The following is a 57,671-nucleotide window of genomic DNA, read 5'->3' as shown; positions in this document are numbered from 1 at the left end:
GTCAATTGCTGAAAAAACCGATGCAGGAACATAAACACGCCACCAAATTATTCCTGGCCGCCCGTTCTGATGGCATGGGCAAAGTTTGCCGTTGGTGTATGGATTATTTGTTGCAGCCCGCGGTGAGTGGGAAGTTGGGGGGTGGGAGTTGAATAAACGCTTTGCCCCTCACCCCAGCCCTCTCCCAAAGGAAGAGGGAGAAAAGAGCGTCTTCTCGCTATTGGGTGAGGGAGAAAAGAGTGTCTTCTCGCTATTGGGTGAGGGAGAAAAGAGTGTCTTCTCGCTATTGGGTGAGGGAGAAAAGATCGTCTTCTCGCTATTGGGCGAGGGAGAAAAGAACGTCCCCTCTCCCGTTTTGGGAGAGGGTTAGGGTGAGGGTAAATAATTAAGCGCTACGCAAGTTCTGCGCCGCTTTCACCATGTTCGCCAGCGCCTGGCGGGTTTCTGGCCAGCCGCGAGTTTTCAGGCCGCAGTCCGGGTTAACCCACAAACGCTCAGCCGGAACACTTTCTGCCGCTTTCTTCAGCAAGGCTTCAATCCATTCCACGCTTGGCACGTTCGGCGAGTGAATGTCATACACGCCCGGTCCAATTTCGTTAGGGTATTCGAACTCTTTGAACGACTCCAGCAGGTCCATATCGGAACGTGAAGTTTCAATGGTGATCACGTCTGCATCCAGCGCCGCAATAGAATCCATGATGTCGTTGAATTCGCAGTAACACATGTGTGTGTGGATCTGCGTATCGTCGCGTACCACAGCGGCGTTCAGGCGGAAAGCTTCCACGCCCCATTCCAGATATGCCTGCCAGTCGGACTGACGCAGCGGCAAACCTTCGCGCAGCGCGGGTTCGTCGATCTGAATGATGCCAATGCCCGCCGCTTCCAGATCCGCCACTTCGTCACGCAACGCTAAGGCGATTTGCTTCGCAATGGTTTCGCGCGACACGTCTTCGCGTGGGAATGACCAGCACAGAATCGTCACCGGGCCCGTCAACATGCCTTTTACCGGTTTGTCAGTCAGGGATTGCGCGAACTTTGCCCACTCCACGGTGATTGCTTCCGGGCGGCTGATATCGCCAATCACGACCGGTGGTTTTACACAGCGGGAGCCGTAGCTCTGCACCCAGCCGTTTTGCGTGAAGACGAAACCGTCGAGGTGTTCGCCAAAGTATTCCACCATGTCGTTGCGCTCTGCTTCGCCGTGCACCAGCACATCCAGGCCCAGGCGTTCCTGTTCAGCTACCGCTTGTTTGATGTGTTCAGCGATACCTGTGCGATAGTTGTTGGCATCCAGATTTCCTTTTTTGAAGTCCAGGCGCAGGCCGCGGATTTCAGTGGTTTGCGGGAAAGAACCGATAGTCGTTGTCGGCCACGCTGGCAGGTTAAAACGCTGACGCTGCGCCACGGCACGAGCGGCATAGTCGCTGTGACGTTGGCTGTCTTGCGCGGTAATGGTCGCCAGACGCTGTTCTACTGCGGCGTTGTGTACGCGGCTTGAATGGCGGCGAGCCTGAATTGGCGCGCTCCATTCCACCAGCTTTTCGGTGTTACCGCTGTTTAACGCTTCAGTCAGCAGTGAAAGCTCAGCACATTTTTGCAGGGCGAAGGCAAACCAGCTTTTCACTTCCGCATCAAGACGCGTTTCCACGCTGAGATCGATTGGGCTGTGCAACAGGGAGCAAGAAGAGGCCACCCATAGATCACGTTTCCCGACGATTGCCTGCAATTGTTGATATTTTTCCGTCAGATCGGCACGCCAGACGTTACGGCCGTTAATCACCCCCGCAGACAGCAACCAGTCAGCCGGAAGCTGTTGATGCAACGCGTTGATATCATCTTTACCGTGTACGAAATCAACGTGCAAACCCTGGACCGGCAGCGCGGTGATGGTGTTCAGGTTTGGCGTGACGCCTTCAAAATAGGTGGTCAGCAACAGCTTAACGTTACCATTCAGCGCGTCATAAGCAGGCTTGAACGCATCCAGCCACGCCTGCGGCAACTCCAGCACCAGTGCGGGTTCGTCTATTTGCACCCATTCGATGCCGCGTTTTGCCAGTTCAGCCAGAACTTGTTGGTAAACCGGCAGAATGTCGTTGAGCAAGCTCAGGCGGTCGAACTGCTCACCCTTCACTTTACCCAGCCACAGATAGGTGACCGGGCCAAGCAGCACAGGTTTCACGTTGTGGCCCAGTGCCAGCGCTTCGTCCACTTCATCCAGAAGCTGTGTCCAGGTCAGTTTGAACTGCTGGCCTTGAGTAAATTCCGGCACCATGTAGTGATAGTTGGTGTTAAACCATTTCGTCATTTCTGCGGCGGCAGCAGGCTTGCCAGTCGGTGCGCGGCCACGACCCAGACGGAATAAAGTATCAATGTCCACACTGCCGTCCGCGTTCTGATGACGAGCCGGTACATTGCCAAGTAACAAGCTGGTGGTCAGAACGTGATCGTACCAGGCGAAATCGCCCACAGGCAGTAACTCAACGCCGGCCTGTTTTTGTTGATCCCAGTGACGAGCACGCAGTTCGCGGCCCACCGCCAGTAATTCTTCCTGGGTGGAATTGCCTGCCCAGTAACTTTCTTGTGCCTTTTTCAGTTCGCGACGCAGACCAACACGGGGGAAGCCGAGGGTGTGATTTTTGATTGTCATTTTTATGTCCTCATGGTGAATTTTTTGGATTTGGACGTCCAGATGTTTACACCGCCATCTTGCAAAGGTACTGTATATTCCTCAAGCGCAATTTGCTCATGCCGAAGTGAAGGACTTTCATGATCGAGATCAAACACCTGCGGACGCTCCAGGCGTTACGAAATTGCGGCTCTTTAGCCGCCGCCGCCGCCGCGTTGCATCAAACCCAATCGGCTCTCTCTCATCAGTTCAGCGATCTGGAGCAACGGCTTGGGTTCCGCCTGTTTGTCCGTAAAAGTCAGCCTCTGCGCTTTACTCCGCAGGGCGAAGTGCTATTGCAACTGGCAGAACAAGTGCTGCCGCAGATTAGCCGTGCGCTTCAGGCCTGCAACGAACCGCATCAGACAACGTTGCGTATCGCCATCGAATGCCATAGCTGTATTCAGTGGCTAACCCCGGCACTGGAGAACTTCCACAAAACCTGGCCGCAGGTGGATCTGGATTTCAAATCAGGCGTGACGTTCGACCCGCAGCCCGCGCTACAGCAAAGCGAGCTGGATATCGTTTTGACTTCGGACATTCTGCCGCGCAGCGGTCTGCACTATTCGCCGATGTTTGATTATGAAGTGCGCCTGGTGCTGGCAACGGACCACCCATTAGCGAACAAAACACGAATTGATCCGGAAGATTTGAGCAGTGAGACATTGTTGATTTACCCGGTGCAGCGCCAGCGGCTGGATATCTGGCGACATTTCCTGCAACCCGCAGGCGTGAGCCCGTCGCTGAAAAGTGTGGATAACACGTTGCTGTTAATTCAGATGGTGTCGGCGCGCATGGGCATTGCCGCGCTGCCGCATTGGGTGGTCGAGAATGTAGAGCGCCAGGGTCTGGTGGTGACTAAAACCCTGGGCGAAGGATTGTGGAGCCGGTTGTACGCCGCCGTGCGCGATGGCGAGCAGCGTCAACCGGTGACAGAAGCGTTTATTCGCTCGACGCGCTCACACGCTTGCGAGCATCTGCCGTTTGTGAAGAATGCGGAGCGACCCAACGGCGATGCACCCATAGCGAGGCCATTATCACCGTCCCACCAATGATAAAGCTCGCCCAGTGGGGCTGTTCTTGCCAGATGGCGAGGTTAACCAGCAGCCCTGCCGGAACATGCACGTTGTTCATGATGCCGAGCGTTCCTGCATCCACCTGCGTTGCGCCATAGTTCCACATGAAATAACCCAGCCCTGACGCTACGACGCCGAGCCACACCAGGATGCCCCATTGCAGGTTGGTGCTCGGCAGTTTTTGCGGATTCCCTAGCGCAAACCAGGCGCTTACGGCCACAATGAATGCGCCAAGATAAAACCATGAGAATGCGCAATGCTGCGGCATCGGACGAGTTTCCATCAAACGCTTGTAGCCCACCATGCCGATAGCAAAGCAGATGTTGGCCGCCTGCACCAACAGCAGGCCAGTCCAGAAGTGATCGCTCACTTTGTCATAGCGAATAATCGCCGCGCCAATCACCGCCAGCCCTGCACTTAACGCATAACCCCAGCGCAGTTTGTTGCCACTGATCAGATCGTAAATTAGCGTGACGTACAACGGCGTCATCACGGTGAACAAAAGGAATTCTGAAACGGTCAGGTAGAGATAGGCCTGGAAGCTGAACAGGTACATCACGCCGAGTTGCAGCGCGCCTACCAGCATATACAACAGCAACGTTTTCGCGCTGTAACCTTTAAAACGCAGAAACGGCAGGAATACCAGTGCCGCAAGCCCGACGCGCATCAGCACCGAAAAATAGCTGTCGACATGCCCGGCAAGATATTCGCCAATCAGACTAAATGAGAAGGCCCACAGGATTGTGGTGATGATCAGTAACGGCACGATGAAGTCTCTACAACAGGTTATGCCTTATTGTAGCGAAGGGTGTTGGCAGAGGCTTAGGTATTTGGTTGACGAGTGGCGATTAAATCGCCACTCAATGTCGGCGAATTAATCTTTACCGAGGAACATCTTACGCAGGTAATGCGGAACGGCGTTATCGGCGTTGGTGCCAATCACTTCCAGCTCTGGCAACAAGTCTTTCAGGCGCTGGTGGGCATTGCCCATGATGCAGCCTTTACCCGCCATGCTGAGCATTTCTGCGTCGTTCATGCCATCACCAAAAGCGATGCACTCTTTCAGGCTGTAACCCATTGCTTTGGATACCGCTTCCAGCGCGTGACCTTTGGATACCCCGCCCGCCATCACTTCCAGACAAGTGAGTGTCGAGAAGCTTACATTGACTCGGTCACCCCAACGGGCAATCAACGCTTGCTCAAGCGGCAGCAATTTTTCGTGCGAATCACAGGTGAAGAACACTTTGCTGATACCATCGGCGTCCAGCAAACCTGGCTCAAACAGACTGTAATTAAACACGGCCTCTTTAAAATATTTCATCTCTTCAGGGCGATGACGGTTCATGAACCATTCGTCACCACGGTAGACGTTGGTCACGATATCTTGATGGGTATGCACGACACCAAACAGATCACGGGCGATGTCCTGATCAAGATCGTGGCTGAATACCAGGTTGCCGTCAGTATCATGCACGCGCGCACCGTTGGAGGTGATCATGTAGGCTTTGATTTCGAGGTTATCGCGGATTTGCCCCACATCGATATGGTGACGACCCGTAGCAAAGACGAAATGTACCCCTTCAGCGGTGAGCAATTTCAGCGTTTCTTTGGCGTACGGGGTGAGCAGGTGATCGGGGGACAACAACGTGCCATCTAAGTCAGACGCAACGACATGGTACATAGGATTTGAAACCTCAGGTGTTGAATTCAGATTAATTATGCCTATCAAAAAACGTGATAATGGCATTCAGCGCTTCGGTCCGTATATCGTCCTTTTCGAACAGGATCTCATGATATGCACCGTTTATGACGTAAGGTTTTTCCCCCTCACAAGGGTTGCCCGCCGTGGCTCGAAGTTCACAGAATCGGTCATGCGCGCGATTATCAACGACGCGCTCCTCTTCTGCCTGCAGGATAAAAATCGGCGTGGTAATCGCAGTGGCTCCTGCTAAAACCTGTTCTCCTGCGAGTATCCCTTCTCGTACCCAGTGATTCGTTGGCCCACCGACCCGCAATGCTGGCTCGTCAGCATAAAAACGTAGGTTTCGGCGGTAACGTTCACGGCTATGGGTCAGGACATTAACGCTAAATGGTAATGCGCGCCAGCGGCCTGTTCCGATTGCATATCCCTCACGAAAACGTTGATGACCTTCCGCCCAATCAAGAATATGACGAACCATCCAGTCCGGCCAGCGTAAGGCGATGCCAAACATGGGTGCGCACAGCGCAACGGCATCAAAGCATTGTGAGTTCTTTTCCAGCCACAGCGTGATAATCGCCCCGCCCATGGAATGCGCTAACGCGTAGCGTTTTCTCCACGGACCATTCGCGACTTCATGCTGATAAAAGCGATCAAAATCGTCGACATAGTCGCTAAACTTCGCCACATGCCCGCGATGCGAATCCGATAGCATGCGTCCAGAACGCCCTTGTCCACGATGGTCGATGATTAAAATGTCGAATCCACACAGAAATAAGTCGTACGCCAATTCAGCATATTTGACATAGCTTTCGATACGCCCAGGACAAACAACAATCACCCGGTCATGATCCTGCGAGCGAAACCGTACGTAGCGTACCGGCACTTCGTCGACGCCTGAAAATTCACACTCTTCGCGCTTACGCCAGAAGTCCATCAGTGAACCCGTGGTGAAAGCCGCAAAGGCATTTTCCCTGGATAACCATCCATTTTTATGCTGAGTCATTTCGCTTTTTTGTGATTCGTAGCACGCTCATCAACAATAGCGTATTGTGGCATAAAAGTGTTCGATCAGGGAATTTCACATGAGCGTTGAGTGGTGGTTTACCTATCTCGTAACCACAATAATTCTGAGTCTTTCACCCGGTTCCGGGGCGATTAATACCATGACGACCGCCATCAGCCACGGATATCGCGGTGCGGCTGCGTCTATTGCAGGGCTACAAACCGGTCTTGCGATTCATATCGTGCTGGTTGGCATTGGCCTGGGGGCAATTTTTTCGCATTCGCTGCTGGCTTTTGAAATATTGAAATGGGCGGGAGCCGCTTACCTTGTCTGGTTGGGGATTCAGCAATGGCGTGCCGCTGGGGCGATAGATTTAAATACGATAGCGGCCAGCCAACCACGTAGCCGCCTGTTTAAGCGTGCGGTTTTTGTGAATCTCACCAATCCCAAGAGCATTGTCTTTCTCGCGGCACTTTTCCCACAATTTATCGCCCCCCATCAGCCGCAAGCGGCACAGTATTTAATACTCGGCGTGACTACCGTCGTGGTCGATATTATTGTGATGATAGGCTACGCGACGCTGGCAACACGGATTGCGGGCTGGATTAAAGGGCCACGTCAGATGAAAGCGCTGAACCGCGTGTTTGGTTCACTGTTTATGCTGGTTGGCGCGCTTTTAGCCGGAGCACGCCAGGCATAACATCAGAGGAAAGGATTAGCGGGAGATGATCAGGTGAATACCGAATCCGGCAAACAATGCACCTGCGAACCCATCAATCCATTTAGCAAGGCGCTGGTAACCCCGGCGCATTTTCGGCAGTGCAAATAAGCTGGCAACCACGGTGAACCAGGCCAGTGTTTCCAGTGAAATCAAAACAAACAGGCCCCAACGTTCTGCACTACCTACATCATCGCCGACAAACAGTGAGAACACGCTGCCGAAGTAGATAATCGCTTTTGGGTTTGCCAGGTTAGTGAGTAAACCTTTTACAAAACTGCGCCCGCTACGAGCCAGTTCAACATTCGGTGCTTGCTCGGAAGGCTTCTCTTTCTTCAATGCGCCACGCAGCATCTGGTAGCCCATCCAGCAAAGATACAAACCACCTCCAACCATAATGATGTTGTGCAACCACGCCATTTTTTCCAGAATCAGATGCAAACCCAGCAGCGCTACGCCTGCCCAGATCATGACACCCATGGTAATTCCCAATACACCCATCATCGCTTCTTTACGAGAGCGGCTGACTGCGGTCTGGGAAACAAAGAAAAAATCGGGACCGGGGCTCATCAGCGCAACGATATGCACTAATGCCACCGTGAGGAAGAGCATCAACATAGGAGTTAACTCGCAGGATAATTATTCAGTGAGCAACCATCCTGCCACGTTCGGGCAAGGCTGGCTACTACTCATCTTCACCATCAACATGGCTGCGAATCAGTGCCATGAACTCACGACCAAAACGTTCCAGCTTACGCGTTCCAACACCATTCACGCCCAGCATTTCGCCTGGGGTAATCGGCATCTGTTCGGACATTTCGATTAATGTCGCGTCGTTAAACACCACATACGGTGGAATGTTTTCTTCATCGGCAATGGCTTTGCGCAGTTTGCGTAACTTGGCGAACAGCTTGCGGTCATAGTTACCGCCGAATGCTTTCTGGCTGCTGCTGCGGGATTTGACCGCGACGATACGCGGCACGGCAAGCATTAAAGGTTCTTCGCCACGTAAGAACGGGCGAGCCGCTTCGGTGAGCTGCAATGCGGAGTGCTGGGCGATGTTTTGTGTCACCACGCCCAGGTGAATGAGTTGGCGGATAACGCTGACCCAATGTTCGTGTGTCTGGTCACGGCCAATTCCGTAGACCGGCAGCTTGTCGTGCTGCAAGTCGCGGATACGTTGATTGTTAGCGCCACGCAGCACTTCCACCACATAGCCCATACCAAAGCGCTGATTGACGCGATAAATACAAGACAGCGCTTTTTGCGCATCCACCAGCCCGTCGTAACGACGCGGCGGATCGAGACAAATATCGCAGTTGCCACAAGATTGCTGGCGACCTTCGCCAAAGTAATTCAGCAATACCAGGCGGCGACAGGTTTGCGCTTCAGCAAACGCCCCCATCGCATTGAGTTTATGGCGTTCAATGTCCTGCAATTGCCCGACCGGTTTTTCTTCCAGGCATTTACGCAACCAGGCCATATCGGCCGGATCGTAAAATAGCATCGCTTCCGCAGGCAGGCCGTCACGCCCCGCGCGCCCGGTTTCCTGATAGTAGGATTCGATATTACGTGGGATGTCGAAGTGGGCGACAAAACGGACGTTGGGCTTATTGATACCCATACCGAACGCCACCGTAGCGACCACGATTTGCAGATCGTCTCGCTGGAATTTTTCCTGCACTTCAGCACGAACCTGGTGTTCAAGCCCAGCGTGATAAGCACCGGCGCTGATCCCTTTGCTTTGCAAACGTGCGGCGGTGTCTTCAACCTTGGCGCGGCTGCCACAATAGATAATGCCGGATTTTCCTTTCTGTTCTTGCACGTAGCGCATCAGCTGATCGAGAGGTTTAAACTTCTCCATCAGCATGTAGCGAATATTCGGTCTGTCAAAACTGCTGATTTCAATAAACGGATCGTGCAGGCCTAAAAGGCGAACAATATCAGCACGAGTGGTGTCGTCAGCAGTGGCGGTGAGGGCAATAAATGGCACCGTGGGCAGGCGCTCACGCAACTGGCCCAGCGCGGCATATTCTGGTCGGAAATCGTGACCCCATTGCGAAATACAATGCGCTTCGTCGACCGCCACCATCGAGAGATGCCATTGGCTGAGTTGATCAATGAAGTTATCCATCATCAATCGTTCGGGGGCGATATACAGCAGGCGAATTTGCCCGGTGCGACACCCCGTAAGCACTTCTTGCTGCTGCTCGCGAGTTTGCGTTGAGTTAAGACAGGCCGCCGCAACGCCGTTTGCCAGCAGTTGATCAACCTGGTCTTTCATCAAAGAAATCAGCGGCGAAACCACGACGGTTAGCCCGCCGAACACCAGTGCCGGGATTTGATAACACAGTGATTTGCCACCACCAGTCGGCATAACAACCAGGCAATCACGCCCTTCCAGCACCGTTTCGATGATGGTTTCCTGGCCCGGGCGGAACTGTTGGTAGCCAAAGGTATCTTGCAAAACCTGCCTGGCCAGCACTGCCTGATTAATGACTTCCGCCTGTGTCACGCTTTCCCCACCACAAATACCGCCAGTTTTTAAAACAAATCGTTTAGAAAAGATCGTTAAGCATAACGCCGACACCAAAGCGTGTCTGGTTAAAGTTGTAATCAATTAATGATTCGCCATAGCCACTGTACAGTTGGCTATATAGGCGGACGTGTTTAGTGACCGGATAACTAAAGCCTAATTCTGCGCCGCCGTAACCGGTATTCCAATTGTACTGGCCTTTCATGCTCAGAATTGCATCACCAAACTGGTAGCCGACTCGCAGCTGGTAGTAGCCCATATATTTGGTGATATCAGGGTTATCGTCGGTGCTGCCAATGACATACCACGGCTTCACTTCCACCATCCAGTTGCCATTTTCAGCCATCAAACGCGTGTATAAACGGTTCCAGCTGCGGGACGTCGGGTCTGAACGGCCATTGGAATCGTGATTATAACCAAATTCGACATCACGTAATGTCCAACCCGCGAAGGATTCATCGGTCGCAAAACCGAGGAAAACTTGCGGTTCGTAGTTGGTTTCACGGAAAGGTGCAGACTCTTCACTGTTTGATAGCTGCCACCAGGATTTCTGTGTGTAGGACGCGCCCAGCACCGAGTTTGATCCAAAAATGCCACGCCAGATTGGAAACGCGAGGCTAAGCTGGAATTTCACTTCATCTTTCTTGGCATTTTCAGACCAGTTGTAGGTTTTGATCGCTTCTTTATTGAGGTCGTCTGTCACCGTATAAATTAAATAGTTGGTTTCATACGGATAAAGTGTAAATGGATTATCGTGTTCCAGAAGCATATTGGCGATGATGCTGCCGCGTACAGCAGGCGTATCGTGCACTCTTTTAATCGTTGCTTCCTGTGCGTAAGCAGTCAGCGGTAGCAGGCTCGCCGCCACTAACCATCCCAGAAACTTGCGCATTGGCAATATTCTCCTGAACAAAAAGGTTTCAAATTATTTTCTCCGACACATTTTACATAGATATGCATGTTCAAGCTCTGTCTACCTTTCTTAAAGTGGAAATCAACGATTTGGAAGCATAAAATAAACAATTAATTAACATAACGAGATCGAGGAAGATCCATGTCTACCCCATTTCTGAGCCCTGAGGCCGCCCTGCAACTGGTCGGTGAGATTTTTGTTTATCACATGCCATTCAACCGCGCGCTGGGTCTGGAACTTATCCGGTATGAAAAAAACTACGCTGAACTGAGCTTTAATAACCAGCCGATGATGGTGGGGAACTGGGCGCAAAGTATTTTGCATGGTGGCGTCATTGCTTCTTCTTTGGATGTCGCAGCAGGCCTGGTTTGTGTCGGCAGTACGCTGACCCGCCACGACAGTATTAGCGAAGAAGAACTGCGTCAGCGTCTGTCAAAAATGGGCACTATCGATTTACGTGTCGACTACCTGCGTCCGGGCCGTGGGCAACGATTTACCGCCAGTAGCAGCCTGTTGCGTGCCGGGAATAAAGTGGCGGTTGCGCGCGTGGAATTACACAACGAAGAACTGGTGCATATCGCCAGCGCAACCGCCACCTACATGGTGGGGTGAAAAGGTAATTCCTGTTACTATTTGCTTACTATTCATCAACGAGTTCCTTTCATGGATGCGAAACAAACCCGCCAGGGCGTGTTACTTGCGCTGGCGGCGTATTTTATTTGGGGCATTGCGCCTGCTTATTTCAAATTAATTCACTACGTCCCAGCAGATGAAATCCTGACGCATCGCGTGATTTGGTCGTTCTTTTTTATGGTGGTGTTGATTAGCTTGAGCCGCCAGTGGCCACAGGTGAAAAAATCCTGTCAAAACCGTAAGAAGGTTTTTGCGATGGCGCTGTCTGCGGTGCTGATCGGTGGGAACTGGTTGCTGTTCATTTGGGCGGTGAATAACAATCACATGCTGGAAGCGAGTCTCGGCTACTTCATTAACCCGTTGGTTAACGTCGTGCTGGGGATGATCTTCCTTGGTGAACGGTTCCGCAGAATGCAGTGGATCGCCGTGGCACTCGCAGCCTGTGGCGTTCTGGTTCAGCTTTGGACATTCGGCTCGCTACCGATTATCGCTCTTGGCCTCGCGTTCAGCTTTGCGTTTTACGGGCTGGTGCGTAAGAAAATCGCCGTCGATGCGCAAACGGGAATGTTGGTGGAGACGCTGTGGCTATTGCCGATTGCCGCTATCTATTTGTTTGGTATCGCAGACAGCTCAACCAGCCATATGGGGCAAAATCCCATGTCTCTGAATTTGCTGCTGATCGCGGCAGGTGTGGTCACAACGATTCCGCTACTGTGTTTCACCGCAGCGGCAACGCGCTTGCGTCTTTCGACACTGGGTTTCTTCCAGTACCTTGGCCCTACCCTTATGTTCCTGCTGGCCGTGACGTTCTACGGTGAAGTGGTCGGCAAAGATAAGATGCTGACCTTCGGATTTATCTGGGCAGCACTGGCGTTGTTTATTCTTGATGCGGTTTATACACAACGGAATTCGCGAATTGCAGCACGCAGCGCGGCTGATAAATAGTAAAAAGGGAGCCATTCGGCTCCCTTTCCATTTTCATCTCACAACCAGTTCTTCCGCTTGAAGTAGAGATACGGTGCAAGCCCCGCAAGGATCATCACGATAATCGCCGCAGGATAACCGAAGCTCAGTTTCAACTCTGGCATAAACTCGAAGTTCATCCCGTAGCTGGACGCCACAAGCGTTGGCGGCAGGAACACGACCGATACCACCGAGAAGATCTTGATGATGCGGTTCTGCTCGATGTTGATAAAGCCCATCGCCGCCTGCATCAGGAAGTTAACTTTCTGGAACAGGGATTCGTTGTGTGGCAGCAGGGATTCGATATCTCGCAGGATTTCACGCGCCTGCTCCAGTTGCCCACTCGGCAAACGCGCTTTACGCACCAGGAAGTTGAGTGCGCGTTGGGTATCCATCAGACACAAACGCACTTTCCAGCCGATATCTTCCAGTTCAGCAAGTGTTGAAAGTGCAGCGTCGTACTCATCGCCTTGATGCCCTTCCATGATCACGCGGCTGAGTTTCTCGAGGTCGCTATAAATATTTTCGATTTCATCTGCCAGCTGTTCGATTTTGGTTTCAAACAGGTCGAGCAGTAATTCATAAGCGTTGCCGTCCACCATCGCGTTACTACGAGCGCGCATACGGTAAAGGCGAAATGCAGGTAATTCACGTTCACGAAGCGTAAACAGGCGGCCTTCACGAATGGTGAATGCCACGGTGCTGTTGCCTGCATGATCGTCTGCATCTTCAAAAAAGAAAAATGAGTGGATGTGCAAGCCGTCTTCGTCTTCAAAGAAACGCGCGGATGCTTCGATGTCTTCCAGTTCCGGGCGTGTTGCCAGGCTTTGACCAAGTTCCGTTTGCACGCGCTGCCGCTCGTTCTCTTCAGGCTCGACCAAATCAACCCAGACGGAATTGCTCAGGTTGTCGGCCTCGTCTAATTCGAGACGGCACAGACGATTGTTTTCCAGTTGAAATGCGCTCAGCATGACCGGTACTCCCAATGCAAAAAATAACAGGGACAGTTCGGTTGGCACACAGACAGAAACGATATAGGTTTCAGACCATTAAAAAGTCTGACTCATTGCGACGGGATATACGAGATATGAGGTCGCCGACAACCACTAAGGCTATCAGCATAAGAGGATAGCCTTAGAAGTTGTACCTGGATGACAGGTTATTGAGCCAGTATTTACTGGGTGTGTCCAAGGCGAGTGTCCTCTTAGCGTAATCGTGCGCGCATGTTACGCCACCACAAATATGGCGTCAACACGCAACGGGATACCATGGACTAATTAATTCCCGTGATATTTATAGGGTAGCAACTGTGTAAAAAACGATGTGTTTTTCTATGACTTACACGGTTTCCAGGCGCGCATAAGCTGCCACCAACCACTTAATTCCCTGACCAGGGAATGCCACCTGAACCCGACTGTGTTCACCACTGCCTTCCAGATTGACGATGGTGCCTTCACCAAACTTCGCATGGCGCACACGCTGCCCAAGGCTAAAGCCAGAATCATTTTCGGAGATTGGCGTTCCCATGCGTTTATGGCTGACCGGGCGGCTGATGCTTGCACGCAGGCGCACTTCTTCCACGCAGTTTTCCGGCAACTCGCCGATAAAGCGTGACGGCCGGTGATACACTTCTTTGCCATACAAACGGCGCGTTTCGGCATAGGTTAACGTGAGTTTTTGCATCGCACGCGTCACGCCGACGTAAGCCAGGCGGCGCTCTTCTTCCAGGCGTCCACCTTCATCCAGTGACATCTGGCTCGGGAACATGCCCTCTTCCATGCCAACGATAAAGACTTGCGGGAACTCCAGACCTTTCGCCGAGTGCAATGTCATCAATTGCACCGCGTCTTGCCAGGTATCCGCTTGCCCTTCACCGGCTTCTAGAGCCGCGTGTGACAGAAAAGCCTGCAGAGGCATCAGGTCTTCGTCTTCATCCTGGTAGCTGAACTGGCGTGTTGCTGTGACCAGTTCTTCTAAGTTTTCGATACGTGTCTGGCCTTTCTCACCCTTTTCTTGCTCATACATCATCATCAGACCGGAATCTTTGATTACACGGTCAGTTTGTACGTGCAGCGGCATATCAATGGTTTCATGGGCCAGCGCGTCGATAAGCTCCATAAAGCGTTGCAGCGCAGAAGCCGCACGCCCCGCCAGCACTTTTTCCTGAAGCAGCATACGGCAGGCTTGCCACATTGTCAGTTGCTTGTCGCGGGAAGTCTGGCGAACAACGTCCAGCGTGCGATCGCCAATGCCACGCGTTGGCGTGTTTACCACACGTTCAAATGCGGCATCGTCGTTACGGTTGGCGATCAGGCGCAGATAAGAGAGCGCATCTTTGATTTCCTGGCGTTCGAAGAAGCGCATCCCACCGTAAATACGGTACGGCATGCTGACCTGCAATAACGCTTCTTCCAGTACACGAGACTGGGCGTTGCTGCGATAAAGAATCGCGCATTGCTCGAGTGCACCGCCATTTTCCTGCCATGTCTTGATGCGATTAACCACGAAACGGGCTTCGTCCAGTTCGTTAAAAGCACAGTAAAGTGAAATAGGTTCCCCGTCGCTGCCATCAGTCCACAGCTCTTTACCCAGACGGCCTGAGTTATTCGCAATCAAGGCGTTGGCGGCATTCAGGATGTTATTGGTGGAACGGTAGTTTTGCTCAAGGCGAATGGTTTGTGCGCCCGGGAAATCCGTCAGGAAGCGCTGGATGTTCTCGACCTGCGCACCGCGCCAGCCATAGATGGACTGGTCATCATCGCCAACGATCATCACTTTGCCGGTGTCACCTGCCAGCATACGAATCCACGCGTACTGGATGCTGTTGGTATCCTGGAATTCGTCCACCAGAATGTTGGTGAAGCGTTCGCGATAGTGATTGAGGATGTGCGGTTTGTTCAGCCAAAGCTCATGAGCACGCAGCAGCAACTCGGCGAAATCCAGCAAGCCCGCGCGGTCACACGCTTCCTGATAGGCCTGATAAATTTTTTGCCAGGTTTGCTCTACCGGATTGCCATAGCTTTCTATGTGGTGCGGACGTAAACCTTCGTCTTTCTTACCGTTGATAAACCACATCGCCTGGCGGGCGGGCCACTGTTTATCATCAAGATTCATGGCTTTGATCAGACGCTTTAACAAACGGAGTTGATCTTCGCTGTCGAGGATTTGGAAATCCTGCGGTAAATTCGCGTCCATGTGATGCGCGCGCAGTAAACGATGTGCAAGGCCGTGGAAAGTACCGACCCACATCCCGCCCTGACTGGTTCCCATCAACTGACCAATACGGTGGCGCATTTCTGCTGCTGCTTTGTTGGTGAACGTCACGGCCATAATGGAATATGGCGAGCAATTTTCGACGCTAATCAACCAGGCAATGCGGTGAACCAATACGCGTGTCTTACCACTGCCCGCTCCAGCCAGCACCAGCATATTGCTACGCGTGGCTGCGACGGCTTCGCGCTGTTTGTCATTGAGGCTGTCGAGCAGGTAAGAAACGTCCATTGGCACCGCCACGTAAGAGAAGTGGCGGTCAGCCACCCCTGGAATTTTATACAGAGTTGTTGATGATTATATCAGCGCGGTGAGGGATGCCAACTGCGAAATTTCCAGATGTGGCAATAAACGGCTGTCATCAATCTGCATCAAGTCGCCATCGCGCAGGTTTATCCAGCACGCCTGTAACCCGCTGCGAATCGCCCCTGCGACATCCGTCGTCAGGTCATCGCCAACATGCAGGATATGGCCGAGCGGCACATTCAGCTTTTCTGCTGCCAAATGATACATGTCGTTGAAGGGCTTGGAACGCCCATGAGGACCCGCTCGCAAGACAAACTTAAAGTACTGATCGAGGCCAAAAAGATGGGGCTCGGCGTTACCGTTGGTAATCGCCACCAGCGGCCACTTTTTAGCAAGCGCAGCCAGCGTGTCGTGAGTTTCTTGCGGCACGTCGATTTGACTACGCCAGTGGGCAAAGTTCTCCATCGATGCCTGTGCGCCTGCGGAGGCTTCCTCTGCCGAGAGACCCGCGTTTAACATCGCGTGTTCTACCGCACGGCGACGCCATTCGGTGACATCGTGATAAATATCTGGCTCTGCGAGGCGCAGCGCATGTCGAATACGCAAAAAATCGGGACGTTGAAGATGGTTTAGCTTCGGATGGTAATTCTGCACGAAGCTCATTGATTCCCGCTCGGTACGCTCAATCACCGCACGGTTGTCGTACAGCGTATCGTCGAGATCAAAAGTGAGCGCGGCAATAGTCCCTAATGGGCGGTAAAAATGCATTACGATTTCCCTCGTTTAGCGCGTGGATGGGCAGCATCATACACTGAGGCTAAGTGTTGGAAGTCGAGATGGGTATAGATTTGCGTCGTGGAAAGATTGGCGTGGCCTAATAACTCCTGCACGCCGCGCAAATCACCGCTGGATTCCAGCATATGCGTGGCAAACGAGTGACGCAGTTTGTGTGGATGTACATGGCTGTTCAGCCCCTGTTTTATCCCCCACTCGCTAAAACGTTTCTGGACGTTGCGCGTTGAAATACGCTTCCCTTGTTTTGAGAGAAACAGCGCATCGTCATCCGGACCAAAAAGCTCACGCAAATCCAGCCAGTGCTCAACCCAGATAACGGCAGATTTCCCCACCGGAACCCGACGCTCTTTGCTGCCTTTCCCCATCACCCAAACTTCGCCCGTCGTCAGGTCAATATGACGACAATCCATATTAACCAGTTCAGAAAGACGCAGCCCTGCTCCGTACATGACTTCCAGCATTGCACGGTCGCGTACCGCAAGCGGATCGTTAATGTCGATATCCAGTAGACGGTTAACGTCATCGACATCGATATTTTTGGGCAGGTGACGGCCAGCTTTCGGCGTCGTTATACCTTTTGCGGGATTGGCTTTAAGTTCACCCTGGCTGACACACCAGTCGAAGAAACTGCGAAGCGCGGAGAGACGTAATGCCAGGCTTGACGGCCCAAGACCTGCCTTGCGGCTGCGAACGGCCAGGGAACGAACCACCGCTGCATCGCACTGCTGCCAGGAGTTCAACTTCATCTCAGCGGCAAGGCCGATAATCGCAGCCAACTGACGACCATAATTAAGCAAGGTCAGCGGGCTTAGCTGGCGCTCTACTTTCAGGTAGCGCAGAAAGCCATCGACAGAGGATTGCAGCGGGGAGACGGTCATACTCGCTCGATCCAACGCTCCAGAAGATCGGGCAGCATCAGCGCCAGTTCGTGCAGTAATTGCGTGCCTTGCCCTTCCTGATAATGCTGAGGATCGCGGCTACTGAACACCAGCACGCCTAAATCCGCATCACTTCCTAACAGCGACAGTGCCACAGAACCAATAGCTTTTGCCTGAGGCAAAACAACCAGTAACTCAGGGCCGTTCAGCGACCCGAGATAATGCTGTCGGTCGCCCAGACGTTGAATGCGAAGCGACTCGAAAGCCTGTCGACTCAGTGCCAAATGAGTAAAATCAGAAGGAGCACCAATCCGCCAACGGTCTGCAAAAAGACGCACATTCGCGCCAGCCAGACCCATTTCACGCGCCCAACGGTGCAGACGGTTGAGCATTTCCTGCAAGCTGGTTGCAGAAGCCAGGCGACCCTGCAATTTCAGTAAGCGATAGAAAAGCCCTTCGTTGGCACTCGCTTGTTCCATCAACAAGGTCATGTTTTCTTCAAGAAAATTGATATGGTTACGGCTGCGCGCCATGTGCCACTCAACCAACGATACAGTACCGCGCACCGGATGCGGTACTTGCATCTGTTCTACATGCTGGGCGTTACGAATAAAGAAATCGGGATGACGTAGTAGATACTCCGCTACAACACGGTCATCCAGTTCCAGTACGGCTTCTTGCTGTTCCTCGGCGTTCTTCATAGATGTATAAATCCATCATAGACATGGGCCGCCGGACCGGTCATAAATAGCGGATTTCCCGGCCCTTTCCAGGCGATATCAAGGCGGCCACCAGGCAGCTCTACGCGAACCTGTTCCGCAAGTATTCCTTGCAAGATGCCCACGGCAACTGCGCCGCAAGCTCCACTACCACAAGCTTGAGTTTCCCCCGCGCCGCGCTCATAAACACGCAGGCGGATATGCTCTTTCGTCACGACCTGCATAAAGCCGATATTCGCGCGCTCCGGGAAACGCTCATGGTTTTCCATCACCGGCCCCAATGTTTCCACTGCAGCCGTCGTCACATCATCGACTTGAATAACGCAATGCGGGTTACCCATCGAGACAACGCCACACATAATGGTTTGTTCGGCGGCACGCATAATATAGGTCTTTTCCGCTTTGTTTGCGCGAAACGGCACGGCGGATGGCTCGAAATTCGGCTCACCCATATTCACGCACACCAGCTCATCTTCGGTCACGCTGAGGACCATGCGACCATTGGCAGTGCTGACGCGAATATCGCGTTTGTTAGTCAGCCCTTTCAGGCGCACAAAACGCGCGAAACAACGCGCACCATTGCCGCATTGAGAAACTTCGCTGCCATCGGCGTTGAAAATACGGTAATGGAAATCCAGGTCAGGATCGTAAGGTGGCTCAACCACCAGCAACTGATCGAAACCCACTCCCAGATGTCTGTCGGCCAGGCGGCGAATCAGCTCAGGGGAGAAATAGACGTTTTGAGTCACCGCGTCGACGACCATAAAGTCATTACCAAGGCCATGCATCTTCGAAAACTGCATCTTCTGCTCCATATACGCGGCTACTTATCGATAATTAGCTAGTAGATAACCTGAGTCGGTGCGTTATCCGTACCACGATTATTGCGGTCTGGCGTCGCCGATTGGGTCTTTTTCTCAGGGCTTACCTGAGTCGCGGGTTTGGTTTTACCATCGGCAGGCGGAAAGTACAGAGGCCCTTTAAGACCGCAGCCAGAAAGACTGAAAAGTGCCAGCATAAATGCCAGTGGGCAGAAAATTTTCTTCATTATTGAGATGCCTGTAATCCAATATTCTGTCTTCTATCATCGCAGGTGATCCCTGAAAAGCAATACTCTTTTCTATTCACGGGTGTTGCTTTTATACTGCCCTGAAGACGAACAACTGAGAAAAAGATATGAACGACAGTGAATTTCATCGCCTGGCTGATGGCCTGTGGTCAACAATCGAAGAACGCCTGGATGACTGGGATGGGGACAGCGATATTGACTGCGAAATCAATGGTGGCGTGCTGAGCCTGAGTTTTGAGAACCGCAGCAAAATTATTATCAATCGCCAGGAGCCTCTGCATCAGGTCTGGCTTGCGACCAAAAGTGGCGGCTACCATTTTGACCTGAAAGGGGATCTCTGGATTTGCGATCGCAGCGGCGCTGAGTTTTGGGCGTTGCTGGAAGAGGCTTGCACGCAGCAAGCCGGAGAGCCGGTTAGTTTTAGCTAGCTTTAGCTATTGCTGTACTGTTGAAGCAGCGGTGTTGAGCTATCGTCATGATTAGCTGGCGTCGCTGCTGTGATAGCCTGGTTGCGGAACGGAATGATCTGAGAGCGCCCATCCACTTTCACAATCTGATAAAACTGCGGCAGGTTGAAGTTGATAAAGCTTGAGCCGTAGGTAAAGCGATCGTGCGACGATGAGTAGAAACGGCTAACGTCACGCACTAAATCTTCTTTGCTACCTTCGCAGTGGTGATATACCTCTGCCCGGTTGCTCTCATCAAGAATGTAGATATTGAATCCTTGATCCTCATTCGCTTCTTCAAAGAAGAATTGAATGATCCCTTCGCTGGCAAACCCATCGACCACCGACGGCAGTTGAACCTGGTTGGTTTCAACTTGCACTGACAAACCATGCAGTTTGTTATGCGAAATCGCGCCGTAGAACTCGACCGCATTTTCTAGTTTTTGCACCGATACGCTTAGACGTTCGAAGAACAGTCCCCACGTTTGGCCAGAGATCCGCAACGCTTTAAAGCGGCCAGGCTCCTGGCGAGTGCTCGACAAACGGAAGTCGATACATTCAGAAACCAGTTGCTGTACTCGAGTGCGGATTAGCCCACGCAGATGCTGGCTATAGCAGAAAACTTCAACGCTATCAGGTGGCGCCGCATCCTGGTGCATTTTGCCCAGAATCGTTTTCAGGGCTTCAATCATGGACTGTTCACCATTGAAGTGCAGCGTACGCACTTCATTCCATGAGTTGCGGTAAAGCAAATCAACGCTTCCCACCAGGCACTGCTGTTGCTGCCCGAAACTGAATACATCCAGCTTACGGAAATCGAAATGAACAACCTGATTGCGGAATGCCGCTGTCGGGTCATATTCGAGGTTAACGATAATAGCTAAATGGCGAATTTCACATGGGCTATACAACGCTTTCGCTGTTGGTGCAGGCAAACGCAGCGGGAAATGGTGCGACACATCGGCAACCATTTCCTGCAGTTTTGGTAAATCACAAATACCGTTGCCCTTAATAAACAGACGGGTGCGGGAAGTCAGCAAGCCATTGAAGTAGGCCCATGCCACCAGCTTATTAAGATAACGGTTATATTCCAGCGGTTGATGGCTGATGATGGAGTCCATGTTCGGCGCACGGTTGTACAGATACCAGCCTGAACGGTTGGCACGGCCCGGCGGCACATGGATAAAGGTCAGATTGGGTTCAGACAGATCAGGGGAGATCTGTGGGTTAACCAATGTCACTTTGCCCGGCAGCGCTTCAAACGCCGCATACAATTTACGGGTTAAAACACCAATATCTTGTGGGCTTGCACTGACGCTCAGATTATTGCGGCGCGCGAAACGAATCAGGTTGCGATAGCTTTGCATCATCGCATCCAGAAGCTCGTTATGTGCATCACGAACCTGGTCTATTTTCCAGTTGGCGCGGTTATCCAGCATCGCCAGGCGTGCTTCGTCCCAGCCCCAATCTTTGACCAGTTGGCTTAATACTTCACGACGCCAGCCAACGCACGCACGTTCACGGGAAAGTTTTTCGCACACTTTGAGATAGAAGCAACGGCGCACTAAATCCAGACGTGCGTTGTCTTCGATTTGCGAAAGATAGTGGGTTACTCGTTCCAACATCATGCAATACGGATCAAGCCCGAAAGAGACTATCTCACCATCATGCAAACGTTGTTTGATGTCTTTTGCCAGCAAACGCGTGTTTGGATATTCCCAGGAATAAGCTTCCAGCAGCAGCGTTTTCAGCACCGCTTTATAAGGGGAGTCGATACTTTTATAGAGCTGCCAAAGGCTGGCACCAAAGTACTCTTCAGCCGAAAGGGAACTTAAACCACCGAGATCAAGCCACTCGTTTGGTGTGAGCACGCCCTGAGAATAGAGACTCATCACGTAATCGTCGTAATGATCTTCTTCATCACCCGGAACCATACTCCAGAGAATACGTTTCCCGGCCAGGCGCACCGCAGTACGATAAAATTCATCCAGCAACAAGATGTGTTGTGTAGAACCACAATCTTCGCCGCCCAGGCTGCCACTTTCATTGTGGCGGAAGCGGTTTTCGTCAATCAGGAAGAAGCTGACTTCAACACCTAAGGATGCTGCCCAGCTTTCCAGCACACTACATTTGCGTTGCAGTAACTGGCGCTCGTCGTTATCGAGCCAGGACTGGTGACACACCCAAATATCCAAATCGGATGAACAGCTCTGCCCAACGGACGAGGTGCTGCCCATTGAATAAAGACCTGTAATAGGTAATTCACCCAGATCGGTTTTCTGCGGCGGCATGCCACGCATCAATTCGAGTTCGTTTAGGTAGTGGCGTTGGGTTTCATCAGGCGTGTAGATGCAAATGCCATGTGGAACGTTACCCTCAAGGTAACCTGGCATCAGCGGGTGATGATAATGTAGCAATGTTGGCAGAAGACTGTAGACCTGTTGGAAAGCAGGCCCCATGGCAGCAAGTGCGCGATCTACACGCAGTTGGTTAATGGCATCCAGTCTCTGTTTAAGAGTCTCAATATAGAGGTACAAGACATATCGCCTGATGGTTTCAGTATTTCGAAAAAACCCGTTTCCCGGTTGTTGCCTCTATTATAAACGACAAGGCAAAGAATTGCTGGAAACGTGATCAATTTAACACCTTGCTGGTTGACCGTAAAGAAAGATGCGCTACACGCCAAGTTCCTCTCCGGCTCCCTGCTTTATATTCCATAATACGAAAGACATCCCTCTTTTCCGAAAAACCGTTGAAACTGACAGCCTTCCGTGAAGAGTGGTAGGATGGTCAGGGACGATAATTACGGTAACTAGCAATGTTAGACAATGTATTAAGAATTGCCACTCGCCAAAGCCCATTAGCACTTTGGCAAGCACATTATGTCAAACAACGCCTGATGGCGAACCATCCCCAGCTCACGGTTGAACTGGTGCCTATGGTTACGCGTGGCGACATCATTCTTGATACACCGCTGGCAAAAGTTGGCGGCAAGGGATTGTTTGTCAAAGAGTTAGAGCTCGCCCTTCTTGAAGGGCGTGCAGATATCGCAGTGCATTCAATGAAAGATGTACCTGTCGAGTTTCCTGAAGGGCTTGGCCTGGTGACAATTTGCGAGCGCGATGATCCACGTGATGCCTTTGTTTCCAACAATTTCGCCAACCTTGATGATTTGCCGGCTGGCAGCGTAGTCGGTACATCAAGCCTCCGCCGCCAATGCCAGATTGCCGAGCGTCGCCCGGACCTGGTCATTCGTTCATTACGCGGCAACGTCGGCACCCGTTTGGGTAAACTCGATAACGGTGACTACGATGCGATTATTCTTGCCGTCGCCGGTCTTAACCGCCTTGAATTGCAATCCCGCATTCGTTACGCCTTGCCAGCTGAAGTTTCTCTTCCCGCTGTGGGCCAGGGAGCTGTCGGAATCGAGTGTCGCCTTGACGATATACGTACTCAGGAGTTGCTTGAGTCGCTAAATCACGAAGAAACAGCGATTCGCGTCCGCGCAGAGCGCGCCATGAACATGCGTCTTGAAGGCGGATGCCAGGTGCCAATCGGCAGCTATGCCGAATTAAGCAATGGCGAGTTATGGCTGCGGGCATTAGTAGGCGCACCCGATGGTTCAATCCTGGTTCGCGGTGAACGTCGTGGTAAACCAGAAGATGCCGAAGCCATGGGTGTTTCCCTTGCTGAAGAACTCCTTGATAAAGGCGCCCGTGAAATTCTGGCCGCAGTTTATGACGGAGATGCTCCGGCATGACGATCCTTGTCACCCGCCCTTCGCCCGCAGGGGACGAGTTAGTGAGCAGACTGCGCGCACTGGGGCAGGTGGCGTACAGCTTCCCTCTCATCGAGTTTTCCCCAGGCCGACAGTTGGACAAACTGCCGGCAATGCTCGCGAGCCTTTCCGCAGGCGATCTGGTTTTCGTTCTATCGCAGCACGTCATACATTATGCCCAGCCACAATTAAGCCAAAATGCGATGTCATGGCCTGCAAATCTTGCCTGGTTTGCGATTGGACGTACGACTGCATTAGCGTTTCATACAGTCAGCCATTTGCCGGTTCGTTATCCACAAGATCGGGAAACGTCGGAAGTCTTGCTACAATTACCTGAATTACAGAATGTTGCCGGGAAACGAGCGCTCATTTTACGCGGCAATGGTGGCCGTGAACTGTTAGGTGAAACGCTGACAGAACGCGGTGCAGAAGTGACGTTCTGCGAATGTTACCAAAGAAGTGCCAGAATTTATGATGGAACAGAAGAAGCCTTTCGCTGGCGCGAGCGTGGGGTTTCAACGCTGGTCGTGACCAGCGGTGAAATGCTACAGCAACTTTATGCGCTCATTCCCGAATGGTATCGAAAAAACTGGTTACTCCACTGCCAACTCTTAGTTGTTAGTGAGCGTCTGGCAGACCTTGCCCGGGATCTGGGCTGGCAAGATATTCGGGTCGCCGATAACGCAGACAATGACGCGCTGCTTCGCGCGTTACAATAAACTTTAACCTAAGATAATTCGAGTTACAGGAAGGCGGCGACGCACATGCAACTTGGATTTTGACGGGTATACAATAATGGGACGCTACAATGACGGAACAACAGAATACCTCCGCCATGGTTGAAGAGACCACACCTGCGGTGGAAAGCGCACCGCTTCCAGAACAACCACCAAAAAAAAATCGTAATGGTATTGCCGGAATTGCCCTGGGTGCGATTGCCATTGCTATTGCCCTGGCGCTAGGTGGCGGTCTTTACAGTTATGGCAAGCATCAGGCGGCGGCGCAAACGGCCAACACCGATGCCCTGGCAACACAGTTAATCGCCTTACAAAAGCAGCAAGAACAGCAGCAATCAGCGCTGGAAACGACCATCAAGCAGCAAGCGTCGGCTCTCGAAGAGTCGAATCGTCAGCAGGCGAATCTGGCGCGTGAGCTTGATGAAGTACAGCAAAAAGTGGCGACGATTTCTGGAAGTGATGCGAAAACCTGGCTGTTAGCACAGTCCGATTTCCTGGTGAAACTGGCCGGTCGAAAACTGTGGAGCGATCAGGATGTCACTACCGCCGCTGCACTTTTGAAAAGTGCAGATGCCAGCCTTGCTGACATGAATGATCCGAGTCTGCTTGTTGCTCGCCGTGCGCTGACAGATGACATTGCTGCACTGTCTTCTATTACTCAGGTCGATTACGACGGGATTATCCTCAAGCTAAATCAGCTTTCTAATCAAGTCGATAACTTGCGCCTTGCAGACAATAATACCGATGACACGCCGATGGACTCTGATGGTAGCGAGCTTTCAAGCACCGTCACGGAATGGCGTCAGAACCTGGCAAAAAGCTGGCACAACTTTATGGATAGTTTCATTACTATTCGTCGTCGTGATGAAACAGCGGTTCCGCTTCTGGCACCAAACCAGGATGTTTATCTGCGTGAGAATATCCGCTCGCGTCTGCTGGTTGCAGCGCAAGCCGTTCCACGTCATCAGGATGAAACCTATAAGCAGTCGCTGGAGAATGTCTCTACCTGGGTTCGTGCCTATTACGATACCAACGACAGTGTGACCAAATCGTTCCTCGATGAACTGGACTCTCTCAGCCAGCAAAGCATCAATATGGATGTGCCGCAAACGCTGGAAAGCCAACCTTTGCTGGAAAAACTGATGCAGACTCGGGTGCGCAATTTACTCGCTCAGCCCGCTGCGAGTACCGCAGCGCCAGCTCCAGTCCCAACTGAACCTGTACCAGCACCGGTGCCTGCACCGACTCAAGGAGAATAAGCATGATTAAAGTCTTATTACTCTTTCTGTTGTTGATCGCCGGGATCGTCCTCGGGCCGATGCTTGCCGGGCATCAGGGCTATGTGCTGATCCAGACTGACAATTACAACGTGGAAACCAGCGTCACGGGCCTGGTGATCATTCTTATCCTGAGCATGGTTGTGCTGTTCGCCATCGAGTGGCTACTGCGTCGTGTTTTCCGTACCGGTGCTCGTACACGTGGTTGGTTTGTTGGACGTAAAAGCAGCCGTGCGCGTAAGCAAACTAAAGCTGCATTGCTGAAACTGGCAGAAGGTGATTATCAGCAAGTTGAAAAGCTCATGCTGAAAAATGCCGATCATGCGGAACAGCCAGTGGTGAACTATTTGCTGGCCGCCGAAGCTGCACAACAGCGCGGCGATGAAATCCGGGCAAACCAACATCTCGAACGTGCGGCAGAGCTGGCAGACCACGATCAGTTACCAGTAGAAATTACCCGTGTACGCCTGCAACTGGCTCGCAATGAGAATCACGCAGCGCGTCATGGTGTGGATAAATTACTGGAAACGGCTCCGCGTCATCCAGAAGTTCTGCGTCTGGCTGAAATGGCTTATGTTCGTACCGGTGCGTGGGGATCGCTGCTTGATATTTTGCCAGCAATGGACAAAGTACAGGTTAGTGATGAAGCCCATCGTGCAGAGCTTCAGCGCCAGGCCTGGATTGGTTTGATGGATCAGGCGATGGCTGATCAAGGTAACGATGGCCTGAAAACCTGGTGGAAAAACCAAAGCCGTAAAACACGCCACGAGACGGCGTTGCAGGTCGCTATGGCGGAGCATCTCATTGAATGTGACGATCATGACGCTGCGCAGGAAATTATCCTTGATGGTCTAAAACGCCAGTTTGATGAACGTCTGGTGTTGCTGATGCCGCGTTTGAAATCAGGAAACCCAGAGCAACTCGAAAAAGCCCTTCGTCAGCAGATCAAAACTCAGGGCGATCGTCCGTTGCTTTACAGCACACTGGGACAGTTGCTGATGAAGCACGGTGAATGGCAACCCGCATGCGAGGCATTCCGCGAAGCCATCAAACAGCGCCCTGATGCGTTTGATTACGCCTGGCTGGCAGATTGTCTGGATCGTCTGCACCAACCTGAAGAAGCGGCGACCATGCGTCGTGACGGCCTGTTGTTAACTCTGCAAAATAATCCTAATACGTAGTCCACTAAGGGCGAAATCTTTCGCCCTTTTCCCTTTCTCGCTTCCCTTTCTGAAAGCAAAAAAAAACACCCGCCAAAAGGCAGGTGTTAAAACAGGTCTGTATGACAACTAAATGGTGCTTCACTCAACGTTATGTCCATGGTGTTGGATGAGGTCTGAAAGACGACATCTGTCGGTGGACGATAAGCACCGTAAATCGGCTCTGCGTCATTCCTGGGTTTATGAAGCCTAAGCAAACATAAGAAGTGGAATGAGCATCTACAGATATATTATTGCACGATACGTGCCATGTTTGTATTCAAAATTAATATGAGCATGTAATCGTTTTGCATTCAGCATGTTACCGGAGGACTTTCAGGTGCCTGGTCCGTTGCTTTCACTCATTAATCTCATCGCAATAGTGTCTCTTTTTAGAGACATCAATACGCTTTAATAAAATTTTTGTTATTTATTAAATAGTTATAAGTCACCAAACAACGACAATTAAAACCACAATGTCGTGAAATTGAGACTGAGCTAAAGCAATGTTGTCTCACGGCACCAGGCTCAAACCCCCTTCGGAGGTTCTCATCCTCTATAAACTTCAGATGCAAAAAAGCCAACCCGAAGGTTGGCTTTTTCTAAAATTGGTCGGCGAGAGAGGATTACTCGCCACTGCGTGACTCGCCCTGCGGGCCGTTGCTAAGGCAATGTTGTCTCGCTGCGCTCGGCTCAAACCTCCTTCGGAGGTTCTCTTCCTCTATAAACTACAGACGTAAAAAAACCCAACCTTGCGGTTGGGTTTTCTTGAATTTGGTCGGCGAGAGAGGATTCGAACCTCCGACCCACTGGTCCCAAACCAGTTGCGCTACCAAGCTGCGCTACTCGCCGAAATACTGCTTTTACTACTTACTACTTAACTTAGAGATGGTGCGAAGAGAGGGACTTGAACCCTCACGTCCGTAAGAACACTAACACCTGAAGCTAGCGCGTCTACCAATTCCGCCACCTTCGCAATATCACTAAATTAATGGGGTGGCTAATGGGACTCGAACCCACGACAACTGGAATCACAATCCAGGGCTCTACCAACTGAGCTATAGCCACCACTGAAAACTTTTTTGCACGGCCAACTTTCTTAGAAAGAAGTGCCGCCGCAGCTCCAACGCCCTTCTTAATAAAGATGGTGCGCCCGACAGGATTCGAACCTGAGACCTCTGCCTCCGGAGGGCAGCGCTCTATCCAGCTGAGCTACGGGCGCATAGCGCCGTTGCGGGGTCGGATATTACGGCCTTCATGCTCGGCTGTCTAGTGCTTATTTAAATAAAATGCGCATTTGGTCATGCTTTGCACATTCTGATGATTATCCAGCCAATTTCACCCATCAAACTCACTTTATCTGCACACAAAGGGATATTTTAAAGGCGACCGGTATAATGCCAGGCCAGGTAACGCAGCAGTTTTATTTGGCGCGTGATACGGCTCGGTTGCGACAACAAGCGGTAAAGCCATTCCAGACCAAGGTTCTGCCATATTTTTGGTGCACGCTTCACATGGCCCGTAAACACGTCATAGGTACCGCCAACGCCCATATACAACGCATCAGGATGCACCTTACGGCAATCACGCATAAAGATTTCCTGCCGTGGCGATCCCATCGCAACCGTCACAATCGCAGCACCACTGTCGCGAATACGCTCAAACAAAGCTGGCTGCTGTTCCGCGTTGAAGTACCCATCCTGACTGCCGACAATATTCACCTGCCACTGCTTGCGCAGTTTGGCCTCTGTTTGCGCCAGTATTTCCGGTTTGCCACCGATGAGGAAAACCGGTGTGCCTTCTTGCCCTGCGCGCTGCATCAGCGCTTCCCATAGATCAGCACCTGGCACTCGCGACACGACCGCACCGGGGAATTTTTTACGGATAGAACGAACCACGCTTATACCGTCAGCGTATTTGTATTCCGCCTCCAGGATTAGCGTTCGCACTTCTTGCTCACGCTCTGCGGCGAGTATTTTCTCAGCGTTAATCGCCACCAAAGTACCGCAGCGCAGCGAACCATCTGCATAGAGGTAATCCAGAGCGTGCTGCATATCGCGCCAGCCAAGAAGATCCAGGCCACGAATAGCGTATGAAGGTGCTGTAGTCAGTGGACTCATGATATTCCTTGTGATGCATTTTGGGTGCCGGAGGTAATTTTCGGTGAACGCCGTAACCGTTGATGCACCAGCCCCGCACTATCAAATAACCAGTAAAGCAATTTCGCGAGCATCAAACAGACGCCAAATACCATCAGGAAAAACACCACACGTGAAACGAAGGAGTCCAACCCTTCTCGCGCCAGAACAATCATGTTGAAGATCGCCCCGAAGCAGAAACTATGCAAAATGGCCGCTTTGTATTTATTGGTTTCCCGATTGCCCAATTCATATAACCAGTCGAACCATTTGATGATGAGTCCCACCACCACCGCGCCCAGCGGGATAAACCACACTCCGCCCATCACCACCAGCGAGCCAATTAAGGTAGGTGAAATCGCCAGCCCAGAATGGTTGTTGAGAATTTCCCAGGTAAAGTAGTTCGCACTGTTCAGAACGATGCTCGGCCTACCTGGCCATAACCAGGTTGGGATAAAGACATAAAAATCACGCAAGATCGGGGCCAGTCCCTGGAACTCAATTTTGTCGTAATTTTGCAGTAGTAATCCCAGGTTTTCCCATGGAGAGAAGGTATCGCGCGTCAGGTACAAGAAGGTATAAAACGCTTCATCGCCGCTGACGTTCAGACCGTAGCGTTTCAACGCCAGCCAGAACATCCCAACAATGCCAAAGACGCCCGCAGCCACCAGCATCCATAGCGAAATCCAACCGCGGATAATGCCGATGAACAAGAAAATGGCGAATGCGATGATGATATTGGCGCGTGTACCGCCGACAATCATGTAGGTCAGCAGACCAAAGGCTACCGTGCTGACCAGAAAGAACAGCCAGGCTCGCCCATCTTGTTTCAGGAAATAGACCACCAGCATCGCGGGAATAAAGAAGTAGAAGAAACGCTTTAACGCAACGCCCGACACTTCGCTGGAGAATATTTGGCTATAAGAATGCAGCTTAAATAACAAAAATCCATTATGCATAAAGAAGATGCCGACGCTTACCAGCGCCACCACCATCAACATCACCCACGTGAGATGAGTCTCGACCCGGTTCATGGTAAAGACAGGACGCCGAACCGTTGTGGTTCGCTTTTCACGCAGTCGCGTTTTGTAAGCGACATAATAGATACCGTAGAAACACACGGCAGCGAGTTGAGCCTGGAGCAACACATCTGCCGGCACGACTGCCACACCGAAGCGAAACACCAGGGTGCAGGTAAACGGGAAGCCAAAGAAAAACGTCAGCAAATACAGCAGTGAGAAGAACACATTAAAATTGAAACGCACCCGTCGGAATTCCTGGTACGTTAAAATGCCAATGAACATCACTGAGGCAAACCAGACCACAAACAAACCGCCAAATTGCAGCAAACTCATGCGGTTTCTCCTGATGCAATTTCCAGTGCCCGTTTCCAGCCATCGATGTAATTTGGATTAAAGAAGGCGATTTGTTGTTTATCCAGTAAGCGTAGTTGACGCTGCGCTTCGCGCACTATCGACTCATTCAACGGATCGCCCGTAAACAACACCGGGATATGCTGCTCGGTCATGTCCTGCCAGAAAGGATTTTTGCGGCTGAGTACACAAGGGATCCCCGCCTGGATAAGCAAGCAGAGCGTACCGATGCCTTGCTGGCGATCAAAAATGAAATACCCCAGATCGCATTGGCGTAACAGAGCCACATACTCGTTGAAGTCCATTTTTTCCGTTAGGATTTGCAGGTTTTCTTCGCTAAAGAGCGCCCGCCCCGCTTGCTGCACTTCATGAATATAGGCGTCATTATTGCCAGGATACCCCATCGGGACCACGACGCGTACCGTGTCGCCAAACTGGGTATGAATCGCTTTCAACGCTGCAATATGCTGGTTGCTAAGATCGCCGGAATTCCCGACTAACAATGTCATTTTCCCCGTTTTGACGTCTTCGCAAGCGTTACTCTCAGGCAATAAGTCCATTCTTGTTGGGAAATAAATCAGCTCACCCGGCACGCGTGGGTGACGTTCATGGAAATAGTTCAGGTCCCCCCGGGTGGCAAACACGCGCCCGACACGGCCCTGCGCGATGCGACGCAGCAGGTAAAAAGCCCGAAATTTTAAGCTCTTCGAGGCCTCGTAAAGATCAGCGCCCCAAATATGCCAGTACATCTGGGCGGGTTTCAAACCACCGGTCAACAGTGCTATCCACAGCGCACTGTTAAAGTTGCCGTGGAAGAAAAAGCGTTGTTGGCGGTTAGCTCGAGCTTTTACCACAACAGCCTGCGCCAGCGCTTTTTTGGTGGGATAAAGCGTTATGGCAAGCGCAGGAAAAGCGGAAAGCAAAGCGTCGTCCTTTGACACCACCATAAACTGGCGTGCATGCGGATTTGAGACAGCCAGTGCGTCATTGAAGAAACGCAGTACCGTTTGATTATGATGCGGGATATCCGATCCCAAAACGTGAATCAGTGTCGTCATGCTCGTCTACGATAAATGAGAAAAACGCTGCAACAGAGCGTGAAGTAAATGATGTACGTTGCCATATAGGCCTGCGCGGCCCCCAGAGCACCATGCGCAGGTATAAGCCAATGTGAAAAACCGGTCAATAATGTGAACTGGCTGATTTCCGTCAAGATATAGAAGCGAAGCGAGGCTTTCGCTATCACTAAATAACCAAATACGTACGAACCCACTTTCAGCACATCCCCCACCAACTGCCAGGCAAAGAGATCGCGCATCGCGATGAATTTATGTGAAAAAAGTAACCAGATAGCAAAGTCGCGCAATAGCCAGACGGTGAAACTTGCCAGAGCCACCGCGGGCAGCACGAATTTCAGCGAACGAACAATCTCGCGACTAATATCAGATTTGTTGGTTAAGCGTGAAAGCGTTGGCAACAGATAGACGCTAAACGAAGCGGTGATAAATTGCAGATAGGCATCTGAAATACTGCTCACCCCCTGCCAGATTCCAACATCATCCCAGCTGTAGTGCGCGGCAAGCAGGTTACGCATCATCACGTAAGCCACGGGTAACGTCACGGACGTAATCAACGCCATGATCGTGAACTTACCCAGGCTGCTGGCGTAAACCTTATCCCACTGCGGTTTCAGATAACCAAACGGGACGTGTTCACGGCGAACCAGCATGATTCCCGCTGGAATAAGCACCAGTGCAGGAACTAACGCAAGCCCCAATAACGCTCCCTGATAACCGCCCAGACGATAACAAAGGTAGTACGCCATCACACCGATAATACTGCCGCCAATCAGCGCCAGCGCGTTACCCGCAGCGTCTCGAAACCCTTTCATGATTGCCAGCGACAAGTTCGCCCAGGCGATCCCCATCTGCACTAACGCCACCAGGCGCACGAGCCCCTGGTAATTTTCATGCCCAAATAACCCAAGGCTAATGGGTTTTGCCGCCACAACAAAAATGATGGCTAAAAGCGTCGAGAAGCCAAGCACCATCGCTGATGACGTGCCAATCACCTTGCGTAATTGTTCGGGTTGATCGTGATATTGCGCGACGTATTTTGTCACGCCGTTGAAGATCCCCGCCCCGGCAAGCACGCCTAATACGGTAACCATCTGGCGGAAGTTACCAGCCTGCCCAACCCCACTCGGGCCAAATGCCACAGCAAGCAGCTTCACCACCAGCAAACCGGCAGCAATTTTTACCAGTGTGGACCCTGCGGTCCACACCGAAGCTTTCGCGAGTGACATATCAGGAGAAGAAGCTTAACAACGTATTGATAACAGTACGTTGATTCGCAGGAGACAGGTTATAGAACAACGGCAGGCGCAACAGGCGCTCACTTTCTTGCGTAGTGAAACGGTCTTCGCCGTGGAAGTAACCAAACTTCTCGCCAGCCGGGCAGTCATGTAATGGGATGTAATGGAACACCGCCAGAATTTCCGCCTCTTTCAGCCAGGAAATCAGAGCACTGCGATCGTCAATATCACGCAATTTGATATAAAACATATGCGCATTTTGCACGCAGTCTTTTGGAATAGATGGCAGTTCAATGCGCCCTGCTTTAGCTAGCGGTTTCAGGGCATCGTAGTAGGCATGCCACAGCTTCAGTCGCTGTTGGTTAATCTTTTCAGCCGCTTCGAGTTGCGCCCACAGATAAGCAGCCTGCAAGTCGGCCATCAAGTAGCTTGAGCCAATATCCCGCCAGGTATATTTATCTACCTGTCCACGGAAGAACTGGCTGCGGTTAGTGCCTTTCTCGCGAATAATTTCCGCACGCTCGATAAGCGAAGGGTCATTAATCAGCGTCGCACCACCTTCACCACCCGCTGTATAGTTTTTGGTTTCATGGAAGCTGAAGCAACCTATGTGGCCAATTGTCCCTAACGCGCGGCCTTTGTAGGTCGACATCACTCCCTGCGCTGCATCTTCCACAACAAACAGATTATGCTTGTTGGCAATCGCCATGATGGTGTCCATTTCACAGGCTACACCGGCGTAATGAACAGGAACAATCGCACGAGTCTTCTCGGTGATTGCCGCTTCAATCAGCTTTTCGTCAATGTTCATGGTGTCCGGACGAATATCGACAAACACCACTTTTGCCCCACGCAGAACGAAAGCGTTAGCAGTAGAAACAAAGGTATAGCTCGGCATAATCACTTCATCGCCGGGCTGAATATTTAACAACAGCGCCGCCATTTCCAGTGATGCCGTACAGGAAGGTGTTAGCAGCACTTTTTTGCAACCAAAGCGGTGCTCCATCCATTGCTGGCAACGACGCGTGAAACCGCCATCGCCACAAAGCTTGCCGCTACCCATCGCAGCCTGCATGTATTCGATTTCCGTACCTACTACTGGAGGAGCATTAAATGGGATCATTTTTTCACCTGTATAACCAGAAGGCGGTGCTTTCTATAGTGGCACCGCTTTGAACATAGCGCCGCAGAGCTGCGGTATTGCTGATTTGTGTAGCCACGCGTAGTGTTTGAAGGCCACGTTGCTGACACCAAAAACAGGCTGCGTCCATCAGCTGAGCGCCAACACCACGACCTGCCAGCAAGCCAATACGAGCCTCATCATCATTTAGCTGACGCATGCTCACAAAACCTTGTATCGCATTGCCGTTTTTCAATAACAGGCACTCATGGTCAAAGGTGCCCAGCACGGCATTCTCAACCCATTGCGCGTAGAAACGACCACTATCCGTTGCCTGATACCAGGGCGTACGAAAACGGCTTTGTGTGAAGATATTGGCGGCTAAATCCCGCAACACAGGAATATCAGCACTTGTGGCAAGCTCTACAGAAGATGGAGCATGTTGCGTGCCAACTTTCAGTACAAAATCGACTTCCCCTTCAACCAGTTTAAAACCGAGTTGCTGCAAACCATCAAGCAGGACAGTTTGCTGGGTAGAGATTTTCGCCTGTACGCGAGCATAGGCATCGAGGTGTTGCAGGGTCAGCAAAGGCGCGTCTTCTTCAAAGCGAAGAATTCCGCTGTTTACCGCAAAGAATTGATTCTCCCAGTCGAGAGATTCAATTCTTGCTTGAACGGGCACAGAGCAAAACGTCATCGGCTTCATTTTCGCCTGGCGAAAACTAGCGCCAGACCCCTTTGGTATCAACAACCCAGCGCTGCTGGACTTGCGTACCTGGGATGGCTTTGAATACCTGATGATCAACCAACATCACCAGGACATCGGCCTGCGCAAGGGCTTCATCAGTCGTTGCTAATTCACAGTGTCCAACGAGCGCTTTTGGCAGTTGGTGGACATTGGGCTCAACAACCCATGTTTTGCCGCTATGCCACGAACTGATAATTTCAGCGATTTCCATCGCCGGGCTTTCACGCAGGTCATCAATATTCGGTTTAAAGGCCAACCCAAAGCAGGCAATAGTGATTTCACTGGCGCGCTTACCCGTCTCTGATAAGCAGTCTGCAATGGCAGCTTTCACCTGGTTTACAACCCATTGTGGCTTGCCGTCGTTGACTTCACGCGCGGTGCGGATCAACTGTGCATGTTCAGGGTTCTGCGCGACGATAAACCAAGGGTCAACCGCGATACAGTGCCCACCCACGCCAGGACCTGGCTGCAAAATATTGACGCGCGGATGGCGGTTAGCAAGGCGGATTAATTCCCAGACATTGATCCCCTGATCAGCACAAATCAGCGAAAGCTCGTTAGCGAATGCGATGTTCACATCACGGAAACTGTTTTCTGTCAGCTTGCACATTTCAGCAGTGCGGGAGTTCGTCACGATGCACTCACCTTCGAGGAAAATCTTGTACAGTTCGCTGGCTCGCGCGGAACAAAGCGGTGTCATACCGCCAATCACCCGATCATTTTTGATGAGTTCTACCATCACCTGGCCTGGCAATACGCGTTCCGGGCAGTAAGCAACATTAACATCTGCTGCTTCACCTGCCTGTTGTGGGAAAGTCAGGTCAGGGCGAAGTTCGGCGAGCCATTCCGCCATTTGCTCGGTTGAACCGACAGGCGAAGTTGACTCCAGGATAACCAAAGCCCCTTTCTTGAGAACGGGCGCAATGGAGTCAGCGGCGCTTTTGACAAAAACCATATCCGGCTCGTGATCGCCTTTGAACGGCGTAGGCACCGCAATTAAAAAAGCATCCGCTTCAACTGGTTGTGTGCTGGCGCGTAAGAAACCGCCTTCCACAGCAGTTTTAACCACCTTATCGAGGTCAGGCTCAACAATATGAATAGCACCACGATTTATGGTATCTACCGCATGTTGGTTGATATCAACACCTACGACGTTTTGCTGTTTAGAAGCAAATGCCGCCGCAGTGGGTAATCCGATATAGCCAAGACCAATCACAGAGATGGTTGCAAAACTCATTGTTGTGTCACCTGATTTTTCTTTAATGCAGCCAAAATTTGTTCACAGGCCTTACCGTTGCCGTAAGGATTATGTGCCCGACTCATCACTTCATATTCGTTTTCATCTTTCAACAAACGCGTTACCTGGCGGACGATCTCTTGAGTATCCGTCCCCACCAAACGAACAGTACCTGCATCTACAGCTTCAGGGCGTTCAGTGGTATCACGCATAACCAATACGGGTTTACCCAGCGATGGCGCTTCTTCCTGAATGCCACCTGAGTCAGTCAGAATCAGATACGCATGGTTCATTAAATAGACAAATGGCAAATACTCCTGCGGGTCGATCAACACTATGTTTTTGACGTCCCCAAGAATGCGCGTAACAGGCTCGCTAACATTCGGATTCAGGTGTACAGGATAAACAATCTGAACATCGCTGTTTTGTTTGGCAATTTCAGCCAAAGCGTGACAAATACGCTCAAAGCCATCACCAAAGCTTTCGCGACGGTGCCCCGTGACCAGAATCAGTTTCTTACTGCTATCCAGGAATGGGTGACACTGCGCCAAAGAGCTACGCAGATTGTCATCGGCAAGTACACGATCGCGGACAGAAATCAGCGCATCAATCACCGTATTGCCAGTGACGAAGATATTATTGTCGCTGATATTTTCACGTACCAGGTTTTGTCGGGAATTTTCTGTCGGAGCAAAGTGATATGTCGCCAGATGCCCGGTAATCGTTCTGTTCGCTTCTTCTGGCCACGGAGACAACAGATCGCCAGTACGCAGACCCGCTTCAACATGTCCGACCGGAATACGCTGATAAAATGCAGCCAGGCTAGTGGCAAGCGTCGTCGTCGTATCGCCATGCACCAGCACCACATCTGGCTTAAAGGACTCAAGAATCGGCTTTAATCCTTCGAGAATTCGGCAGGTAATTTCCGTCAGCCCTTGCCCCGGCTTCATGATGTTTAAATCATAATCCGGCTCGATAGAAAATAAATTCAACACTTGATCCAGCATCTCGCGATGCTGTGCAGTCACGCAGACTTTTGCGTCAAAAAATGGATCTTTTGCCAACGCATCAACCAGAGGAGCCATTTTGATAGCCTCCGGGCGCGTGCCAAAAACAGTTAACACTTTCACAGCAATTCTCTTTTATTAAAAAAGGTGAAAGCCGTCCATCGAGCTTTCACCGGGTAAGGGCGTTATAACAATTTTGGACGGCGAGCTAATGCCACGCCAGCACCAATCAGGGCCCCAACCATACCCCACATGATCAGTAAGAATGCCCGGCGTGGACTATCACGCTTCACAGGTTCTTCAGGGGTACGTAAATAGCGGTAGGTTTGGAAGCGAGCGTCGAGCGTCGGCCCAACATTTAGCGTCGACAGCATGGCTCGATTCTGGTCGTAGTCGATATCATAGTTTGGACCTACCGCTTGCAGGCTTTCAAGGCGTGCTTGCAACATAGGACGTCCTAACATGAACATTTCAGAATCGGGTAACTCGTCGGCAGGAACTTCTGTTTCACTTTTAGAAATATTCTGCTGTTCTGCGATTTTCAGCGCCTGCTCAATACTGTGCACTTTGCGGTCGAAAATTGACTTCGCAACGGCTTCCTGGCGTTTAACTTGTGCTTTCATCTGAACAGTGCGAGCAGCCCAGGCTCCCGACAGTTCTTCATTCAGATGGCTTGCTGCACGCTGGCTGGCAAAAGCGACATATTGACGCAGCAGATTGTTAGCGTCGGCCGCAGTTTCAGCAATTAACTTGACGCTATCGCTGGTATTACGGGTGACGTCGCCTGCTGTAAACTGAATGTTATCAACCATTTCGTCTAGCAACGCAGCATCAACTTTACTGTTGCCGACCTGACGTTGTTTGTAATAGTCAGTCTGCAGCCAAAAATCACGGCGGGTATCGTAGGCAGATAGCTGCATGATGAATTCTTTGTAAGCTTCATCCATCACCGACGGCTGATCAACCGGCAGCATATTGGCTCTGAGGTCAAGATTCCGCAGGAATTGCTGCTGCGAATAATAACCACCCAGCATATTAACTGTAGGGCGGTCAGTTATCGCGTTAGCACTCCACTCCTGCTTAGCAAAGAAGGTGTAGATTAGCGCGACAGCTGCAAACAACACTGCCACACCCACAATCCACAACTTACCTTGCCAAAGTGTCCGGAATAAACCACGAATGTCCAACTCGTTGTCTACCATTCCCGGGTTACTTCCTGGCACGTTTTGTTTCATCACTTCCCCAATTACATTCAGAATTAAGAAATGCCACTGCTGTTTCTACGTTGCCGACGCTTATGACGTCTTATAAAACGAGCCACTTTCCAGGCGCGCTTGATGCAATAATCATATAGAACAAATGCAAGCAAGAATAATGCCAACATTACCCACTCAGGAATAGAATGAATATATTCAGCAGCAACACCGATGCTGGCAAGCAACGCTGCTGCTGCTGTGATAAGCACGAAAGCCTGACGAGAAGTAAACCCAGCACGCATGATCAAATGGTGAATGTGCTGACGATCTGGGGAGAATGGACTCATACCTTTGCGTAACCGACGGTACATGATGGCAATCATGTCCATTAAAGGAATGGCGATAATCCACAAGGCAGTGACTGGGCTGATTGGATGAGTTTGACCCTGCGTAGTTTCCAGCAAGATCCAGATAACAGTAAAGCCAATGAGTGTGCTACCCGCATCACCCATAAACACTTTATAGCGGCGTCCAAGTATCCCGAGGTTTAAAAGAATATAAGGCAGGATGGCCGCAATCATTGCGAAACACCACATCGCCAGACTCAATTGCCCATCGAAATAAAGGATAATTCCCATTGCCGCAAAGGATACGCAAGAAAGTCCTCCCAGCAGGCCATCTATACCATCAACCATGTTGAAAGCATTTATTGCTGCCCAAACCGCAAACAAGGTTAAAAAATAACCGAATGGGCCGAGTACCATTTCCCAGGAACCAAAAATATACCCAAGGCTGACCAGGTATAATTTCCCGACAGCCATCATAACAATGCCAATTAATGCCTGTATTGAGGCTCTAATTTTTACACTGATATCAAAGCGGTCATCCAGAGCACCGATTAACACCAGTACCCCGGCACAGGTCAAATAGAGCCACGCATGGGGAATGTAATAATTGGCAATCAGGAAGGTAAAGCAGATTCCGGCATAAACAGAAATGCCGCCCACCAAAGGAATGAGTCCCTGGTGGCGTTTGCGGAAGTTTGGTTTATCTACCAAGCCGATTCTTTTCGCCACTTTGCGTGCGAAGAAAAGAAAAACGGTGGTGAATAAAAAAATACTTACCAGGTCAGTTCCAGCGGTGATTAAATTCACAGTGCAAGCTCTCTGCAAAATAAAAGGTCAAGGCGAACTCAATCAAAGTCTACCCAGTCCAATGGTTATATACATCGAATCCTTGAACAACCGATTTATTATTTACACAACGTTATCTCAGCGTTTTTGATAATAAAATTATGGCATCCTTTGCCACGGTTGATGCCTAACGGTGATGGTCGATTCTATATCGTATATACCACTAAAGAAAAACGCCACGACTAAGCGTGGCGTTCCCCGAGTTTTTATTGCTTACGAGCGCTTCATCATATCGAAGAAGTCTTCGTTGGTTTTCGTCATCGCCAGCTTATTGATGAGGAATTCCATCGCATCAATCTCACCCATTGGGTGGATGATTTTACGCAGGATCCACATTTTCTGCAGTTCTTCCTGAGTCGTCAGCAATTCTTCTTTACGCGTACCTGAACGATTATAGTCGATAGCAGGGAACACGCGCTTCTCAGCGATTTTACGCGCCAGATGCAGTTCCATGTTGCCGGTACCTTTAAATTCTTCATAGATAACTTCATCCATTTTAGAACCGGTATCAACCAGAGCCGTAGCGATGATAGTCAAGCTACCACCCTCTTCCACGTTACGCGCTGCACCGAAGAAGCGTTTTGGACGATGCAGGGCATTGGCGTCCACACCACCGGTCAATACTTTACCGGATGCCGGTACTACGGTGTTGTAGGCACGAGCCAAACGGGTAATGGAATCGAGCAGAATGATCACGTCTTTCTTATGCTCAACCAAACGCTTCGCTTTCTCGATGACCATTTCAGCAACCTGAACGTGGCGAGAGGCTGGCTCATCAAAGGTAGAAGCAACAACTTCACCCTTAACCAGACGCTGCATCTCAGTCACTTCTTCAGGACGTTCATCAATCAGCAGAACCATCAACACACAATCAGGGTGGTTGTAGGCGATGCTTTGCGCGATATTTTGCAACAGCATGGTTTTACCGGCTTTCGGCGGTGCCACAATCAGGCCACGCTGGCCGCGACCGATTGGGGATGCCAGGTCCAGTACGCGAGCGGTTAAGTCTTCAGTAGAACCGTTACCACGTTCCATGCGTAAACGAGAGTTAGCATGCAGCGGGGTTAAGTTTTCGAACAGGATTTTGCTACGCGCGTTTTCCGGTTTGTCGTAGTTAACTTCGTTAACTTTCAGCAGTGCAAAGTAACGTTCACCTTCTTTCGGCGGACGAATCTTACCGGAGATGGTATCCCCTGTGCGGAGGTTGAAACGGCGGATTTGGCTGGGAGAAACGTAGATGTCATCGGGACCGGCGAGGTAGGAGCTGTCTGCAGAGCGGAGGAAACCAAATCCGTCCTGCAATATCTCCAGTACACCGTCACCAAAGATATCTTCGCCACTCTTCGCATGTTGCTTCAGGATGGAGAAAATAATGTCCTGCTTGCGCATACGGGCTTGGTTTTCCAGCCCCATATTTTCGCCGAGAGTAATCAGCTCAGAAACCGGCGTATTCTTTAATTCGGTAAGATTCATAATGGTGGGTTCTTAAACTCGGGGTAAATCTCGAACATGTATCGTGAATGGTATGGCAGGATCATCCATGCCTGTTTAATGGCCACCACCACATGTCTTATCGCTGTCTGGTCATAGGAAAAACGCAGAACTGAAACGACACGACGGAATGGGTGATACGCCCGAAATCGATTTTGCGACCGTATGTTCACTGTAAAACAGCGTCTTAGTGAAAGTTAACTGGAAGCATTGGGTATTACAAAGATTCAAACTACAAGACAAGTTCAAAATGCAGTAAAAGTAACTTAGCATGACTGACGCCGGGCGTCCAGCAGCTCACAAAAATTTGCGAACCCGCACGCACCGGCTGAGATTCCATTATGCCAGATTAGCGTCGAGGAACTCTTTTAACTGGCCTTTAGACAGCGCACCTACTTTGGTCGCAGCCACTTCACCGTTCTTGAACAGCAACAGAGTTGGGATACCACGGATACCGTATTTCGGTGCCGTGCCCGGGTTCTGATCGATGTTCAGTTTAGCAACGGTCAGATTGCCCTGATATTCATCAGCGATTTCATCAAGAATCGGGGCGATCATCTTGCATGGACCGCACCACTCTGCCCAGAAATCAACCAGAATCAACCCATCAGCTTTTAGCACGTCCGTGTCGAAACTGTCGTCAGTCAGGTGAATAATTTTATCGCTCATGTTCTACTCCGCAGGATTATGTCTACCTTGTTGGTGTAGCATTAACCAACTCAGGGTGACTTTATTTCACCCCGTTTATTTCAACGGATGTGCTTTCGTAAAGCAATAGTAAACTGATATTCTACCACACTATGAGCAAAACACATTTGACCGAACAGAAGTTTTCCGACTTCGCCCTACACCCTAAGGTGATTGAAGCCCTTGAAAATAAAGGCTTTCATAACTGCACCCCAATTCAGGCACTGGCACTACCGCTGACACTAGCGAATCGTGACGTTGCAGGGCAGGCGCAAACCGGTACTGGCAAAACGATGGCGTTTTTAACGTCAACGTTCCATTATTTACTCTCTCACCCGGTTCCAGAGAATCGCCAGGTGAACCAGCCGCGTGCCTTAATCATGGCGCCGACTCGTGAACTGGCAGTACAAATTCACTCTGATGCAGAGCCACTTGCACAATCGACCGGTCTGAAACTCGGGCTGGCATACGGTGGCGATGGCTACGACAAACAGCTTAAAGTACTGGAAAGCGGTGTTGATATTCTTATCGGCACAACGGGCCGTTTGATTGATTACGCTAAACAAAACCACATTAACTTAGGTGCAATTCAGGTTGTGGTATTGGATGAAGCCGACCGGATGTACGATCTGGGCTTTATTAAAGATATCCGCTGGTTGTTCCGTCGCATGCCACCTGTCACCCAACGCCTGAATATGCTGTTCTCCGCCACATTATCTTACCGTGTGCGTGAACTGGCGTTCGAGCAGATGAACAACGCGGAATACGTGGAAGTTGAGCCGGAACAAAAAACCGGTCATCGCATCAAAGAAGAGCTGTTCTACCCTTCTAACGAAGAAAAAATGCGCCTGCTACAGACGCTTATCGAAGAAGAGTGGCCAGATCGCGCAATCATCTTTGCCAACACCAAACACCGTTGTGAAGATATCTGGGGTCACCTTGCTGCAGATGGACATCGTGTTGGGCTGTTAACAGGTGATGTTGCTCAGAAAAAACGTCTGCGCATCCTTGATGAATTCACCCGTGGCGATCTCGATATTCTGGTTGCAACCGATGTTGCCGCTCGCGGTTTACATATCCCGTTAGTGACTCACGTTTTCAACTACGATTTACCGGATGACTGCGAAGACTACGTTCACCGTATTGGCCGTACCGGTCGTGCAGGTGAAAGTGGCCATTCCATCAGCCTTGCGTGTGAAGACTATGCGTTAAACCTGTCTGCTATTGAAACCTATATCGGTCACTCAATCCCAGTCAGTAAGTACAAAACTGAAGCACTGTTAAGCGAACTTCCTCCACCGAAGCGTCTGACACGTTCCCGTCCGGGTAACGGTCCTCGCCGTAATGGTGGCGCCTCCCGTGGTAATCGTCGTCGCACAGGTTAAAAATTTATGCTCAGCTCCACCTCGCTGTATGCAGCAATTGATTTAGGCTCAAATAGCTTTCATATGTTGGTTGTACGTGAGGTGGCAGGGAGTATACAAACCCTTGCCCGCATTAAACGGAAAGTACGTCTTGCTGCTGGTTTAAGCAGCGATAATACGCTTTCACGCGAAGCGATGGAGCGCGGGTGGCAATGCCTGCGCTTATTTGCTGAACGTCTACAAGATATCCCTCAGACACAAATTCGTGTTGTCGCCACCGCGACACTGCGCCTTGCTATCAATGCCAATGAATTCATCGAGCAGGCTGAAAAAATTCTCGGTTGCCCGGTACAAATTATCCATGGTGAAGAAGAAGCTCGCCTGATTTATCAGGGGGTTGCTCACACTACGGGTGGTGCAGATCAGCGCTTAGTCGTTGATATCGGCGGTGCCAGTACTGAACTCGTGACTGGCAGCGGTGCGCAAACTACAGCGCTGTTTAGCTTATCCATGGGTTGTGTGACCTGGCTCGAGCGCTTCTTCAGCGACCGAAATCTGGCAAAAGAAAACTTTGATGCCGCAGAAGCGGCTGCAAAAGAAGTGCTCAGGCCCATTTGTGATCGGTTAAAACATCATGGTTGGAAGGTATGCGTCGGGGCTTCTGGCACCGTGCAAGCATTGCAAGAAATCATGATGGCGCAGGGAATGGACGAACGCATCACGCTTGTAAAACTTCAACAGCTGAAGCAAAGAGCGATTCAATGTGGGCGGCTTGAAGAGCTGGAAATTGAAGGTCTGACGCTCGAAAGAGCACTGGTGTTCCCAAGCGGTCTTGCCATTTTAATTGCGATATTCGAAGAGTTATCGATTGATTGCATGACGCTTGCAGGTGGCGCGTTGCGTGAAGGTCTGGTCTACGGAATGCTTCATCTGTCTGTTAATCAGGAAATCAGAAGTCGCACGGTGCGTAATATCCAACGCCGTTTTATGGTCGATACTGGCCAGGCAGAGCGCGTCCAACAGTTAGCTCAGGCTCTCGCCAACCAGGTCAAGGACGCATGGAGCCTTACACCGCTCAGCATCGAAATGCTAAACAGCGCCGCTTTGCTTCATGAAATTGGTCTGAGTGTCGATTTTAAACAAGCACCACAACATGCCGCCTATCTGGTGAAGAATCTCGATCTTCCGGGTTATACACCTGCACAGAAAAAGCTGCTTTCGACACTGATGTTAAACCAGACAAACCCCGTCGATCTCTCTTCACTCCACCAGCAAAATGCTGTGCCGCCGCGCATTGCAGAACATCTTTGCCGTCTGCTACGTCTGGCGATTATTTTCGCCAGCCGCCGCCGGGATGACATCCTGCCGGAAATCACGCTGAAAGTGGAAAGTGAAACCTTACTTCTGGAGCTGCCAGAAAAGTGGCTTGAATGTCATCCATTGGGGGCTGAATTACTGGCACAAGAAAGCCTGTGGCAAAGCTATGTTCACTGGCCTCTGACCATCAAGTAACTCAGTTTTTACGTGCTTTTGCCAGCATTTCACGGATGTTGGCAACATTATTCTGGCCTTTATGCATCCGCTCTTCAGCCGATACCACTTTGCGTTCGGTCTCCCACTGCAAATCATCTTGTGGTAATTCCAGTAAGAAGCGACTCGGCTCCGGTCGCACCAGTTCGCCATACTGACGGCGTTCTTTACACAGCGTAAAGGTCAATTCTTTCTGCGCGCGAGTAATACCCACATACGCTAGGCGACGCTCTTCTTCGATATTATCTTCATCAATACTGCTTTGATGCGGCAGCAGTCCTTCTTCCATCCCCACTAAAAATACATAGGGGAACTCCAGCCCTTTCGAGGCATGAAGAGTCATCAACTGAACCTGATCGGCTTCTTCATCGTTTTCTCCGCGTTCCATCATATCGCGCAGGGTAAAACGGGTGACGACTTGAGTTAGCGTCATCGGCTCGTCTATTTCCGATCCTTCAAGCATTTCGGTCATCCAACTAAACAGTTGGTTGACGTTTTTCATACGCATTTCTGCCGCTTTCTGGCTAGGCGATGTTTCGTAGAGCCAGCTTTCATAATCAATGCCATGAATTAAATCGCGTACAGCCGCAATCGGCTCACGTTCAGCAAGAGTTGCCACATCGCGCAACCAATGGGTAAAACGCTGTAACGACTCCAGGCCACGCCCGCTAAGCGTCTGACTCAAACCCATGTCGAAGCTGGCGCCAAACAAACCTTTATTGCGCTGCATCGCCCATGCACCCAGTTTTTGCAGCGTAGCCGGTCCGATTTCACGTTTCGGTGTATTCACGATACGCATGAATGCGCTGTCATCATCTGGGTTGGTCAGTACACGCAAATAAGCCAGGAGGTCTTTGATTTCCGGTCGGGAGAAAAATGATGTTCCGCCTGAAATGCGATAAGGAATGCGGTTCTGCATCAGCATCTTCTCAAACACGCGCGACTGGAAATTCCCGCGATAGAGAATAGCGTAATCTTTGTAGCTGGTTTTATTGATAAAATGATGAGCTATCAGCTCGCCAGTCACCCGCTCAGCCTCATGATCTTCGCTATTTGCCGTCACCACTTTCAATTCAGTGCCGTAACCCAGCTCCGAAAAAAGCCGCTTTTCAAAAACATGGGGATTATTGGCGATCAGAATATTCGCCGCCTTCAGAATACGCCCGGATGAACGGTAGTTCTGTTCAAGTTTAATGACCTGAAGTGCCGGAAAATCCTGACTTAGCAGGACGAGGTTTTGTGGCCTCGCGCCACGCCAGGAATAGATCGACTGATCATCATCCCCTACCACGGTGAACCGCGCGCGCGCACCCACCAGCAGCTTCACTAATTCATACTGACTGGTGTTGGTATCCTGATATTCATCCACCAGCAAATAGCGGATGCGGTTTTGCCAGCGTTCACGCACTTCTTCGTTACGTTGCAAAAGCAGCGTCGGCAGCAAAATCAGATCGTCAAAATCCAGCACGTTGCAGGATTTCAGGTGTGCATCGTACAGGCCATAGCAATGGGCGAAGATTCGGTCACGCTCTCCTTTCGCCTGCGCTGCGGCCTGAGAAGGCGACATCAGATCATTTTTCCAGTTTGAGATCGTTGAGATCAGTTGCTGCAATAAAGTCTTATCTTCTTCGAGCAAACCTTCGGTCAGCTCTTTCAGCAAGGCTGTCTGGTCGGTGTCATCAAACAATGAGAAATTAGATTTCATCCCAAGCGCCGCGTATTCACGCTTAATGATTTCAAGCCCCAAGGTATGGAAAGTTGAGATCAGTAAGCCGCGCGCTTCTTTGCGCCCCAGCGTTTGTGCGACACGCTCTTTCATCTCACGCGCCGCTTTATTGGTAAACGTAACGGCGGCGATATGACGAGCCTGATACCCGCATTCGCGGATCAAATACGCCATTTTATTGGTGATGACACGCGTTTTGCCTGAGCCTGCGCCAGCCAGAACCAGGCAAGGCCCAGTGACAAATTCGACGGCTTGTTGTTGGCCAGGGTTTAAACGCATAAGGTCACTCAATGAAAGTCAGGAGGGGAGAAAAAGAGCATGGTAGTATAACGAGCGTAATCAACATGACTCAAGGTACTATCATGGCAAAAACCGCGGCAGCATTGCATATCCTTGTTAAGGAAGAAAAACTGGCTCAGGAAATTTTGGCGCAGCTTCAGAATGGCGGCGACTTTGAGAAACTGGCTAAAAAGCATTCCACCTGCCCGTCAGGCAAAAAAGGCGGTCACTTAGGTGAATTCCGTCAGGGCCAGATGGTTCCGGCGTTCGATAAAGTGGTGTTCTCCTGCCCGCTGCTCGAGCCAACAGGCCCGCTGCACACGCAGTTTGGCTACCACATCATCAAAGTGTTGTACCGGAACTAAGAGCAAAAAGCCCGGCAGCGCTAATGCTTACCGGGCTTACGTGCGAAAGAGTTCCTCTAAGGATTTCGGTTTGCAGGAAGGCGGCAAATGAGTACAGCCCAGGAGCATAGATAACTATGTGACTGGACTGTGCGAATGCAGCCAACGCATCTGCAAGTCGAAAGGCGACGAGGAATTAGCCTGCTACTGCAATACGTTTCATATCCTTCATATACCCACGCAGCTTCTTACCAACGGTTTCGATTTCATGATTGCGAATCGCTTCGTTAACTTCACGTAATTGTGCGTTATCAACCGCACCCGCTGGAATTTCTTTGCCCAAATCGCCCGCTTGCAGCGTGGTCATAAACTCTTTCAGCAATGGAACCGCTGCGTAAGAGAACAGGTAGTTGCCGTATTCTGCGGTATCGGAGATAACCACGTTCATTTCGTACAGACGCTTACGAGCAATGGTGTTCGCAATCAATGGCAGCTCGTGCAGAGATTCGTAGTAAGCAGACTCTTCGATAATACCCGCATCCACCATGGTTTCGAATGCCAGCTCAACGCCCGCTTTCACCATGGCGATCATCAGAACGCCTTTATCAAAGTATTCCTGCTCAGAGATTTTACCGTCAAACTGCGCAGCGGTTTCGAATGCCGTTTTGCCGGTCTCTTCGCGCCAGGTCAGCAAGTTTTTATCGTCATTTGCCCAGTCAGCCATCATGCCGGAAGAGAATTCACCAGAGATGATGTCATCCATGTGTTTCTGGAACAGTGGAGCCATGATGGTTTTCAATTGTTCAGAAAGCGCATAAGCACGGAGTTTTGCCGGGTTGGACAAACGGTCCATCATCAGCGTAATACCACCTTGTTTCAGCGCTTCAGTGATGGTTTCCCAACCGAACTGAATCAGTTTCTCAGCGTATGCTGGATCGGTACCTTCTTCCACCAGCTTATCGAAGCACAGCAGGGAACCGGCTTGCAGCATACCGCACAGAATAGTTTGCTCGCCCATCAGGTCTGATTTCACTTCAGCCACGAAGGAAGATTCCAGAACACCTGCGCGGTGGCCACCAGTAGCCGCAGCCCAGGCTTTGGCGATCGCCATACCTTCACCCTTCGGATCGTTTTCCGGGTGAACCGCAATCAGCGTCGGTACGCCGAAACCACGTTTGTATTCTTCACGAACTTCAGTACCTGGGCATTTTGGAGCAACCATCACCACGGTGATGTCTTTACGAATTTGCTCGCCAACTTCAACCACGTTGAAACCGTGGGAGTAACCCAGTGCTGCGCCATCTTTCATCATTGGCTGAACAGCTTTAACTACCGCTGAGTGCTGTTTGTCTGGTGTCAGGTTAACGACCAGATCCGCCTGCGGGATCAGCTCTTCGTAAGTCCCAACTTTAAAACCGTTTTCGGTCGCTTTACGCCAGGATGCACGTTTCTCAGCGATAGCTTCTGCACGCAGCGCATAAGCCACGTCCAGACCGGAGTCACGCATATTCAGACCCTGGTTCAGGCCCTGTGCGCCACAACCGACGATGACGACTTTTTTGCCTTTGAGGTAGCTTGCTTCATCGGCGAATTCATCACGCCCCATGAAACGACATTTACCCAGTTGCGCCAACTGCTGGCGCAGGTTCAAAGTGTTGAAATAATTAGCCATCGTAGTGGTACTCCGTCATTGTCGTGTTGTGCTTTTGTAAGGTTCGCCAGCCGTGTCTTGCTTGCGATAATGAATTCACTATATGACAGGAAACGCGTTGCTTAAATTGATATATTAACAACGTGACGTTGCAATTTTTGCAACGTAGAAATGAGGGTTGATGACCATGGATTTGCGCGATCTGAAAACGTTCCTTCATCTTGCGGAAAGTCGCCATTTCGGCAGAAGTGCACGTGCGATGCACGTGAGCCCTTCGACGCTTTCGCGCCAGATCCAGCGCCTTGAAGACGATCTGGGTCAACCCTTGTTTTTACGCGATAACCGCACCGTTACGCTGACGGAAGCCGGAGAACAACTCAAACAGTTCGCCCAACATACCCTTTTGCAATATCAGCAAATGCGCCACACCATTGGGCAGGAAGGGCCGTCGCTCACCGGGGAGTTACATCTTTTTTGCTCCGTCACCGCTGCGTACAGTCATTTACCCCCCATTCTCGATAGATTCCGTGCGGAGCACCCCAACGTGGAGATAAAACTGACCACGGGCGATGCCGCCGACGCCGTAGAAAAAGTGGATTCTGACGAGGCTGATATCGCTATTGCAGGCAAACCTGAGACATTGCCTCCAGGTATTGCATTCTCGATTCTGGATAACTTATCTGTGGCACTTATCGCCCCGGCGTTGCCCTGCCCGGTTCGTGCGCAAGTGAATCAGCCCGATCCCGACTGGGCAAAAGTACCGTTTATTTTGCCGGATCAAGGACCGGTACGCCGCCGCATTGAGCTATGGTTTCGCCGACAAAAAATCAGTAATCCGTTTATTTACGCGACTGTCGCGGGGCATGAAGCAATGGTTTCGATGGTGGCATTGGGCTGCGGCGTGGCGTTGATTCCCGAAATCGTGCTGGAAAATAGCCCTGAGCCGGTACGTAACCGCGTGCAGATACTGGAACGCAGCGATGAAACCACGCCGTTCGAGCTAGGCGTTTGTGTACAAAAAAAGCGGCTCAATGAGCCGCTTGTTCATGCGTTCTGGAAGTTACTGCCCGGCAGTTACTAACCCGCCAGGAAGAAACGGAACGCCGGATTGTTAGATTCGTCATGGCAATCGTAGCCCAGCTCGTTAAGCCGGGTTTCGAAATCAGGCTCGTTATCGCCCAGTTCGAATGCCGCCAGCACACGACCATAATCCGTACCGTGGCTACGGTAGTGGAACAGCGAGATATTCCAGTGCGTCCCCAGTGTTTGCAGGAATTTCAGCAAAGCACCTGGTGATTCCGGGAATTCGAAACTGTACAACCGCTCGCGCAATGGCTTAGACGGACGCCCACCCACCATGTAGCGCACGTGCAGTTTCGCCATCTCGTCATCAGAAAGATCGACCACGCCATAACCATTTTCGTTCAGCAGTGCGATAATCTCGTGCCGCTCTTCTACGCCGCGTGTCAGACGAACCCCCACGAAAATGCAGGCATCTGACGAACTGGAATAACGATAGTTAAACTCGGTGACCGAACGCCCACCCAGCACCTGGCAGAATTTCAGGAAGCTGCCTTTTTGCTCAGGAATGGTGACGGCCAGCAATGCTTCACGCTGTTCGCCCAATTCGCAACGTTCAGATACGTAACGCAGACCGTGGAAATTGACGTTAGCACCTGAAAGCACATGCGCAAGGCGCTCGCCACGGATCTGATGCTGCTGGATATACTTCTTCATGCCCGCCAGCGCTAAAGCGCCAGACGGCTCCGCAACAGCACGAACATCTTCGAACAAATCTTTCATGGCGGCGCAGATTGCATCGCTATCTACGGTGATGATGTCGTCGAGATATTCCTGGCACAGACGGAAAGTTTCATCGCCAATGCGCTTTACCGCTACGCCTTCAGCAAACAAACCCACACGCGCCAGATCAACCGGCTTGCCCGCATCCAATGCCGCTTTCAGACAGGCTGAATCTTCTGCTTCGACGGCAATCACTTTGATTTGCGGCATCAACTGCTTGATCAACACCGCAACACCCGCTGCCAAACCGCCACCGCCAACAGGTACAAATACGCGATCGATATGCGCATCCTGTTGCAGCAGCTCAAGCGCCAGCGTGCCCTGTCCGGCAATCACTGCCGGATGGTCGAACGGAGGCACGTAAGTGAAACCCTGCTGTTGCGAAAGTTCGATGGCGCGAGCCTTCGCTTCATCAAAGTTTGCGCCATGCAGAAGCACTTCACCGCCAAACGCTCTGACAGCATCCACTTTGATATCCGCCGTGGTCACCGGCATGACTATCAAAGATTTAATGCCCAAACGCGTTGAAGAAAGCGCCACGCCCTGGGCGTGGTTGCCCGCCGATGCCGTAATCACGCCACTGGCTTTTTGCTCGCTGTTCAGTCCAGCAATCATCGAATACGCGCCGCGCAGTTTAAAACTGTGCACCGGCTGGCGATCTTCACGTTTCACCAGAATGACGTTATCCAGACGTGACGACAGCTTTTCCATCTTCTGCAATGGCGTGACCTGCGCAACTTCGTAAACCGGAGCGCGCAGCACGGCTCGCAGATATTCCGCCCCGCAAGGGGCGTCTGGTAGCGGTTGTGATTCGGCCATCATTAGCCTCCAAGCTTACTTTTATCGCGCACCGCACCTTTATCAGCACTGGTGGCAAGCATGGCGTAAGCGCGCAGAGCGAAGGAGACCTGACGTTCACGCGCAAGTGGAGTCCAGGCCTGATCACCGCGAGCTTCTTGCGCTTCACGACGAGCTGCCATTTGTTGCTCCGACAGTTCCAGTTGGATACCACGAGACGGGATATCAATCGCAATCATGTCGCCATCTTCAATCAGTGCGATATTGCCGCCGCTTGCCGCTTCTGGAGAAACGTGGCCAATAGACAAACCAGACGTACCACCAGAGAAACGGCCATCCGTGATCAGAGCACAAGATTTTCCGAGGCCCATAGATTTCAGGAAAGTCGTTGGGTAGAGCATCTCTTGCATGCCCGGCCCGCCTTTTGGCCCTTCGTAGCGAATGACGACGACGTCGCCCGCCACAACTTTTCCACCAAGGATGGCTTCAACCGCATCATCCTGGCTCTCGTAGACTTTTGCAGGGCCACGGAACACCAGGCTTTCATCGTCCACGCCTGCGGTTTTCACGATACAGCCATTTTCCGCGAAGTTGCCGTACAGAACCGCCAAACCACCTTCCTGGCTGTACGCATGCTCTTTGGAACGGATACAACCTTCTTTACGGTCAACGTCCAGAGAATCCCAACGGCAAGATTGTGAGAACGCCTTAGTGGTACGAATACCCGCCGGGCCCGCAGAGAACATGCTTTTCACGCTTTCGTCTTTGGTCAGCATGACGTCGTACTGTTCCAGCGTTTGCGACAGCGTCAGGCCCAACACGTTTTTCACGTCACGATGCAATAAACCACCACGATCCAACTCGCCCAAAATACCGATGACGCCGCCCGCGCGGTGCACATCTTCCATATGGTATTTCTGGGTGCTTGGCGCGACTTTACACAACTGAGGCACTTTGCGAGAAAGCTGGTCGATGTCAGTCATCGTGAAGTCGATTTCAGCTTCCTGAGCCGCAGCCAGCAAATGCAAAACGGTATTGGTCGAGCCACCCATCGCAACATCCAACGTCATGGCGTTCTCAAAAGCTTTTTTACTGGCGATACTGCGTGGCAACGCACTTTCATCATCTTGTTCGTAATAACGCTTGGTCAGGGAGACGATACGTTTGCCGGCATTCAAGAACAGCTCTTTACGATCGGAGTGTGTTGCCAGCAAAGATCCGTTACCCGGTTGGGATAAGCCCAGCGCCTCGGTCAGGCAGTTCATCGAGTTGGCGGTGAACATACCTGAACAAGAGCCGCAAGTTGGGCATGCGGAACGTTCAATCTGCTCGCTTTGCTCGTCACTGACCTTCGGATCGGCACCCTGAATCATCGCATCAACCAGATCCAGCTTGATGATTTGATCAGACAGCTTGGTTTTCCCGGCTTCCATCGGGCCGCCAGAAACAAAAATAACCGGAATGTTCAGGCGCAAAGAGGCCATTAACATCCCTGGGGTGATTTTGTCGCAGTTGGAGATACACACCATCGCATCGGCGCAGTGTGCGTTCACCATGTATTCCACGGAGTCGGCAATCAGCTCGCGTGACGGCAGAGAATAAAGCATGCCGCCGTGTCCCATGGCGATACCGTCATCAACGGCAATGGTGTTGAATTCTTTTGCCACGCCACCGGAGGCTTCAATTTGTTCGGCAACCAGTTTTCCCAAATCGCGCAGGTGTACGTGGCCTGGTACGAATTGGGTAAAGGAGTTCACTACCGCAATAATTGGCTTGCCGAAATCGGCATCAGTCATCCCAGTTGCGCGCCACAAAGCGCGGGCACCCGCCATATTACGGCCGTGGGTGGTGGTGGCTGAACGGTACTTAGGCATGCTTATTTACTCCCGTCTGTCTGAGAGCGGACGATCTATCGCCATCCGCTTGATTATCATTTTTTACTGCGGGTTTACTGGATCTAACCAGCCCCATTTATCTTCAGTCTCACCCGTAAACAGGCCAAAGAAAGCCTGTTGAATGCGTTTGGTGACCGGGCCACAACGACCTTCGCCCACCTGAATACCATCAACGCTACGAACTGGCGTGATTTCTGCCGCTGTGCCGGACATAAACACTTCATCCGCCAGATAGAGTGATTCGCGAGACAACACTTGTTCGCGCACTTCGATACCCATATCTTTCGCCAGTTTAATGATGGCGTCGCGAGTAATGCCCGGCAGCGCGGATGAGGTAAACGGAGGGGTAAACAGAATGCCATCTTTCACTTCAAACAGGTTTTCGCCCGCACCTTCGGAGATGTAACCGTTCACGTCGAGCGCAATCCCTTCCTGATAACCATGGCGGCGCGCTTCGCTGCCAACCAGCAAGGAAGAAAGATAGTTACCCCCTGCTTTCGCAGCTGTAGGAATGGTGTTTGGCGCCACACGGTTCCAGGAGGAGACCATCGCATCGATCCCTTGATCCAGCGCTTCTGCACCGAGATATGCACCCCATGGGAAGGCTGCGATGATCACATCAGTGGTGTATCCGTCTGGTGGGTTCACGCCCATACCGACATCACCAACAAACACTAACGGGCGGATGTATGCGCTGGTCAGATTGTTTTTGCGAATAACGGCGCGGCAAGCTTCCATCAGCTCATCAACGCTTTGCGATACAGGGAAACGATAGATTTTTGCTGAATCACGCAGACGCTGCATATGTTCGCGATGGCGGAACACCACTGGACCAATGTGAGATTCGTAGCAACGGATGCCTTCAAATACCGATGTCCCGTAATGCAGTGCGTGAGACATTACGTGAACCTTTGCCTCGCCCCACGGCGTCATCTCACCATTGAACCAGATGTAATCAGCTTTCTTCGTTGTCATTATTCTCTTCCTTCTACGCTCAGGCGCGGATTTGTTGTGTTGTTTGGTGCTGGATTTCGACGCGGCCCACGTCAACCAGTTTGCTTAATTGACTAAACAGTAATTCGACTGGACGCAGGCTGGCAACGGTCAATTCAATATTAATATCGTCGGTATTCCCCAGCGTGACCATGTTCATAGAACACACCTGAAAACCGCGGTGGCGCACGACGCGTAACACGCGCTCCAGGGTTTCAGGACGAAAACGGGCCTGCACAGCGAGCTGATGTTGCATCATGATAATTTCTCCAGCATTTGTGAGTTACTGGCACCGGGTGGTACCAACGGCCAGACGTTTTCATACTCATCAATTGAGACGTGAAGCATGTACGGGCCATCGCTATTCAGCATGGTGTCGATGGCGGCTTCGACCTGGTCTTTACGGGTAATGTGAAGGCCAGGGATACCGAAGGCGCTGGCCAGCGTGAGGAAATCGGGGTTATCAGAGAGGTTGGTTTCGCTGTAACGTTCGGAGAAAAACATCTGCTGCCACTGGCGAACCATCCCTAAACGTTGGTTATCCAGTAAAACGATTTTCAACGGCAGCTGTTTTCGTTTTACGGTGCCCAACTCCTGAACATTCATCATGAAGGAGCCATCACCGGAGATACAGATTACCGTATCGTTCGGCCGGGCTACTTGCGCCCCTACTGCCGCTGGTAACCCAAAGCCCATCGTCCCTAAACCACTCGACGTGATGAAGTTCTCCGGTCGAGTAAAGGACATATGTTGAGCCGTCCACATTTGGTGCTGGCCCACATCGGTGGTCACCACGCATTCTTGTGGTTTACGGTCGGAGATTTGCTTCAGCAACAGCGGAGCAAAAATGGCTTCACCTGGATGATCGTAACGCCACGGGTTTTCGGCACGTAAGGTCGCAACTTCCTGCTGCCACTCAGTGATATCCAACGGTTGTTGCAGAGCCTGCAATAACTGAGTCAAATCCCCCTGCAATCCGACATGCGCCTGGCGCAACTTGCTCAATTCCGCCGGGTCGATATCCATATGAATCACTTTGGCATGTGGGGCAAAGGTATTCAGTTTGCCCGTTACGCGGTCATCAAAACGTGCGCCCACAGCAATCAGCAAGTCACACTCTTGCACGGCAAGATTCGCCGCTTTGGTGCCATGCATTCCTAACATGCCGGTATAAAATGGATTGTCTGCCGGAACCGCACCCAAACCTTTCAGTGTTACGGTTGAAGGCATGTTGGTAACTGCGATGAACTCACGCAATGCAGGAACAGCCTGAGCCATACCAACTCCACCACCAACATACAGCATCGGTTTGCGAGCATTGGCAATCATTTCGAAGGCCAGGTTCAGCTCTGCGCGTGGCATTTCAACATCATCTTCAACAGTTGATAACCAGGGCTCCAGGTCGCCTTGTGCAAGCTGGATGTCTTTGGGTATATCGACCAAGACTGGGCCTGGACGACCGGAGTTTGCTATCTCAAAAGCTTCTGCGAGAACGCGGGGCAAATCATCAAAAGATTCAACGAGGAAACTGTGTTTAGTGCAGGCGAGTGACAATCCTAAAACATCGACTTCCTGGAAAGCGTCAGTACCAATAAATGGAGCTGCAACCTGGCCGGTTATGGCAACGACTGGAACGGAATCTAATAGCGCATCAGCAAGACCTGTTATTAAGTTGGTCGCACCAGGCCCGGAAGTTGCGATGCAAACGCCTGTTTTTCCAGTAGAACGAGCATAACCAATGGCTGCCATGGCTGCGCCCTGCTCGTGACGGCAAAGTAAATGTTCTACACCACCGTCATATAACGCATCGTAAACTGGCATTATTGCGCCACCCGGATAGCCGAATACAGTCTCTACCCCTTGCGCTCGCAACGCATGTACCACCCACTGTGCACCATTCATAGTTAGTTCCCCGTCTCATTATCGGAGAAACAGAATTTTATTCTGTAACGCATCATCTGTTCCTCTCCGAATTTCTTTGCCCAACAAAAAACCCCCGGACCTTTCGGTGCGGGGGTTCTTTTCGATTCAGGCTTGATTTTTAAGCCTTTCTTTCTCCAAGTGCAGCCCCGCACGGTGGGATAATAATCACCACCACGCTAATCACGACTAGGCTAATCACTTGTAGAAGGGCTTTCATATTTGTATGTTCTGACAACTTGTTCGAAGTAATGCCTACAGAGTTATCACAGGCTCAGCCAGATACACAAGATTTTTTTATGACCAGTGAAAGACTTTAAAAATAGACTTACAGAAAACCTATTTGTTTTCAGTAGATAACGCGATAGTGAAAATATTTCACGCAGAGCAAACTCTTATTCCTTTACCAAAAACACCCTCAATAAATAAATCTTTTGCAATACACATCGCAGAATAGTTTTCAAAATAAGATGTCTCGCTCGAAAGTCTGGAAGGCTTATCGAGAAATAGCATTTCACCTCTTTTGACGGTATCTGCTAACTGCCAGGATAAAAACTCATCCCAGAGGAACCAACTATGTCACTGGCAGTTGTTAATACAAGGGCAGCTTTAGGCATTGCCGCACCGCTGGTCACCGTAGAAGTTCATATCAGCCAGGGATTGCCAGGTTTGACTCTGGTTGGCTTGCCGGAAACAACCGTCCGTGAAGCACGGGACCGGGTACGAAGTGCCATCATAAATAGTGGTTACGTTTTTCCGGCCCGTAAGATAACCATAAATCTCGCGCCAGCAGATCTTCCGAAGGATGGTGGTAGGTATGACTTACCCATCGCGCTAGCGCTGCTGGCAGCGTCTGAGCAACTCTCAACCGATAAGTTGAGTCAATATGAGTTCGTTGGAGAACTCGCGCTTACCGGTGCGTTACGTGGCGTCCCTGGCGCGATTTCGTCTGCCATGGAGGCTTTAAAATCAGGGAAGAAGATTGTTGTTGCAGATGAAAACGCTGCGGAACTTGGCTTAATTGAGCAAGCAGGCTGCCTTACTGCAAGTCATCTCACCGAGGTATGCGCATTTCTGGAAGGCAAGGGTGAATTGCCTGCCCCAGAAAAGCTACAGCATCAGCAGATTGAGCATCGACAAGATCTCAATGAAATCTTTGGCCAGTCCCAAGGGAAACGAGCGCTGGAAATCACAGCAGCGGGTGGGCACAACCTCTTGCTCATTGGGCCACCAGGTACGGGCAAAACCATGTTAGTCAGCCGTCTGACAACGCTGCTCCCGCCATTAAACGACAACGAAGCATTGGAGAGTGCGGCCATTCTCAGCCTGGTCAATCCACATACGCTACAGCAGCAGTGGCGTCAGCGTCCATTCAGGGCGCCTCACCACAGTGCTTCACTAAGTGCCATGGTTGGTGGCGGTTCGATTCCCCGGCCCGGTGAAATCTCGTTGGCGCACAACGGAGTCCTGTTTCTCGATGAGCTCCCGGAATTTGAACGTCGTGTGCTTGATGCATTACGTGAGCCTATAGAATCGGGTGAAATTCACATCTCTCGTACTCGGGCCAAAATCAGTTATCCGGCTAATTTCCAATTGCTAGCTGCGATGAATCCCAGCCCGACAGGGCATTACCAGGGCAAGCATAATCGCTGCACTCCCGAGCAGACATTACGCTATCTCAGTCGTCTTTCAGGGCCCTTTCTCGATCGCTTTGATTTATCGGTCGAGATCCCCCTGCCTCCATCCGGCATGTTAAGCAATCCCGTTCTGAGCAGTGAAAGCAGCAGCGATGTAAGAGCTCGGGTCATCGCCACACAGCAGCGGCAATATATTCGCCAACAAAAGCTAAACGCGAGGCTGGATAACCATGAAATTCGCAAACATTGTGTCATTGAGCACAGTGATGCGATTTGGTTGGAAGCAACGTTGCTAAAACTGGGATTATCAGTTCGCGCATGGCATCGATTATTAAAAGTTGCACGAACAATCGCAGATATTCAGGAGTGCGAGAAGATAAAGCGGGAACATCTTTTGGAGGCGCTAAGCTATCGCGCAATCGACCGCTTGCTGATTCACTTACAGCAGCTTATTGGATAAAAAATGGGGCCTTAGCCCTAATGCCAGTCAGTTAAGCAACTGACTGGCATTTTTGTTCCTGGCTTTACCATATTTATGTGGCCTTTCCTTCACCACCCTCGGGAAGGCTCTTTCTCTTCTTATCGGTAACTTCACCATCTGCGC

Annotated in this window: 52 protein-coding genes, 4 tRNA genes and 1 other RNA gene (1 of these 57 running past the window's edge); 15 read left to right on the top strand and 42 right to left on the bottom strand. The window is 51.0% G+C overall.

Annotation, left to right across the window (positions count from 1 at the left end):
- Positions 1-152 carry the end of a LysR substrate-binding domain-containing protein gene (locus BSPA111_RS21215; RefSeq protein WP_183273122.1) on the top strand. Its footprint begins 757 nt before the window's first position, so 152 of the gene's 909 nt are visible here — the last part of the coding sequence; its start codon lies off the left edge, out of view; the stop codon is at positions 150-152.
- Positions 153-385: 233 nt separating this feature from the next.
- Here the strand turns inward: BSPA111_RS21215 and metE are convergent, their stop codons facing one another.
- Complete coding sequence (gene metE / locus BSPA111_RS21210) at positions 386-2,647, bottom strand: 5-methyltetrahydropteroyltriglutamate--homocysteine S-methyltransferase (RefSeq protein ID WP_183273121.1); 2,262 nt, start codon at positions 2,645-2,647, stop codon at positions 386-388.
- A 119-nt stretch (positions 2,648-2,766) separates the two neighbouring features.
- On the opposite strand from metE, the gene metR reads away from it, so the two are divergent.
- Positions 2,767-3,720 carry an HTH-type transcriptional regulator MetR gene (metR, locus tag BSPA111_RS21205; protein WP_183273120.1) on the top strand — a complete coding sequence of 318 codons (954 nt, stop codon included), beginning with the start codon at positions 2,767-2,769 and terminating at the stop codon, positions 3,718-3,720.
- Here the strand turns inward: metR and BSPA111_RS21200 are convergent.
- From BSPA111_RS21200 to pldB, 3 genes are all read right to left on the bottom strand, one after another.
- The gene (locus BSPA111_RS21200) at positions 3,608-4,507 is read right to left on the bottom strand and encodes a carboxylate/amino acid/amine transporter (protein ID WP_183273119.1); all 900 of its coding nucleotides are present in this window, start codon (positions 4,505-4,507) and stop codon (positions 3,608-3,610) included. The genes metR and BSPA111_RS21200 overlap by 113 nt on opposite strands.
- 108 nt (positions 4,508-4,615) lie before the next feature.
- The gene (gene yigL / locus BSPA111_RS21195; protein WP_183273118.1) at positions 4,616-5,422 is read right to left on the bottom strand and encodes a sugar/pyridoxal phosphate phosphatase YigL; all 807 of its coding nucleotides are present in this window, start codon (positions 5,420-5,422) and stop codon (positions 4,616-4,618) included.
- A 31-nt stretch (positions 5,423-5,453) separates the two neighbouring features.
- Positions 5,454-6,446, bottom strand: coding sequence for a lysophospholipase L2 (gene pldB / locus BSPA111_RS21190; protein WP_183273117.1), 993 nt, complete (start codon positions 6,444-6,446; stop codon positions 5,454-5,456).
- Between the two features lie 79 nt (positions 6,447-6,525).
- Between pldB and rhtB the strand changes: the two genes are divergently transcribed.
- Positions 6,526-7,146, top strand: coding sequence for a homoserine/homoserine lactone efflux protein (rhtB, locus tag BSPA111_RS21185; RefSeq protein ID WP_183273116.1), 621 nt, complete (start codon positions 6,526-6,528; stop codon positions 7,144-7,146).
- 15 nt (positions 7,147-7,161) lie between these two features.
- On the opposite strand, the gene rhtC is transcribed toward rhtB, so the two are convergent.
- The 3 genes from rhtC to pldA all read right to left on the bottom strand — a co-directional run bounded on the left by rhtC (position 7,162) and on the right by pldA (position 10,592).
- Entirely contained in the window at positions 7,162-7,782 is a 621-nt protein-coding gene (gene rhtC / locus BSPA111_RS21180) for a threonine export protein RhtC (protein WP_183273115.1), read from the bottom strand.
- A 67-nt stretch (positions 7,783-7,849) separates the two neighbouring features.
- Positions 7,850-9,679: an ATP-dependent DNA helicase RecQ gene (gene recQ / locus BSPA111_RS21175; RefSeq protein ID WP_183273114.1), complete on the bottom strand. Its 1,830-nt coding sequence runs from the start codon at positions 9,677-9,679 to the stop codon at positions 7,850-7,852.
- Between the two features lie 43 nt (positions 9,680-9,722).
- Positions 9,723-10,592, bottom strand: a complete 870-nt coding sequence (gene pldA, locus BSPA111_RS21170) for a phospholipase A (RefSeq protein ID WP_183273113.1) — start codon at positions 10,590-10,592, stop codon at positions 9,723-9,725.
- A 162-nt stretch (positions 10,593-10,754) separates the two neighbouring features.
- Here pldA and BSPA111_RS21165 point away from each other — a divergent pair, with 162 nt between their 5' ends.
- Complete coding sequence (locus tag BSPA111_RS21165) at positions 10,755-11,225, top strand: thioesterase family protein (RefSeq protein WP_183273112.1); 471 nt, start codon at positions 10,755-10,757, stop codon at positions 11,223-11,225.
- A 51-nt stretch (positions 11,226-11,276) separates the two neighbouring features.
- Positions 11,277-12,191, top strand: a complete 915-nt coding sequence (rarD, locus tag BSPA111_RS21160) for an EamA family transporter RarD (protein WP_183273111.1) — start codon at positions 11,277-11,279, stop codon at positions 12,189-12,191.
- Between the two features lie 38 nt (positions 12,192-12,229).
- Here the strand turns inward: rarD and corA are convergent, their stop codons facing one another.
- From corA to BSPA111_RS21125, 8 genes are all read right to left on the bottom strand, one after another.
- On the bottom strand, positions 12,230-13,180 hold the full coding sequence (corA, locus tag BSPA111_RS21155; RefSeq protein ID WP_183273110.1) for a magnesium/cobalt transporter CorA: 951 nt from the start codon (positions 13,178-13,180) through the stop codon (positions 12,230-12,232).
- A 163-nt stretch (positions 13,181-13,343) separates the two neighbouring features.
- Positions 13,344-13,400, bottom strand: a complete 57-nt coding sequence (gene ysgD, locus BSPA111_RS22835; protein WP_367597360.1) for a YsgD/CorL family protein — start codon at positions 13,398-13,400, stop codon at positions 13,344-13,346.
- A gap of 147 nt (positions 13,401-13,547) precedes the next feature.
- Positions 13,548-15,710: a DNA helicase II gene (gene uvrD, locus BSPA111_RS21150; RefSeq protein ID WP_183273109.1), complete on the bottom strand. Its 2,163-nt coding sequence runs from the start codon at positions 15,708-15,710 to the stop codon at positions 13,548-13,550.
- 66 nt (positions 15,711-15,776) lie between these two features.
- Positions 15,777-16,493 carry a 5-amino-6-(5-phospho-D-ribitylamino)uracil phosphatase YigB gene (gene yigB / locus BSPA111_RS21145; protein WP_183273108.1) on the bottom strand — a complete coding sequence of 239 codons (717 nt, stop codon included), beginning with the start codon at positions 16,491-16,493 and terminating at the stop codon, positions 15,777-15,779.
- Positions 16,493-17,398 (bottom strand): tyrosine recombinase XerC, encoded by a 906-nt coding sequence (gene xerC / locus BSPA111_RS21140; RefSeq protein WP_183273107.1) that lies wholly within the window; start codon positions 17,396-17,398, stop codon positions 16,493-16,495. The genes yigB and xerC overlap by 1 nt, the downstream gene beginning before the upstream one ends.
- Positions 17,395-18,099 carry a DUF484 domain-containing protein gene (locus tag BSPA111_RS21135; RefSeq protein ID WP_183273105.1) on the bottom strand — a complete coding sequence of 235 codons (705 nt, stop codon included), beginning with the start codon at positions 18,097-18,099 and terminating at the stop codon, positions 17,395-17,397. Before BSPA111_RS21135 ends, xerC begins: the two co-directional genes overlap by 4 nt.
- Positions 18,096-18,920, bottom strand: coding sequence for a diaminopimelate epimerase (dapF, locus tag BSPA111_RS21130; protein WP_183273103.1), 825 nt, complete (start codon positions 18,918-18,920; stop codon positions 18,096-18,098). The genes BSPA111_RS21135 and dapF overlap by 4 nt, the downstream gene beginning before the upstream one ends.
- 38 nt (positions 18,921-18,958) lie before the next feature.
- Positions 18,959-19,165 (bottom strand): lipoprotein, encoded by a 207-nt coding sequence (locus BSPA111_RS21125; RefSeq protein WP_183273101.1) that lies wholly within the window; start codon positions 19,163-19,165, stop codon positions 18,959-18,961.
- A gap of 128 nt (positions 19,166-19,293) precedes the next feature.
- Here BSPA111_RS21125 and cyaY point away from each other — a divergent pair, with 128 nt between their 5' ends.
- Positions 19,294-19,614, top strand: a complete 321-nt coding sequence (gene cyaY / locus BSPA111_RS21120) for an iron donor protein CyaY (protein ID WP_183273100.1) — start codon at positions 19,294-19,296, stop codon at positions 19,612-19,614.
- A 2-nt stretch (positions 19,615-19,616) separates the two neighbouring features.
- Here cyaY and cyaA read toward each other — a convergent pair whose 3' ends face one another.
- Positions 19,617-22,169: a class I adenylate cyclase gene (gene cyaA / locus BSPA111_RS21115; RefSeq protein WP_183273099.1), complete on the bottom strand. Its 2,553-nt coding sequence runs from the start codon at positions 22,167-22,169 to the stop codon at positions 19,617-19,619.
- 281 nt (positions 22,170-22,450) lie between these two features.
- Between cyaA and hemC the strand changes: the two genes are divergently transcribed.
- The 4 genes from hemC (at position 22,451) to hemY (ending at position 26,605) form a co-directional block, all read left to right on the top strand.
- Positions 22,451-23,392 (top strand): hydroxymethylbilane synthase, encoded by a 942-nt coding sequence (hemC, locus tag BSPA111_RS21110; RefSeq protein ID WP_183273097.1) that lies wholly within the window; start codon positions 22,451-22,453, stop codon positions 23,390-23,392.
- Complete coding sequence (gene hemD / locus BSPA111_RS21105) at positions 23,389-24,129, top strand: uroporphyrinogen-III synthase (RefSeq protein WP_183273095.1); 741 nt, start codon at positions 23,389-23,391, stop codon at positions 24,127-24,129. The genes hemC and hemD overlap by 4 nt, the downstream gene beginning before the upstream one ends.
- Before the next feature lie 89 nt (positions 24,130-24,218).
- On the top strand, positions 24,219-25,406 hold the full coding sequence (gene hemX / locus BSPA111_RS21100) for a uroporphyrinogen-III C-methyltransferase (protein ID WP_183273094.1): 1,188 nt from the start codon (positions 24,219-24,221) through the stop codon (positions 25,404-25,406).
- 2 nt (positions 25,407-25,408) lie between these two features.
- On the top strand, positions 25,409-26,605 hold the full coding sequence (hemY, locus tag BSPA111_RS21095) for a protoheme IX biogenesis protein HemY (RefSeq protein WP_183273092.1): 1,197 nt from the start codon (positions 25,409-25,411) through the stop codon (positions 26,603-26,605).
- Between the two features lie 627 nt (positions 26,606-27,232).
- Here hemY and BSPA111_RS21090 read toward each other — a convergent pair.
- The 17 genes from BSPA111_RS21090 to trxA form a co-directional block, all read right to left on the bottom strand.
- Positions 27,233-27,362: non-coding RNA, RtT sRNA (locus BSPA111_RS21090), on the bottom strand.
- 36 nt (positions 27,363-27,398) lie between these two features.
- Positions 27,399-27,475 (bottom strand) — tRNA-Pro (locus BSPA111_RS21085).
- Positions 27,476-27,512: 37 nt separating this feature from the next.
- A tRNA-Leu gene (locus BSPA111_RS21080) sits at positions 27,513-27,599 on the bottom strand.
- A 16-nt stretch (positions 27,600-27,615) separates the two neighbouring features.
- Positions 27,616-27,691: transfer RNA gene (locus BSPA111_RS21075), tRNA-His, on the bottom strand.
- 77 nt (positions 27,692-27,768) lie between these two features.
- Positions 27,769-27,845 (bottom strand) — tRNA-Arg (locus BSPA111_RS21070).
- Between the two features lie 157 nt (positions 27,846-28,002).
- A complete protein-coding gene (gene wecG, locus BSPA111_RS21065; protein WP_183273090.1) occupies positions 28,003-28,743 on the bottom strand; it encodes a lipopolysaccharide N-acetylmannosaminouronosyltransferase in 741 nt (246 codons plus the stop codon).
- Positions 28,740-30,116 carry an ECA oligosaccharide polymerase gene (gene wzyE, locus BSPA111_RS21060; RefSeq protein WP_183273089.1) on the bottom strand — a complete coding sequence of 459 codons (1,377 nt, stop codon included), beginning with the start codon at positions 30,114-30,116 and terminating at the stop codon, positions 28,740-28,742. Before wzyE ends, wecG begins: the two co-directional genes overlap by 4 nt.
- Positions 30,113-31,192, bottom strand: coding sequence for a TDP-N-acetylfucosamine:lipid II N-acetylfucosaminyltransferase (locus BSPA111_RS21055; RefSeq protein WP_183273088.1), 1,080 nt, complete (start codon positions 31,190-31,192; stop codon positions 30,113-30,115). Before BSPA111_RS21055 ends, wzyE begins: the two co-directional genes overlap by 4 nt.
- Positions 31,189-32,439 (bottom strand): lipid III flippase WzxE, encoded by a 1,251-nt coding sequence (gene wzxE, locus BSPA111_RS21050; protein ID WP_183273086.1) that lies wholly within the window; start codon positions 32,437-32,439, stop codon positions 31,189-31,191. The genes BSPA111_RS21055 and wzxE overlap by 4 nt, the downstream gene beginning before the upstream one ends.
- A gap of 1 nt (position 32,440) precedes the next feature.
- Entirely contained in the window at positions 32,441-33,571 is a 1,131-nt protein-coding gene (rffA, locus tag BSPA111_RS21045) for a dTDP-4-amino-4,6-dideoxygalactose transaminase (protein ID WP_183273085.1), read from the bottom strand.
- Between the two features lie 4 nt (positions 33,572-33,575).
- Positions 33,576-34,250 carry a dTDP-4-amino-4,6-dideoxy-D-galactose acyltransferase gene (gene rffC / locus BSPA111_RS21040; protein WP_183273151.1) on the bottom strand — a complete coding sequence of 225 codons (675 nt, stop codon included), beginning with the start codon at positions 34,248-34,250 and terminating at the stop codon, positions 33,576-33,578.
- Between the two features lie 40 nt (positions 34,251-34,290).
- Positions 34,291-35,553, bottom strand: coding sequence for a UDP-N-acetyl-D-mannosamine dehydrogenase (gene wecC, locus BSPA111_RS21035; protein WP_183273084.1), 1,263 nt, complete (start codon positions 35,551-35,553; stop codon positions 34,291-34,293).
- The gene (gene wecB / locus BSPA111_RS21030; protein WP_183273083.1) at positions 35,550-36,683 is read right to left on the bottom strand and encodes a non-hydrolyzing UDP-N-acetylglucosamine 2-epimerase; all 1,134 of its coding nucleotides are present in this window, start codon (positions 36,681-36,683) and stop codon (positions 35,550-35,552) included. The genes wecC and wecB overlap by 4 nt, the downstream gene beginning before the upstream one ends.
- 62 nt (positions 36,684-36,745) lie before the next feature.
- Positions 36,746-37,795 (bottom strand): ECA polysaccharide chain length modulation protein, encoded by a 1,050-nt coding sequence (wzzE, locus tag BSPA111_RS21025; RefSeq protein ID WP_183273082.1) that lies wholly within the window; start codon positions 37,793-37,795, stop codon positions 36,746-36,748.
- Between the two features lie 23 nt (positions 37,796-37,818).
- The gene (wecA, locus tag BSPA111_RS21020; RefSeq protein WP_183273080.1) at positions 37,819-38,910 is read right to left on the bottom strand and encodes a UDP-N-acetylglucosamine--undecaprenyl-phosphate N-acetylglucosaminephosphotransferase; all 1,092 of its coding nucleotides are present in this window, start codon (positions 38,908-38,910) and stop codon (positions 37,819-37,821) included.
- Positions 38,911-39,162: 252 nt separating this feature from the next.
- Entirely contained in the window at positions 39,163-40,422 is a 1,260-nt protein-coding gene (gene rho / locus BSPA111_RS21015) for a transcription termination factor Rho (protein WP_034461716.1), read from the bottom strand.
- 357 nt (positions 40,423-40,779) lie between these two features.
- Entirely contained in the window at positions 40,780-41,109 is a 330-nt protein-coding gene (gene trxA, locus BSPA111_RS21010; protein ID WP_034461718.1) for a thioredoxin TrxA, read from the bottom strand.
- A 131-nt stretch (positions 41,110-41,240) separates the two neighbouring features.
- Between trxA and rhlB the strand changes: the two genes are divergently transcribed.
- Together rhlB and gppA are read left to right on the top strand one after the other, a co-directional pair.
- Complete coding sequence (gene rhlB, locus BSPA111_RS21005) at positions 41,241-42,512, top strand: ATP-dependent RNA helicase RhlB (protein ID WP_183273079.1); 1,272 nt, start codon at positions 41,241-41,243, stop codon at positions 42,510-42,512.
- A gap of 6 nt (positions 42,513-42,518) precedes the next feature.
- Positions 42,519-44,003, top strand: a complete 1,485-nt coding sequence (gene gppA, locus BSPA111_RS21000; protein WP_183273078.1) for a guanosine-5'-triphosphate,3'-diphosphate diphosphatase — start codon at positions 42,519-42,521, stop codon at positions 44,001-44,003.
- A 1-nt stretch (position 44,004) separates the two neighbouring features.
- Here the strand turns inward: gppA and rep are convergent, their stop codons facing one another.
- Positions 44,005-46,026 (bottom strand): DNA helicase Rep, encoded by a 2,022-nt coding sequence (rep, locus tag BSPA111_RS20995; protein ID WP_183273077.1) that lies wholly within the window; start codon positions 46,024-46,026, stop codon positions 44,005-44,007.
- Between the two features lie 83 nt (positions 46,027-46,109).
- Here rep and ppiC point away from each other — a divergent pair, with 83 nt between their 5' ends.
- Positions 46,110-46,391, top strand: coding sequence for a peptidylprolyl isomerase PpiC (ppiC, locus tag BSPA111_RS20990; protein ID WP_139883115.1), 282 nt, complete (start codon positions 46,110-46,112; stop codon positions 46,389-46,391).
- Between the two features lie 175 nt (positions 46,392-46,566).
- Here the strand turns inward: ppiC and ilvC are convergent, their stop codons facing one another.
- Positions 46,567-48,042 carry a ketol-acid reductoisomerase gene (gene ilvC, locus BSPA111_RS20985; protein WP_183273076.1) on the bottom strand — a complete coding sequence of 492 codons (1,476 nt, stop codon included), beginning with the start codon at positions 48,040-48,042 and terminating at the stop codon, positions 46,567-46,569.
- A 166-nt stretch (positions 48,043-48,208) separates the two neighbouring features.
- On the opposite strand from ilvC, the gene ilvY reads away from it, so the two are divergent.
- A complete protein-coding gene (ilvY, locus tag BSPA111_RS20980) occupies positions 48,209-49,102 on the top strand; it encodes an HTH-type transcriptional activator IlvY (RefSeq protein WP_183273150.1) in 894 nt (297 codons plus the stop codon).
- Here the strand turns inward: ilvY and ilvA are convergent.
- The 6 genes from ilvA to ilvL form a co-directional block, all read right to left on the bottom strand.
- Positions 49,099-50,643, bottom strand: a complete 1,545-nt coding sequence (ilvA, locus tag BSPA111_RS20975) for a threonine ammonia-lyase, biosynthetic (RefSeq protein WP_183273149.1) — start codon at positions 50,641-50,643, stop codon at positions 49,099-49,101. The two genes, ilvY and ilvA, sit on opposite strands and share 4 nt — an antisense overlap.
- A gap of 2 nt (positions 50,644-50,645) precedes the next feature.
- A complete protein-coding gene (gene ilvD, locus BSPA111_RS20970) occupies positions 50,646-52,496 on the bottom strand; it encodes a dihydroxy-acid dehydratase (protein WP_183273074.1) in 1,851 nt (616 codons plus the stop codon).
- Between the two features lie 63 nt (positions 52,497-52,559).
- On the bottom strand, positions 52,560-53,492 hold the full coding sequence (locus tag BSPA111_RS20965; protein ID WP_183273073.1) for a branched-chain amino acid transaminase: 933 nt from the start codon (positions 53,490-53,492) through the stop codon (positions 52,560-52,562).
- A 19-nt stretch (positions 53,493-53,511) separates the two neighbouring features.
- The gene (ilvM, locus tag BSPA111_RS20960) at positions 53,512-53,769 is read right to left on the bottom strand and encodes an acetolactate synthase 2 small subunit (protein ID WP_183273072.1); all 258 of its coding nucleotides are present in this window, start codon (positions 53,767-53,769) and stop codon (positions 53,512-53,514) included.
- Positions 53,766-55,412, bottom strand: a complete 1,647-nt coding sequence (ilvG, locus tag BSPA111_RS20955; protein ID WP_183273070.1) for an acetolactate synthase 2 catalytic subunit — start codon at positions 55,410-55,412, stop codon at positions 53,766-53,768. The genes ilvM and ilvG overlap by 4 nt, the downstream gene beginning before the upstream one ends.
- Before the next feature lie 139 nt (positions 55,413-55,551).
- Positions 55,552-55,650, bottom strand: coding sequence for an ilv operon leader peptide (gene ilvL, locus BSPA111_RS20950; protein WP_072009493.1), 99 nt, complete (start codon positions 55,648-55,650; stop codon positions 55,552-55,554).
- A 356-nt stretch (positions 55,651-56,006) separates the two neighbouring features.
- Between ilvL and BSPA111_RS20945 the strand changes: the two genes are divergently transcribed.
- Entirely contained in the window at positions 56,007-57,527 is a 1,521-nt protein-coding gene (locus tag BSPA111_RS20945; RefSeq protein WP_183273069.1) for a YifB family Mg chelatase-like AAA ATPase, read from the top strand.
- A 27-nt stretch (positions 57,528-57,554) separates the two neighbouring features.
- Here the strand turns inward: BSPA111_RS20945 and BSPA111_RS22730 are convergent.
- Positions 57,555-57,671: hypothetical protein (locus BSPA111_RS22730; RefSeq protein ID WP_255459265.1), on the bottom strand; the 117-nt coding region annotated here is incomplete at its 5' end.

Source organism: Buttiauxella sp. A111, from assembly GCF_014189855.1.
In the GTDB taxonomy this organism is placed as follows: domain Bacteria; phylum Pseudomonadota; class Gammaproteobacteria; order Enterobacterales; family Enterobacteriaceae; genus Buttiauxella; species Buttiauxella selenatireducens.
The sequence above is the reverse complement of the archived record's forward strand: the minus strand, read 5'-3'. Positions and strand labels throughout refer to the sequence as shown.

Coding starts and splice junctions, on each gene's coding strand:
- metE (WP_183273121.1), bottom strand. CDS start 2,647: ATGACAATCAAAAATCACACCCTCGGCTTCCCCCGTGTTGGTCTGCGT.
- metR (WP_183273120.1), top strand. CDS start 2,767: ATGATCGAGATCAAACACCTGCGGACGCTCCAGGCGTTACGAAATTGC.
- yigL (WP_183273118.1), bottom strand. CDS start 5,422: ATGTACCATGTCGTTGCGTCTGACTTAGATGGCACGTTGTTGTCCCCC.
- pldB (WP_183273117.1), bottom strand. CDS start 6,446: ATGACTCAGCATAAAAATGGATGGTTATCCAGGGAAAATGCCTTTGCG.
- rhtB (WP_183273116.1), top strand. CDS start 6,526: ATGAGCGTTGAGTGGTGGTTTACCTATCTCGTAACCACAATAATTCTG.
- rhtC (WP_183273115.1), bottom strand. CDS start 7,782: ATGTTGATGCTCTTCCTCACGGTGGCATTAGTGCATATCGTTGCGCTG.
- pldA (WP_183273113.1), bottom strand. CDS start 10,592: ATGCGCAAGTTTCTGGGATGGTTAGTGGCGGCGAGCCTGCTACCGCTG.
- BSPA111_RS21165 (WP_183273112.1), top strand. CDS start 10,755: ATGTCTACCCCATTTCTGAGCCCTGAGGCCGCCCTGCAACTGGTCGGT.
- rarD (WP_183273111.1), top strand. CDS start 11,277: ATGGATGCGAAACAAACCCGCCAGGGCGTGTTACTTGCGCTGGCGGCG.
- corA (WP_183273110.1), bottom strand. CDS start 13,180: ATGCTGAGCGCATTTCAACTGGAAAACAATCGTCTGTGCCGTCTCGAA.
- uvrD (WP_183273109.1), bottom strand. CDS start 15,710: ATGGACGTTTCTTACCTGCTCGACAGCCTCAATGACAAACAGCGCGAA.
- yigB (WP_183273108.1), bottom strand. CDS start 16,493: ATGCATTTTTACCGCCCATTAGGGACTATTGCCGCGCTCACTTTTGAT.
- xerC (WP_183273107.1), bottom strand. CDS start 17,398: ATGACCGTCTCCCCGCTGCAATCCTCTGTCGATGGCTTTCTGCGCTAC.
- BSPA111_RS21135 (WP_183273105.1), bottom strand. CDS start 18,099: ATGAAGAACGCCGAGGAACAGCAAGAAGCCGTACTGGAACTGGATGAC.
- dapF (WP_183273103.1), bottom strand. CDS start 18,920: ATGCAGTTTTCGAAGATGCATGGCCTTGGTAATGACTTTATGGTCGTC.
- BSPA111_RS21125 (WP_183273101.1), bottom strand. CDS start 19,165: ATGAAGAAAATTTTCTGCCCACTGGCATTTATGCTGGCACTTTTCAGT.
- cyaY (WP_183273100.1), top strand. CDS start 19,294: ATGAACGACAGTGAATTTCATCGCCTGGCTGATGGCCTGTGGTCAACA.
- hemC (WP_183273097.1), top strand. CDS start 22,451: ATGTTAGACAATGTATTAAGAATTGCCACTCGCCAAAGCCCATTAGCA.
- hemD (WP_183273095.1), top strand. CDS start 23,389: ATGACGATCCTTGTCACCCGCCCTTCGCCCGCAGGGGACGAGTTAGTG.
- hemX (WP_183273094.1), top strand. CDS start 24,219: ATGACGGAACAACAGAATACCTCCGCCATGGTTGAAGAGACCACACCT.
- hemY (WP_183273092.1), top strand. CDS start 25,409: ATGATTAAAGTCTTATTACTCTTTCTGTTGTTGATCGCCGGGATCGTC.
- wecG (WP_183273090.1), bottom strand. CDS start 28,743: ATGAGTCCACTGACTACAGCACCTTCATACGCTATTCGTGGCCTGGAT.
- wzyE (WP_183273089.1), bottom strand. CDS start 30,116: ATGAGTTTGCTGCAATTTGGCGGTTTGTTTGTGGTCTGGTTTGCCTCA.
- BSPA111_RS21055 (WP_183273088.1), bottom strand. CDS start 31,192: ATGACGACACTGATTCACGTTTTGGGATCGGATATCCCGCATCATAAT.
- wzxE (WP_183273086.1), bottom strand. CDS start 32,439: ATGTCACTCGCGAAAGCTTCGGTGTGGACCGCAGGGTCCACACTGGTA.
- rffA (WP_183273085.1), bottom strand. CDS start 33,571: ATGATCCCATTTAATGCTCCTCCAGTAGTAGGTACGGAAATCGAATAC.
- wecC (WP_183273084.1), bottom strand. CDS start 35,553: ATGAGTTTTGCAACCATCTCTGTGATTGGTCTTGGCTATATCGGATTA.
- wzzE (WP_183273082.1), bottom strand. CDS start 37,795: ATGAAACAAAACGTGCCAGGAAGTAACCCGGGAATGGTAGACAACGAG.
- rho (WP_034461716.1), bottom strand. CDS start 40,422: ATGAATCTTACCGAATTAAAGAATACGCCGGTTTCTGAGCTGATTACT.
- trxA (WP_034461718.1), bottom strand. CDS start 41,109: ATGAGCGATAAAATTATTCACCTGACTGACGACAGTTTCGACACGGAC.
- rhlB (WP_183273079.1), top strand. CDS start 41,241: ATGAGCAAAACACATTTGACCGAACAGAAGTTTTCCGACTTCGCCCTA.
- gppA (WP_183273078.1), top strand. CDS start 42,519: ATGCTCAGCTCCACCTCGCTGTATGCAGCAATTGATTTAGGCTCAAAT.
- rep (WP_183273077.1), bottom strand. CDS start 46,026: ATGCGTTTAAACCCTGGCCAACAACAAGCCGTCGAATTTGTCACTGGG.
- ppiC (WP_139883115.1), top strand. CDS start 46,110: ATGGCAAAAACCGCGGCAGCATTGCATATCCTTGTTAAGGAAGAAAAA.
- ilvC (WP_183273076.1), bottom strand. CDS start 48,042: ATGGCTAATTATTTCAACACTTTGAACCTGCGCCAGCAGTTGGCGCAA.
- ilvY (WP_183273150.1), top strand. CDS start 48,209: ATGGATTTGCGCGATCTGAAAACGTTCCTTCATCTTGCGGAAAGTCGC.
- ilvA (WP_183273149.1), bottom strand. CDS start 50,643: ATGGCCGAATCACAACCGCTACCAGACGCCCCTTGCGGGGCGGAATAT.
- ilvD (WP_183273074.1), bottom strand. CDS start 52,496: ATGCCTAAGTACCGTTCAGCCACCACCACCCACGGCCGTAATATGGCG.
- BSPA111_RS20965 (WP_183273073.1), bottom strand. CDS start 53,492: ATGACAACGAAGAAAGCTGATTACATCTGGTTCAATGGTGAGATGACG.
- ilvM (WP_183273072.1), bottom strand. CDS start 53,769: ATGATGCAACATCAGCTCGCTGTGCAGGCCCGTTTTCGTCCTGAAACC.
- ilvG (WP_183273070.1), bottom strand. CDS start 55,412: ATGAATGGTGCACAGTGGGTGGTACATGCGTTGCGAGCGCAAGGGGTA.
- ilvL (WP_072009493.1), bottom strand. CDS start 55,650: ATGAAAGCCCTTCTACAAGTGATTAGCCTAGTCGTGATTAGCGTGGTG.
- BSPA111_RS20945 (WP_183273069.1), top strand. CDS start 56,007: ATGTCACTGGCAGTTGTTAATACAAGGGCAGCTTTAGGCATTGCCGCA.